The organism is Mesoflavibacter sp. CH_XMU1404-2, assembly GCF_037029465.1.
Lineage (GTDB): Bacteria > Bacteroidota > Bacteroidia > Flavobacteriales > Flavobacteriaceae > Mesoflavibacter.
Genome location: NZ_JAYMEM010000029.1, coordinates 172,407 through 230,077, shown reverse-complemented (window position 1 = coordinate 230,077; position 57,671 = coordinate 172,407). Strand labels below are relative to the sequence as shown.

Here is a 57,671-nt window from a genome sequence, read left to right as displayed (position 1 = left end):
AATTATTTTTTTCATTTAAAAAGTTTTTAACCTCTAGACTGCGCTCGAGGAGACAATTTAATTTCTAAACTGTTCTTTATTATCTAAATTGTCTTTTCCAATACTTAGCATATTTGCAAATAATCGGTAGGCACCAGAAACACCTGCCGGAAATTCTCTAAAAAAGCTAAGACCTGTATAAATATAATGACCTTTACCGTGTTTAGCGACTAATAAACTTCCTTGTTTTGCGGTTTCACCTTTATCATGCATAGATAGAATAGGTGTAAATTCGCTAGACCATTTGTCAGGAAAGTACAAACCACGTTCTTGCGTCCAACCTTCAAAATCTGCTTTGGTAATTTGGTTTGGATAATTTAACACAGGATGATCTTTTGCTAGAAGCGTGACTTCTGCATTCTCATCAGTAACACGATCTCTGGATACTTTTAAATCAAAAGGCGCTAAATGATTCACTTTTAAACCGCGATTAGTGTTGTATTGTACAATCATATTACCGCCATTTTCTACAAAATCGAATAAAATTTGCTGTTTAAATTTTAGTTCTTCATTTATATTGTAGGCTCTAATACCAACAACTACAGCATCAAAAGCGCTAAATGTTTCAGCAGTGATGTCTTCTGGTTTTAAAACCATGACATTGTAACCAATCTGTCTTAAACTTTCTGGTACAACGTCTCCAGCACCTTCAATATAAGCAATGTTTTCACCTCGTTTTTTAATATCTAAACGTACTACTTTACTTTCGCTTGGAAGCACAACGGTTTGATAAGGAATGTGTTCGTAATCAATTTCAACTAATTCTCTGGTGTAAACATCTTCACCAACATGAACCATTGGCGTCATTAATCCTTCGCTTTGATTTTTTGGAGGAATTACAGTAAAAATTAAGGTTTGTGTTTCACCTTTATATTTGATATCTACTTTTTGTTTTTCAGGAAAAACAGACCAACCATTTGGATGCGCTATTTGTACAAAACCGTCTAAATTATCACGACCAGCTTTAACAATTACCGAAATATCTTTTTGTTGGTCATTATCAAAAATGATGACTTTTTCTGAAATTTTTGCAGATGCTTCAGGAATGATTTCAAACGGACGATATAATTCGCCTTTTTCAGGTTTTGAGTGACGATACACTACATCTTTAGTCACAGAAAATGGTTGATTATTAATCGTTAAATTGAAAGTAACACTAATTGGTCTTGGTGTTTCAGGCTTTCCTATTAAGCTTTTATCTTCAACTTTATACATGCCTAAAGTTCCTTTTTTATTCAGCCAATATGGTGATGACGGTTGCATATCTTTAGGAATAGTAAGTGATTGTTCTAAATTTTGCTTGTCATTGTTTTTTAAAGGAAGCGCTTTTAAAGTCGCGATTTTGTTTGTAGAAATGTGATAAGACACTAATTCCATATTAATTGCACTACGGTTTACAGCTTCAAGATTTACTGTGATAGTTTCTCCAGGTGATGCGGTTGGCGTACTAGCAGATGCTTCTAAATATAGACCCAAACAGGCTTCAATAATGGCATCAATTTCTTGAGTTTTGTAGTTTTTCCAGTACTCATTATCTAATTGCTGAATTAATTGTCTTGCTAATAATAAGTCTTTAACATGTGTTGAAGGGTTTTCAAAATTGAAATTTGCTTCTACATTTTTTAAAATATCACCAATAGTTTTTCCGTCTTTAACACGATTCCAAGTCGTGTCAATACCTTCAAATAGGTTGGTTTTGTCTTTTGGCAAATCGCCGTTAATCAACTCGATATATTCTTCTTGTGTTCCTCTAGAAGTTAAACTACCAAACCCTTGACATAAATGTTTGCTTCTTGCAAGTGCAGCAATTTCGTTATTAGATAAACCTTTTGACGGATAATACACGCCAATATCAAAATTTAAAAGCTTGCTTTTGTCTGCTTTTTCAAAGTTTTCTTCACTACCGTAAAACCACCAACTAGTATTAAAAAATTGACGTTTTGGTTGCCAAGTTCCGTAATTTTTTGCTTGTTCGGGAAATATATTTGGGTTGTTTGCTAAATCAAAAGCCTCTACACTTAACATAGCAGATGTTGTATGATGCCCATGTGTAGAACCTGGTGTACGATGGTCAAAGCGGTTGATGATAATATCTGGTTTAAACTGTCTGATGGCTAAAATCACATCGCTTAACACTTGGTCTTTGTTCCAAATATCTAAAGTTTCTTCAGGATGTTTTGAGTAGCCAAAATCATTTGCTCTACTAAAACGTTGCTCGCCACCATCTACGCTTCTTGCGGCTAATAATTCTTGTGTACGAATAACACCTAATAATTCTCTAATTTCTGGACCAATAAGGTTTTGTCCGCCATCACCACGAGTTAGCGATAGGTAAGCTGTACGAGCTTTTACTTGGTTAGACATGTAAGAAATTAGGCGTGTATTCTCATCATCCGGATGTGCTGCCACATATAAAACAGTACCTAAAAAGTTAAGTTTTTTTACAGCGTCGTGAATTTGTGATGCGTTAAGTTTTTTGGGTTGTTGTGCTTGTAAAGGTAAAGCCAATACAAAAATAAATAGGAGCGAAGCTAGTTTTTTTAGCATGTTTAAGGTTAATTATGTTTGTGGTAAATATACATAATAGCCTTGGCGGAATGGATGTTTTAAGCCTTTTTTAACTTTATTTTTAGGATGTAAATTTTATGAATTGATGCTAATTGTTATTTCTGTAATCTTGATTTTTTTGACACGAATTAAACGAATTGTCACAAATGATTTACGTTTGCTAACTGCTAACTGCTAACTGCTAACTGCTAACTGCTAACTGCTAACTGCTAACTACTAACTGCTAACTGCTAACTGCTAACTGCTAACTACTAACTGCTAACTGCTAACTGCTAACTACTAACCACTAACTATAGCCACTTTTTACGTTTAAAGTAGTACAACATGGCTAAGAAAATAAGAATCATTACAGCCCAAACCACATAATAACCATATTTGTATTGCAGTTCTGGCATGTTAACAAAATTCATCCCGTAGATACCAGCAATAAAGGTTAATGGAATAAAAATGGTAGCGATAATGGTTAAGACCTTCATTACTTCGTTCATTTTATTGCTAATGGTTGTCATGTACATATCCATTAAACTCCAAATCATTTCGCGATAAATATCTAAGTTTTCGGTGACTTGTATAATGTGGTCGTAAACGTCTCTAAAAAAATGTGTTGTTTGTTCTTCAATTAAATTATTTGGGTCTTTTTCTATACGACCAATAATTTCGCGAAGCGGAAAAATAGCACGTCGTACTTTTAAAACTTCGCGCTTTAAATTTTGTATTTGTTGAGAGATTTCTTCTTGAGAAATTCCATTAAAAAGCTCGTCCTCCAAATCTTCAATTTTGTTTCCCATTGTTTCTATAATAGCATAGTAATGGTCAACAATAGCATCTATTAATGCGTATAGCAAATAGTCTGCGCCTTCTGTACGAATGCGTCCTTTTTTATGTCTTATTCTGTCACGTACACCATCAAAAACATCGCCTTCTGCTTCTTGAAAAGTCAGTACGTAGTTTTTGCCTAAAACAAAACTAACTTGTTCTGATACTATGGTTTCTTCATCATCATAATACATCATTTTTAGTACGATAAACATGTAGTCTTTATACTCGTCAATTTTAGGACGTTGCGATGTATTTACAATATCTTCTAATAATAATGGGTGAAGTTGGTAGTATTTACCAATAGTTTCAATTTCATTTATGTTATTAAGACCATTTAGGTTTATCCAAGTTACAGATTCTGTATCCTTAAAAACAAACGCTTCTTCTATGCTAGAAAGGTCCTTTTCATGCACATCTTCATCGGTGTAATCAAAAGAATGAAGATGCAGTTTTACATCTTCCTTTTTACCTGTATAGACTAATGCACCAGGTATTTGACCTAAGTGCTTTTTGTAATTTTGAGTACGTTTTTTTTGTTTTCTTTTAAGCATAATTAGTGAAAATCTCCAAAGTCTTCAATTGCATCTTTCTGAACTAAAGTTACAGCTTTTTGTAAAATTAAATTGTTTGGATAGGTCACTAAATCTCCGTTATCTAATCTTAAATGAAGGTGAAACGCACGTATATCTTCAATAACAGCAACTATTGGACTGTCGCTATCATGAATTTTAATTTTATCTCCAACCTTATAAGGAAAAGAGAAAAACATGATAATTCCTGAAGTAATATTGCTTAAAATAGACCAAATGGCAAACAAACCAATACCAATTACAGCAAATACCGACGAAAAAACCAGAGTTAAATTCTCTAAAGTAGCGCCAAAAATATAAGCTACAAATAGCATAAATATTAGTAAAAGTGTAAATGAGGTGTATCTTGAAATTAAGTTAATACGCGCATCATTTATACCACTTTTTTGTCCAATTTTTCTAATTGAAATTTTTAGTATAAATCGAATTAATAAAAATATAGCCAGTAAAATAGCTGATCTTATAAGTTCTTGTTCTATATGTTGAAACATGTAAGTTGATTTTTAAAGCAAAGATAGATACAAAACCTTTACTGTTATTATAATTCAAGCGTTTTTCTCAAATCACTATTAGCATTACTGTTTTGATTCCAATAGGCTGAATTAATGGTTTTAAGTTTTGTGGCTTTAGTGGTTAATCCGTCAATAGTTTCTTCCCAACTCGTGATGGTGAAAGGGAAATTATTTTCGAAGTTAATGGTTAGAGTTTTATTTAATTCTTCAATTGAAAGCGTGTATTTTCCTTCAGAAATTTCTGCGAAAGCCTTATAAACTTTTAAAGGTTTATGTTTTAAACGAATGTATTCTAAGCTTGGAATAATATTAAAATCACCAATAGGAAGACTGCTAGGGTTAATGCGAAGTTGCGTCCAAATTTCGTTTTCTAAAACAGCTTTTTCTAAGTTGAAATTTTGGTCTGCTTCACCTTCAAAATAAGAATGTGATGTAACTTCAAATTGCTCTCTGTTATTAATTTGCGTGTATACTTGTCCGCACCATTCTTGTATAGAAGCACTAACTTTTAAGGCATGTTGATTGTTTGCAACGGGATAAAATGTGCTTTGCATAATGCTGTAAGGATAAATACCAGTGTTGAATTTTTTTGTAGCATTCAACTTTAATACGCTAACATTTTTAGGGTTTTTCTGGTCTGCTTTTACTTGAACTTTTGGTAAAAAAGGTTCTGTGACGTAGACTAAAACAGCTTTTCCGTCTCGTAATTCGCCATAGCGCGCTTGTTCTAGTTTGTAAGAAGTGATTTCGGCTTTTCCAGCATACCAATAGTCTTTAAATTGGTGGTTAGGTTTATAGGCTGGCGGTAGCTTTTTTTCTTCTTTTTTAGTTGTAATTTTTTTAGGTGAATCTGTAGTTTGTTTTTGTTCTTTGCAAGCAAAAATAAAAATACAAAAAAGTAGAATTGTGGTTAGTTTTAATCGCATGGTTGTAAGAAATTGTACTATAAATTTACAATTCTAAAACTCTTCTGCAATGGTATTTAACGTTTTGTAAACAAGGTGAGTTGGCATGCCAACGACATTAAAAAACGAGCCTTCAATACTGGTTACGCCAATTTGTCCAATCCATTCTTGTATGCCGTAAGCACCAGCTTTGTCTAATGGTGAATAGGTTTTTATGTAATGCCAGATTTCTTCATCTGTAAACGCTTTAAACGTCACTTTTGTGGTTGCATTTACCGTTTTTTGAAAGATTTTTGTACGTACACATACAGATGTAATCACTTCGTGCGTATTATCACTTAAAGATTTAAGCATAGCAAATGCTTCGTCGTTGTTTCTAGGTTTGCCTAATGCTACGCCTTTATGCCAAACAATGGTATCGCTGGTTACTAGTATTTCATGATCTTTAAGTTCGTCTAAAAAAGGTAAAGACTTTAATTGCGCAAGATAGTCGCTAATTTCAAAATGCATTAAGCGATTAGGGTAATCTTCTTTAGTGTCTTTTAATCGGACTTCAAAATCTAATCCTAAGTCTCTAAAAAACTGTTGTCTTCTTGGTGATCCAGAAGCTAATATTATATGTCTGTCTTTTAGTTTTTCTTTCAGCATAATTATATGATAAAATAGTACACGACCATAGATAGCATACCTAATAGCATTACGACTTTTAATAATCTGCTAATCAATTTGAAATCTTTTTTGTTTTCAGCAGAAAACAATTTTATAGCAATATAGATTAAAGGCGCTATCACAGCAATTAAAAAGTAAATAATGGCTATGGTCTGCATATAAAGATACGCATTTAAGTAATAGGCTAATATTAAAATGGAAGCAATAGTTAACCCAAAAGCAATTTTTGCAGCCCTATTTTTACCTAAGACTATAGGTAAAGTTTTCATCTGCGCGTTGTAATCGCCATCTATATCTTGAATATCTTTTACAATTTCTCTAATAAATGTGATTAAAAATGCAAAAACGGCGTAATCTACAATAACTTCAAACATCGAAGATTGTATAAACTTGTTTTGCATATTTATGGTAGGTAGTAAATCGAAAATACCAACAACAATTAGACTTAATGCTACAAGACCACTTATTACAATGTTACCAACAAGTAGCATTGGTTTTAAAAAGGAAGCATAAATGTAAAGTAGTGCGGCAATGACTACAAAAATGCCAAAAAAGGTACTTCTGTTAACATCGTTAGCTAGGTAAAACCCAGTAACAACGCCAATAAAAGTAAATGCCATATAATAATTATAGGCTTTATCTTTTGCAATGGTTTTTCCTATTATTTGCTTGTTAGGTTTATTAATTGCGTCTGTTTCTACATCAAAAATATCGTTAATAATGTAACCACCAGCAGCGATACATACGGTTGAAATAACCAAAATGATAAATTGAAAAGTACTAAGCGTTGTGTCTACATTAAAAGCAGGGAACATAGCATATTTTATAAGTACTTGTACTAATGCAATTAAAATTAAGTTTTTATATCTAATTAGGTTGATAATATTCACTAGTTGTTGGTTTTTTAGTTTTTTGTTATTCTAATTTTGTCGAATTAAAATGTTTGGGCATCAAAATTGCTGTCCCATTTTCCTTGTACTTTTAATACTTGTTGTATAACGTCGCGTACGCAACCTTCGCCACCTAATTTATGTGATACATAATTACATATGTCTTTAACTTCCGGTACTGCGTCTTGTGGACAAGTAGCTAATCCCACTTGTTTAAGTACTGGGACATCTGGTATATCATCACCCATATATAACACATTCTCTGGGTTGATGTTGTTGTTGCTTAAAAATTCGTTGTAAGGAATAAGCTTTTGGTGAGCTCCCAAATAAACATCCTTAATACCTAAATGTTGTAAGCGCAATCTAACACCTTCGTTTGTCCCGCCAGATATAATACAAATATTAAATCCATGATTAAGTGCTTGTTTGATTGCATAACCATCTTTAACATTCATATGTCTTATCATTTCGCCAGAAGTAGTTATAGTAACCATTCCGTTAGTTAAAACGCCATCTACATCAAAAATAAAGGTGTTGATTTGGTGTAAGTATTCTTTGTAGCTTTTATCTTCCATTATGTGTTTTTTTTATAGATGAGGTCATTAGTTTATAAATAGCTTCATGATGCTCATTATCTAATAATTTTAAATGTCTTTTTATTGTTTTTTTGTCGTTACGTTTAGCAGGACCAGTTTGTGCCTTGTATGGCGAAACGTCTTGAACTTTTTTAGCAGTTTCTGTGATTAATGGTTTTAAAATATCAAATTCTGCACCATGTTGTTCTGTTATTTCATGTGCAACTCTATACAATTGATTAGTGAAATTATTTACAAAAACAGCAGCTAAATGTAAAGCAGGTCTTTGATCTGGATTAACTTTGTAGGTTTGACAGCCTAACGTTTCTCCGACAGATTTTAAAAGTTTAAAATCTTGTTTTCTTAATGTTTCAATACAAATTGGTACCGTTGTAAAATCTAAAGCAACATCTTTACTAAAAGTTTGCAACGGATAGAAAACACCGCGATAGAGTTTTTTATCAATATCATATAAACTAGCACTTCCAGAAGTATGAACAACTAAACGTTTTTCAAAAGGAAGGTTGTTACTTAAAGTTTCAATTGCATCATCGCTTACGCAAATAATATATAAATCAGCATCAACTAATTCGCTTAAATTATCGGTAATACCAACTTCATTTTTGTATAATGAAATATTGTTTAAAGTACGATTGTACCATTGTACAACGTTAATGTTATCAGTAGCAGAAATTGCTTTATATAAATGAGTGGCTACATTTCCTGCGCCAAGCAAAACTATTTTTATCATGGTGTAAAAATAATAAGAAAATATCTATAAAAACGGACATTAACGTATCTTTGTTATAATGATTAAAGACGATATAAATACACGAGAAGATGTTGCTTTGTTAGTAGATCAATTTTACAAAAAAGTAAGAGCAAACGCTATTTTGGGACCAATTTTTAATCAAGCTATTACCAATTGGGATCAACATTTAGACCACTTAACCACGTTTTGGGAAAGTAGCTTGTTTATGGGGAAACCTTTAAAGAAAAAATATATAGGAAACCCATTGGAAGTGCACGTAAAAGTAGATCAAGCAAATAATAATAGTATTACAGAACATCATTTTGGTATTTGGTTAAATCTTTGGTTTGAAACTATAGAACACTTATTTGCAGGTGAAAATGCAGAGTTAGCTAAACGAAGAGCAAGAAAAATGGGCACATTTATTCATCTTAAAATTTTTGAAGCAAGGCAACAAAACAGTTAAACTTTTTAACTATTTAAACTGATTTTAAACCAACAAAAACAACTATCTTTGCACGAGCAAAAAAAAGGCTTTACCTATGCAAAATAAATTGGGCAAGATTCTATTCTCAACACGATTAACAGCTATATTATTTATTGTATTTGCCATCGCTATGGCTACTGGTACATTTTTAGATGCCAAAATGGATACATCTCCAACACCTTACACGCGTAATTTAATTTATAATGCATGGTGGTTTGAAGCCATAATGGTACTTTTTGTGGTTAACTTTATAGGTAATATTTCAAGATACAGGTTGTTACGTAAAGAAAAATGGGCAACACTTTTATTACATCTAGCATTTATATTAATTATTATAGGTGCTGGAATAACAAGATATTACAGTTTTGAAGGCATGATGCCTATACGTGAAGGAGAAACTAGCAACGCATTTCTTTCTCAAAAAACATATATCACAGCATATATCGATGGTGATTATATGATTGATGGTGTACCACAACGTCTACCAATAGAAGAAGAAGTTGATTTTTCTGGTAGAATGGAAAATAGTTTCAGTTTAAATACAGCTTATAATAATCAACCGGTAAGTATTGAGTTAGTCGAGTTTATTAAAGGTGCAGAAGAAACAATAATCCCAAATGAAAATGGCGAAAATTATTTAAAAATAGTAGAAGCAGGTCAAGGTGCACCACACAATCATTTCTTAAAAGAAGGCGAAGTACAAAGTATACATAATGTGCTTTTTGCGTTAAATAAGCCAACAGATGGTGCTATTAATTTAACAAAGTCCGAAAACGGAATTACAATTAATTCTCCTTTTGATGGAGAATATTTGCAAATGGCAACAATGAGTCAAGGAAAACTTGTTAAAGACAGTATTCAACCATTTATGTTACGTTCACGTTACATTATAGGAGACATGCAATTTGTAGTTCCAAATCCAATAATTAAAGGAGAAATAGGCGTTGGTAAAAAATCTCAATTATTAAAATTTGATGAAGATGGTGTTATACTAGATGTTACTGCAAACGGAAAAACTAAACGTGTTGGTTTAATTGGAGGACAAGGAACAAACAATCCTTTCAAAAAAATCACGATCGATAATTTAGATATTAACCTCAAATACGGCGCAAAAGTTTACAAATTACCATTTAGTGTAAAGTTGAATGACTTTATCGCTCAAAAATATCCAGGAACACAAAATTCTTATCAAACCTTTGAAAGTAAAGTGACAATTTTTGATAAAGAAGAAAGCGATTTTGATTATCATATTTACATGAACCACGTTTTAGATCACAAAGGGTATCGTTTCTTTCAAGCAGGTTTTGATCCAGATGAAAAAGGAACAAAACTATCTGTTAATCATGATTTTTGGGGAACTTGGGTAACTTACATTGGTTATTTCTTATTATACATAGGTTTGATGGCAATTATGTTTGATAAAAATTCACGTTTTGGAGATTTAAAGCGACTTTTAGAAAAAGTAAAAGCTAAAAAAGCAGAACTTTTAACTATACTTTTCTTGTGTTTCGCTTTAAGCGGAATAGCTCAAGACAACCTTGATCACACAGAAGATGATGGTCACAATCATCAAGTTACGGTACCAAAAACACCATCAAAAAGGCAAATAGATTCTATTTTAAAGGCAAATGTAGCACCAAAATCTCACGCCGATGAATATGGAAGATTGGTTGTTCAAGATTTGGATGGTCGTATGATGCCTATTGATACATATGCTTCAGAATTACTAAGAAAATTAAGTAAATACGAAGATTATGAAGGAATGACTGCTAATCAAATTTTCTTAAGCATTCAAGAAAGTCCAATGCTGTGGTACAATGTGCCAATTATCTATATAAAACCACGTAAAGGAGATTCTATAAGAAGTATTATTGGTATTGGTAAAGATCAAAACTATGCCAAATTATTAGACTTTTTTGGAGACGATTTTAACTACAAACTAGATAGACAACTTGAAGAAGCTTATGAAACGCAAGTAAAGACAGCTATTCAAAAAGAATTTATAGAAGTTAACAACCGCGTTAATTTATTAAGTAATGCAATAGAAGGAAGGTCGTTAAAGATTTTTCCTGTACCTAATGATGATAATAATACTTGGATTTCACCTTTTGAATATAAAAATGAAGGTTATAGCGAGAAAATTCAAGATTCAACTTACGGAAGTTTTATAAACGCTGGATTTGATTGGTATTTATACAGTTTAAATGAAGCTAAAAAAACAGGTGATTTCTCGCAACCAGAAAAACTATTAAAAGCATTTAAAACCTCGCAATCTAAAGTAGGTGCTGAGGTAATGCCAAGCGACTCAAAGATTAATGCAGAAGTACTGTATAATAAATATGATGTCTTTAAAAAACTTTTTGTTTACTATTTATTGGCAGGAATTATATTGTTAGCCTTATTAATTTGGCAGATTTTTAAAATTAATAGTAAGTGGTTAAAAAATAGTATAACAGTATTTAAAGTAGTGATTATAGTATTATTTGCTATTCATACTTTAGGTTTAATTGCAAGATGGTATATTTCTGGTCATGCACCATGGAGTAATGGTTACGAGTCTATGATTTATGTAGCTTGGGCAACTATGTTTTTTGGATTAGGTTTTGGTAGAAAAAGTGAGCTAACCATAGCAGCAACATCTTTTGTGGTTTCAATATTATTAATGGTAGCACATTTAAGCTGGATGGATCCTGCAATTGCAAACCTACAGCCTGTATTAAATAGTTATTGGTTAAAAATACACGTAGCTGTAATTGTGGCTAGTTATGGTCCGTTTACCCTAGGTTTTATTTTAGGTTTGGTTAGTTTATTTTTAATGGCATTTACTAATAAGGACAACAAAACCAAGCTAGATTTAAGTATTAAAGAACTAACTTATATTAATGAAATGGCTTTAACCGTTGGTCTAATTATGCTTACCATTGGTAACTTTTTAGGCGGTCAATGGGCTAATGAAAGTTGGGGAAGATATTGGGGATGGGACCCAAAAGAAACTTGGGCTTTAATAAGTATTATGATTTATGCTTTTGTAATACACATGCGATTAGTACCTGGTTTAAGAGGAACATGGACGTTTAATTTATGGTCTGTTGCGGCTATTGGAAGTATTATCTTTACCTATTTTGGTGTAAACTTCTACCTGTCTGGTTTACACTCTTATCAATCAGGACAAGATATCAGTTTAATATACATTGGCGTATCGGCTATATTAATTGCAATACTAGGTGTTTTCTCTTATAGAAAATATATCAAGTTTTATAAAAAGTAGGTTTTCAGTTTTTTATCTCGATAATTAACCCTAACTTCATAAAAATTAAAAACTGTTAATGGAATATATTAAAAAGTTAGGTTGGGGTAATTTATTTATGTTAATACTCTGCTTAGCCATTATCATTGTCGCAGAATACTTATTTCTAAACGGATATCAACTGCATGGGATATTTATCGGGCTTTGGGCACCAATGCTTATTGGTATATTGATTTTCATAAAGCTTATAAACGATGGGAAATAATATTGTATTTTGGTTTTCTATTATTGTGTTTTTCTTAGTAGTGTTATGGGCTTTTTTTATGTTAAGAGCCTATAACAAAATCCGTAAAAAATAACTTCACGTTAAAATTTTTAGATGAAATTTTTAAAAGAATTCAAAGAATTTGCCGTAAAAGGCAATATGATGGATATGGCAATAGGTATCATTATTGGTGCCTCTTTCAATAAAGTAATTGATGTCTTAGTTAAAAAGGTGTTTATGCCGCCATTATCCTTAATGACAGACGGATTAAACTTTCAAAATAAACGCTATATCTTAAGAGAAGCAATTACAAATACTGCAGGTGAAGTAACTACACAAGAAGTTGCTATTTATTACGGTGAATTATTAGAAGCTTTTTTAGACTTTTTAATCGTAGGATTAACGGTGTTTATTGTAGTTAAAGCGATGAACAGATTAAGAACACGTTCTCATGACACAAAAGATAAAACTGTAACAACACCAAAAGATATAGAATTGCTTAGCAAACTTTCAGATTTAATGGAAGAACAAAATGAATTATTAAAATCTAATACAGAAACAGATTCAAAATAAAAAAGCCTGCAAATACAGGCTTTCATTTAAATCTTGATTAGATTTTTATCTAAGTTAAGGTCGTCTAAAATTTTATTAGTAAAACTGTAATGACCTTTTGTTGTAATAATTTTAAATCGGCTATTTTTCATTCTTGAAACAACGTCAATTAAACGCCACTTTGTTTTTAAAAGGTTAGGCTTTTTACTTTTAATACCTAGCTCAAAGTAGTATTTTCTACTTCTTTTAAAGGCAGTAATATCAGGTGTTACTGTTATTTCACCATTCTTTTTAGTAAAAGATATTGGTGTTTCATAGCCATCAATATCTGCTTTGATATTTTCAAAACCCAAATATTCTAAGTGTTTAATTGATTGTTCTAAAATGTCCGTATGTTCTTGTTTATCTATTGTTACCATAACCCTTATGATACAAAAAAAATGTTGTTTTTTGGGTTAAAACAGTGTTAAAACTGAAATTAACTAGGTTTATAGACACCAGTTTTTCTGTATTAAAAGACAGATTTTGTATTTTAGTTGTTTAAAAATTGCTATACAAAATGAAACACAAAAACTTAGGATTAAATACCATTTGTTCTCACGTTGGAGAAGTAGAAGATAAACAGTTTAAAGGCGCAGTTTCACCTATATTTTTATCATCTTCTTACGAGTTTATAGATGTAGATGTAAAACGTTACCCAAGATATTTTAATACACCAAATCAAGAATATTTATCAAAAAAAATAGCAGCTTTAGAGCATACTGAAGCGGCAATGATTTTTGGTTCTGGTATGGCAGCAATTAGTCATATGTTTTTAGCATTTTTAAAAGCAGGAGATCATATTGTGTTACAAAACACCATTTATGGTGGTACAACAAATTTTATAAGAGAAGAATTTCCTAAACTAAATATAGAGTTCACCTTTACAAACGGATACCGAGTTGAAGACTTTGAAGCAGCAATACAACCCAACACAAAGTTGATTCATATTGAAACGCCTTCTAATCCATTATTAACAGTTACAGATATAAAAGCTATTGCCAAATTAGGGCAAAAAAAAGGCATTGTAACTAGCATTGATAATACGTTTGCAAGTCCAGTAAATCAAAATCCAGCCGATTTTGGTATCGATCTTATTATGCACTCTGCAACCAAATATTTTGGTGGACATAGTGATATTTGTGCAGGCGCAGTAGCAGGTAGCAAAGCACACATGGAACGTATATGGAACGTTTCTAAAAACCTTGGTGGAAGTCTTAGTGATTTTACCGTTTGGATGTTAGAGCGTAGTATGAAAACTATGGGCTTACGTGTTAAAGCACAATCTAAAAATGCTTTAAAAATGGCTAAATGGTTAAATAAGTTAGATGAAGTAAAGCAGGTTTATTATCCTGGTTTAAAAGACCATCCAGAGCATAAATTGGCAAAGTCGCAAATGAAAGATTTTGGCGGTATGTTATCTTTTGAATTGAAAGATCATTTAGACGCTGAAGCTTTTCAAAAAGCATTACAATTAATCAAACCATCGATGAGTCTTGCTGGTGTAGAAAGTACCATGTTGTCTCCAGCTCAAACATCACATTCATTGTTAACAGCAGATCAGAGAAAAACTTTAGGGATTAGTGATGGATTAATACGTTTTTCGGTAGGTATAGAAAACATTAAAGACTTAAAATCAGATATAAAACAAGCTTTAAAAAGTATCAAAAAGTAATATTTGAAATCTGCTAAAGAACATAAAAACAACTACAATTTTGAAGTTTTGATAGATACATATCCAAAACTTCAACCTTTTGTTTTTAAAAACACGTATGGTAATTTAACTATAGATTTTTCTGAAGCAAAAGCGGTTAGAGCATTAAATACAGCAATTTTAAAAGTAGATTACGGTATTAATTACTGGCAATTTGATGATAATAATTTAACACCGCCAATTCCAAGTCGTGTAGCCTATATTCATCTTTTGAATGACTTGTTGCAAACTTGTAATCTAAATAAAAACGTTCAGGTATTAGATATTGGTACGGGCGCAAATTGTATTTATCCTTTGCTTGGACAATCAATTTATAATTGGCAATTTGTTGGGACAGATGTTAATAAAAATTCGATTAAACAAGCCAAAAAAATTATAGCTAAAAACCAATTAGAGGATAAGATTTCAACAAGATTTCAAAACAATCCAAATCAAATACTTCAAGGTATTTTGGCAAAAACAGATACCTTTACCTTAACTATGTGTAATCCGCCTTTTTACAAAGATGAAACTGAAGCAAATTCAGCCACATTAAAAAAGTCAAAAGGATTAAATCAAGACACAAATAGTGTAAACAGAAACTTTTCTGGAATATCAAATGAACTGTGGTATAAAGGTGGAGAAAAAGCATTTTTACACAATTATTTATACGAAAGTAGCTTGTTTAAAAACCAGTGTTTTTGGTATACAACACTAGTTTCAAATAAAGAAAATATAAAATCAATGTATGCGTCCTTAAACAAATTAGGCGCAACAACTATAAAAACCTTACCAATTAAAATTGGTCAAAAAAAGAGTAGAGTAGTAGCTTGGGCTTTTTTAAATGAAGACCAGCAAAAACAGTGGAAAATAAAATAATGAAAGCAGATATATTAGCATTTGGAGCGCATCCTGACGATGTAGAATTAGGCGCAGGCGCAACCATTGCCAAAGAAACAGCAAATGGCAAAATCGTCGTTATAGTTGATTTAACAAAAGGCGAACTTGGTACGCGTGGTACAGAATATACTCGCAAAGCAGAAGCAGAAGACGCAAAAAACATACTTGGCGTAGCGGCAAGAGAGAATTTAGGATTTGCAGATGGGTTTTTTACTAATGATAAGCAACACCAGTTAGAGGTTATTAAAATGATACGCAAATATCAACCAGAAATCGTGTTATGCAACGCTATAGACGATAGACATATTGACCACGGTAAAGGAAGCAAATTAGTAAGTGATGCCTGTTTTTTAAGCGGATTAGTAAAAATTGAAACAGAAATTGAAGGAAAGCCACAAGAAAAATGGAGACCAAAACAAGTCTATCATTACATACAATGGAAAAATATAGAGCCAGACTTTGTTGTTGATGTTTCTGAATTTATTGATATAAAAATGAAAAGTGTTTTAGCTTACAAAACACAATTTTATAATCCTGATAGTAATGAGCCTCAAACGCCAATTTCTAGCAAGAATTTTACAGATAGTATCATTTATAGAGCAAGAGATTTAGGACGTTTAATAAATAGTGAATACGCAGAAGGTTTTACAGTTGAGCGTTTTGCGGCTGTAAATAGTCTTTTTGATTTAAAATAGTATAAAAATTCTCAAAAAATCTTTTGTGATATTTAGTAAATAGACTACATTTGCACACGCATTTTAATATGCATTTTATATGGTGGTTGTAGCTCAGTTGGTTAGAGCGCCTGATTGTGGTTCAGGAGGTCGTCGGTTCGAGACCGATCTTCCACCCAAAAAGTAAAAGCCTTTCAGAAATGAAAGGCTTTTTTTGTTTTTACTTGTCATTCAGAAGGAGGAACAACTGAAGAATCTATGCTAAGTATTCTTTTAAAAAAGATTCTTCGCTATCGCTCAGAATGAAATTTTTTTTATCATTTTTCATGCTTGTGCTGAGCGCAGAAGAAGTGTGATTCGGAATCTACTTCAGCTTATAGCTCAAACTCATAATCACGTTCAACTTTACAAATTCTGGTTTTGTATTGTTTGTACCAATCTGTTCTTCCTTTTTGTTGTGCTAATTTATGATCGGTTTGTTGTTTCCATGCTTTTATAGATTCTAAATCTTTCCAGTAGGACACCGTAATTCCTACAGCGTTTCTTGCACTTTCTTCACCTAAAAATCCTGGTTGTTGCTTAGCTAAATTAAGCATCAGCTCAGCCATTTTGGTGTAATCTTTTTCGTCTTTATTAGTTCTTACACTTGTAAATATAACAGCATAATATGGTGTTTTTGGTGTTTGTGCTATCATTTTAATTACTGTCCCAGTTTTGTAACCTGTCTAAATATAAATAGCTTTCTACAAATTTACGATGAGAAGTGTCGGTTAGTTTTTCTAATAACTTTAAAGCAGAAATATAGCTTGCAAGATTTCCGTTTGAGGAACTAAATTTTCCGTCTTCTACATAGGTTATTAAGCTATCATTTTGAACAATAAGTTTAGGATAATCCTTTTGTAATTGCACGCCACCACCAATCCAGGTTACTATTTTTTTTCCATCAGCTATGCCAGATTCTCCAATTAATTGCGCACCAGCACAATTGCTTACTACAAAATCTGTTGTTTTATTGCTTTCTTTTATAAAATTTACAATTTTGTTATTATGTACTTGGGCATACATATCGTATGCGCTAGGAACAAATAATGCTTTTAATTTTGGACAGTTATCAAAGGTGTAATCCGGAACAAAATGCATGCCTTCTTCTGTTGTTATAGGAGATTTTGTTTGAGATATGGTAATTACATTAAATAATCTTTTTCCATCTTCTGTTGGTTTTGAAAACACGTCTGATGTTGCAATGACTTCACTTTGTAAAACACCATTATACATTAATAATCCTATAGTAGGTAAATTAGGATCAAAGGGTTTTAAATGTTTGGTTAATGTGTCTTCTATGACTTTTTTTGCAGTTGGTTGATTAATTTTGTTGTCTTTTTTATTTGTATTACAACTGCTAATAAATAGACTTACAATGGTAAGTATTAATAGTTTATTTAAAAAATTCATTATTTATTGGATAAAAAAAATATCAGATAAATACATATAAAATATATTTATCTGATATTTATAATTAGGTATTCAAATTTTTATTCAGCTTTATCTACAATAATTCTTTGGTCACGATTAGCTAGTTCCCAAGCGGTATAAAATACTAAACGCGTTCTGTTTTGTAATAAATCATAATTTATTTTATCTGGTGTATCACTTGGTCTGTGATAATCGTCATGTGTACCATTAAAATAGAATATTACTGGAATGTTGTTTTTTGCAAAATTGTAGTGATCACTTCTGTAGTAAAAACGGTTTGGATCGTTTTCATCATTATACGTATAATCAAGTTCTATATTTGTGTATTTGCTGTTTATTTCTTCTGAAATATTATGTAAATCGGTACTTAATTTATCACTTCCGATTAGGTAAACATAATTTCTGTCGCCTTCACGTTTTGGGTCAATACGACCAATCATATCAATGTTTAAATCGGCAACCGTTTGATCTAAAGGAAAAACAGGATCCATATCTGCGTAGTAGCTACTTCCTAATAAGCCTTTTTCTTCACCTGTAACATTTAAAAACACGATAGAGCGTTTTGGTCCATGACCATCTTTTTTAGCTTTAGCAAAAGCTTCGGCTATTTCTAATACTGCAACAGTACCAGAACCATCATCATCTGCACCGTTATTAATTTCGCCATCATGATTACCAATATGGTCTAAATGTGCAGAGATTACAATGTACTCGTTTGGTTTTTCTGTACCTTCAATAAACGCAACAACGTTGTTTCCGTTTAAAGCTTCAGATTTGTTAGTGTAATCTATAGCAATATTTGTATTGTAAGTTTTGTTAGTAAACGCATTGTCTATTGCTGTGTCTGTATTTAAAATAGCTTTTGCAGCTGCATCATTTAATAACATATAATACATATTATTGTCATTACCGCTTAGCACCATACGACCACTAGAGCCACCGTAACGTCTTGCAGCCATACCAAAAATATTTGGGTTGTAGTATAGTACTGCTTTAGCGCCTTTTTCTTTAGCAATATCTCGTTTTGTAGCAAATTCTTGTCTTAAGTTTGACCATTTAGTTGCTTCTTCTGTACCAGAGATTAGGTATGTACCATCTTCATTTTTTGGTTCTCCAGAACGAATAAAAACCACTTTACCTGAAACGTCAATGTTTTTGTAGTTAGAGTAGTTATCAGCCTCAATACCATAACCTAAATCAATAACTTGATCTGCAGAAAATTGACTTGTTGGCATTGGTGTAATAGATACAATGTCTTCTAAATTTTTTAAAGCAGTACCATTAGCAGTTAAGGTTACTTCTGGTGCTGCTAATTTTTCTAAAGGCACTTTTTGAAAATAATCATCATTACCTTTTGCGGCAGCAACACCATACGTCATGTAATGTGCTTTTAAAAAGTTGATTGCTTTTTCTTCGCCTTCAGTTCCTGTTTCTCTTCCGTTAAATTTATCTGAAGCGTATTCATAAAGTAATGTTTTTAATTCGGCTTCAGTAATAGTTTCTGCATAAGTTGTTGGGCTAACTTCTTGTTGTGTAGTTGCTTGTTCTACTTGTTTTTGTTGACTTCCGCAAGCAGTAAGTAAAACGCTAAAGCTAGCAATAGATAATAATGATTTCATATTTAAATTTTTAAGAGCTAAAATTGTCTCTCAAAAATAACACAAAATTCTAGTATGCAGGTATTAGATTGAAGAATTAAGAAGAATTTAGGCTTTAAATATCTTCGTTATGAATTAAATCTCCTTCTTTATTTGCCAAATACCAAGCTGTAGAAAAGATAAGTTGTGCACGTTTAGTTAGTAACTTATAATTTATCTTATCTGGTGTGTCTGAAGGTTTATGATAATCTGCATGCGTACCATTAAAATAGAATATTACAGGTATTCCTTCTTGAGCAAAATTGTAGTGATCCGAACGGAAATAATAGCGATTTGGATCATCTTTTTCATTAAACTTATAATCTAACTCTATGTTTGTTGAGGTTGAATTCACTTTTTCTGAAATAAAATGAAGCTCTTTGCTTATTCTATCTGCTCCAATAAGGTAGATATAATCTGGATTGTCTTTATGTTTTTCATCCACACGACCAATCATATCAATATTAAGATCTGCAATGGTGTTTTCTAAAGGAAATAGTGGATTCTGAGTATAATATAAAGAACCTTGAAGTCCAATTTCTTCTGCAGTAAGATGCAAGAATAAAATACTTCTCTTTGGTGAAATTCCATCGCGCTCTGCTTTCTTAAAAGCTTGTGCTATTTGTAACATTGCAACGGTCCCAGAACCATTGTCATCTGCGCCATAATTAACTTCTCCGTGACTAACACCTAAATGATCAAAATGTCCTGAAATAATTAGTAATTCCTCAGGATTTTCTTCACCTTTTATATAAGCGACTACATTTTCTGAAGCATTATATTTTTTAGGAAGAAATGATTTTGGAATATGTTGAAAATATGACGAATCGTTAGCAGAAAGTATATTTTCTTTTATGTAAAAGTCTTTGATGTAGTTTGCAGCTAGTTTTTGACCTTTAGTACCAACTTCACGACCATTAAAAGTATCAGATGCAACCTCAAAAATTTGAGTTTTAACTTCTTCTGCTGTTATAGTATTAGCATATTTACTAACTGTAGCAGAATCTGTGACCACAATAGAAGATTGAAGGTTATCTATTTTGGTCGAATATTTTGTGGTTGTACAAGAACCAACTAGTGATAATGCAGAGATTATTAAAAGCGATTTCATTGACTGGATGAATATTTGGTCGGTAAAGATACACTTATTTATGTCAAAACAAATAGTTTTCTTACATATTTGTTTAAAACATGTTGGTTATCAATTAAATAAAAAAAGGAATCTTAAACACTTAAGATTCCTTTAAATTTTATGGTTTATTTTTTTTGATTTATTCTAGGTCTAAATCTTCAATTTCAATATCATCAATCTCTATATCTTCTAGCTCTTCTAAAGCTTTCTCTTCGTTTTCTTTTTCGCGTTGCTCTAATTCTTCAGTATTACCAACTTCCTGAACTGTAAAAACAGTTTTGTAAGTAGATAAGCCTAAAGCAATAATTACTAATAAAAATGAAACTTGTACAACATGAGTGGATTGGTTGTCTTTTTTGGATTTAATAAAAGAAATAAGGCCAAAAACCAAAGCCAAAACAGTAGGTATAAAAGCTAATTTAAACAAAGGTAGAATAGCTAAGATAATTGCTAAAATGGCACAAATTAAAGATAATACTAAGGTTACTTTTTTCATTTTTTTAATTTTTTAAGCCAGTAGCAGATTTAATTTTTAACTCACCACTACCTACTGCAATTTTAAATTTTGCGTAGACTGGTATTTTGTTTTCGTCTGCAGTAAGCCAAATGATATTGGCGTTACTACCTTTTAAAACATTTTCGTTTACAACGTTAATGGCTATTTTATAACATTCTTTTTTACCAATAGCAGTATTTATGGTTTCTTTTCCTAAAAGTTTAAAGCTGCATTTTACTTCTTTGTTATCAAATAATACAGTAAAGGTGTCACTTGCACCAACAGGCGCTTTGTGAATATCTAATGTTCTTAGTTTATATAAAGTAGAAACAATATCTCTAGTTCCTGGATTAATTTTTATAGTATTATTTCTATCCCAAAAACCAGAAGCAAAGTTTTTAGATTTCTTTCTTATTAAACTAGAAACAGTATTAGTTTTGTAGCTATACTTATATTTTACAAACTTGTAATAACCACCTTCGCTAATATCTCTTTGGTATAAATACGGCGCTACCGTTTTTGGGTTTACGTAACTTTCATATAGATCTCTAATTTTAAAAAAACTATCAAAATTAGAATAGGTAGTAGCCGAACATTTTAAACGATACAATGTTGTTCCGCTTGTATTTACAGCACTTGTTTCCATTTTAACTTCTGCAATATCTGTTAAAATTCCTGACATGTTATATGATGCCGAAAAGGTAAGTTTTTCACCAGCTTTAAACGCATTGTTATTTTGTGAAAAAGAAGAACAAATAATTAAAAAAGCGGTAAAAGTTGTTAAAAGATGTTTCATAGGTTGTTTATTATAATTTCAAAGATATAATATAACACGAATTGTGCCGAAAATAACTAGATAATATTTAGGTCTATTTTTTTAAAAGGTTAATTATAAAGAAAATAAAAAAAGCCTGTAATTAACAGGCTTTTTTATGAGTAAAATTTATTGGTTATTTATTGATTAAACCAAGTAATTCGTTTTCAAATTTAATATCAAACATGTTACCTTTTGGGTTAACAATATTAGCATTTTTATCAACCAAAAACACTTTATTTATTGGTCTAATAGCTAATAAATCTACAGCTTCATTTGGTGTTTTAAAATGAAACTCGTTAATTAGTTTTAGACGATTACGTTGTAAAATATCAGCTTGTTCTCTTGTACTTATATTATTTACGTTAATAGCAATAAACTCTATTTCAGGATATTTTTCACTTAACTCAGCAGCTTTTAAGTGTACGTCTTTTAAGTGATATCTATAGCGTTTTGAAACGTCCCAAAAATAAATAACACTAGGTTTATCTATTATTTGCTTAAGGGATAAAAAGTTATCACTTTTATCAATAACAGTTACGTTAGGTATAGTATTACCTGGTTTTAATCTTTTATAGGTGTTAACTAGTTTACTAGCTTTTTCTATTTGATCTTTATTTGTGCTTTTTTCTTTAAATAGTTCTAAAAGTTTTTCGTAATCACTATCATTTTCAGAACCATTTATAAACTTGACCATATTGTAATAAAGTAGTCTGTTTTTAATGAACGTATCACTAATTTTATCGCCTATAAGGTTAAATTTATCAATATTATATTCTAAAGATTGATTATTATAAATACTATCATCAGAATGTTGAAAATGCTTTTGAAGCGCTAAATTGTTAAAGTGTACTCTTAAAAAAGACACGTAAGGTCTATATTCTCTTAGTAATACACTATTATAATCTACATCATTTCTGTAATTGTAAAAATCTTCAGGTAACTCACTAAATATTTGATATTCGCTTTCTCTGTAATTAATAAAAGGATATGTTTCTTTACTGTAATAGTAATTATAGTCAATTTTAGCTTGAGCTAGTTTGTTAAATATCTCAGTAGTTTCATTCTTTTCATTAAAAGCATCTAACTTATCTTGTTTTTGCTTTCTTATTGCGTTTAATTGCTCTTCAAATTCTTTAGGTTCTAATTGACTTATTTTTAAAACTGAATCTTGTAATTTGTCATTTAACAGAAACAACTCTATTAAAAAATTATTTTCTTTTTCGCCAATACCCGTAAACACTAATGATTCGTCAAATTCAATAGTGTTTAATCTAAACATTAAACTATCATTAGGTTGAATAAGTACTGATTGAAATTCTTTACCATCATAAAATCTAAATAACCCAGGATCAAAATCTTTAAATGTATAAGAAAAACGATTATTTTGATCTAAGTAAACACTGTCTAAAACCTTGTTATCCTTTAGTATGACAACAAAGTTAGAATTAGGGTTAATAATTTCGCCTCCAAAAAAAGCATTACCATTTAGATTAGCTTTTTTATCTTCTTCACAAGAAAAAAAGCTTAACGATAGTGCTATTAAAAAGTATACGAATTTGTAATTCATTATATATTAAGGGCTAATTGTCTATATATCAACAAAAATATGTTTTGCAGTATATTCATAATGTTAAGGCGTTGTTAAAACTTATAATAAGGCAATATATAGTGTTTTTTGATACTAATTTTCTACTTTTGCAAAAAATTAAATTATAGCTTATGTTATCAGTATCTAATTTATCTGTTCAATTTGGTAAACGTATCCTTTTTGACGAGGTAAATACCACTTTTAATAACGGAAACTGCTACGGAATTATCGGAGCCAATGGTGCAGGAAAATCGACATTCCTTAAAATACTTTCTGGGAAAATGGAACCAACTTCTGGACATGTTAGTTTAGAAGCAGGAAAGCGTATGTCGGTTTTAGAACAAAATCACAATAAGCACGATGAAGATACAGTGTTAGAAACTGTTTTAAAAGGAAACAAACCTTTATATAAAATAAAAACAGAAATTGATGCGCTTTATGCAGATTATACTGATGAAAATGCTGAAAAAATAGGTGAACTTCAAGTGCAGTTTGAAGAGATGAATGGTTGGAATGCAGATAGTGATGCTGCAGCTATGTTATCTAACTTAGGTATTAAAGAAGATTTGCATTACACTTTAATGGCAGATTTAGATGGTAAGCAAAAAGTACGTGTGTTATTAGCGCAAGCATTATTTGGTAATCCTGATGTGTTAATTATGGATGAGCCTACCAACGATTTGGATTACGAAACAATCTCTTGGTTAGAACATTTCTTAGCAAACTATGATAACTGTGTAATTGTTGTATCTCACGACCGTCACTTTTTAGACGCCGTTTGTACACATATTAGTGATATTGACTTCGGAAAAATCAATCACTTTTCTGGTAATTATACGTTCTGGTATGAGTCTTCACAATTAGCTGCTAGACAACGTGCACAACAAAACAAAAAGGCAGAAGAAAAGAAAAAGGAATTAGAAGAATTTATTCGTCGTTTCTCTGCTAACGTTGCAAAAAGTAAACAAGCAACATCAAGAAAGAAAATGATTGATAAGCTTAATGTAGACGAAATTAAACCAACATCAAGACGTTATCCTGCTATTATTTTTGAACGCGAGCGTGAAGCTGGTGATCAAATTTTAAATGTTGAAGGATTAGCGGCATCTTTAGATGGAGAAGTATTATTTAAAAACATCGATTTAAACCTTCAAAAAGGAGATAAAGTTGTTGTGTTTTCTAGAGACTCTCGTGCAACAACTGCGTTTTATGAGATTTTAAATAACAATCAAAAACCAGATGCAGGAGAATTTTCTTGGGGCGTAACTACAACACAATCTTATTTACCATTAGATAACAGTAAGTTTTTCGAAAATGATTTAACTCTTGTAGATTGGTTACGTCAATGGGCAAAAACTGAAGAAGAAAGAGAAGAAGTACATATTAGAGGTTTCTTAGGAAAAATGATTTTTTCTGGTGAAGAAGCACTTAAAAAATCTAATGTATTATCTGGAGGAGAAAAAGTGCGTTGTATGTTATCAAGAATGATGATGACAAGAGCTAACGTTTTAATGTTAGACGAACCAACAAACCACTTAGATTTAGAAAGTATTACAGCATTTAATAACTCATTAAAAAACTTTAAGGGTACAGTATTATTTACAACTCATGATCACGAGTTTGCACAAACTGTAGCTAATAGAGTAGTAGAGCTTACTCCAAATGGTGTTATTGATAGATATACTACTTTTGATGAGTATATGGAAGATAAAAAGATTAAAGAACAACGTGATCAAATGTATACTGTTTAATTACTTGTTTTATAAATATTTAAAAAGCCTTCAAAATTAATTTTGAAGGCTTTTTTGTTTGTTATTATCGTTAATTCTCTGTTAAACTAAAAATTTATAAAACCAAAGTCTCTTTTACTGCGTAGATAAATTGAACACAAAACCAAAAATCTATAATTATGAAAACAGAAAAATTATCAAAAATCGTATTAGGACTAAGTTTATTCTTCGTGACTTCTTTAGGTTTTGCTCAAGACAAAATGATGAAAGAAGACACTAAAATGGTTGGTGGTGCAGCAATGTATCCATCTAAAAACATTGTAGAAAATGCAGTCAACTCAAAAGATCACACAACTTTAGTAGCTGCAGTAAAAGCAGCGGGATTAGTAGAGGCTTTGCAAAGTGATGGACCATTTACTGTATTTGCACCAACTAATGCTGCATTTGAAAAATTACCTGACGGAACAGTGTCTACTTTATTAAAACCAGAAAATAAAAAACAATTACAAACTATCTTAAAATACCATGTAGTTTCAGGAAACTGGAAAGCTAAAGCTATCGCAAAATTAATTGAAGATGGAGATGGAAAAGCAATTGTTAAAACACTTTCTGGCTCAACTTTAACCATTTGGTCAAAAGGAGGAGATGTTTACGTAACTGATGAAAACGGAAACTCAGGTAAAGTAACTATTGCAGATGTAAATCAATCTAATGGTGTAATACATGTTGTAGATACTGTATTATTACCAAAGTCATAATAAAACGTGTAAATGCTATTTGAATTAGTGTTAAAAGCCTCTTCTGTTATTGAAGAGGCTTTTTTCTATTTAGTTATTCTTGATTTTTTATAGATTCAACTACAGTTAAAGCTTTATCAAGCTCGGTTTCATGAACATAAATATCCTGTAAGCTTGGAACAGGATTGGCAAAACCAGCTAGTCTTGCAGATTCGTCTTCATTTTTTACAACTGCATTTATACCAATATCTTCTAATCTTTGTTGTATGCGTTGCGAGGTTAAAAAATCACCTGTATATATTTTTATGTATTCAGATTCCATAATATTTTCAGTATTGGTTTCTAATAAAGATACTAAAAATATTGCAATAAATTACTTGCTGTATTTGTTATTCCAGATTGCAGAATTTACATTTTTTCCTTGAGAAATAGCATAGTAAATAACAATGCCAACTATAGATTTAAACATAAATAAAAACAACAAGAAAAAATAGCTTGTGTGGTTTTTGTCTTGCGGTAAGTTTTGGTTAAAAAGATAAGTTAATGCAAAACTGACGATTAAAGCAAAAACCAATAAGTTTTCATAGTTTTTAAAAGGAAGCATACGCCATTTTCTCAATGGATTTAAATCATTTCCCCATTTGTGGATAAGATAATAATAGCCATTACCAATAGGAGCAAATAATAACGGATCATCTGGGTTTTCTAATTTAAAAAGCTTTGAAGGTGCCATAATTTTAAATCCGCTTAGCGTAATGTTATGTTCCTTTTCTAAAGCTTTTATTTTATGAATGGCTTCTTGCGGAAATTCATTTTTAAAATACTTTGTATCTAAAAATCGAAGTCGGTAATCAATACATGTTTTTTTAATACTGTCTATATGAAAAATACGATCACTAGCTAAAAGATCTATATTGAAATGATTGCAACTGCTGTCATTACCAGATTTTAATTCATTTTTAATAATAGTTTCTTTTAAATTGTCAGCTTCAAAAATAGCTTGTACTTGTTTTAAAATGTCTGGTTGTGCTATTTGCTTAGATTGCTGCAGACGTAGTTTTTCTTCTATGTTTGTAGGGTTAAAAATCATAGCTTTTCAATTTTTTTCAACCTAAAAATAAAACATAGATCATTTAATTGCAAAGCTTTAACATTTTTCAACTAATAAAAAAAGCCTTCAATATTAGTTGAAGGCTTTTAAAAATTATCTGTTTTGTTTTCTTTCTTTAAAATACTTGAAAAGTAGAAAGACACCGTAAACAATAAATCCGATACTTAGAATAAGTCTAAAGGTACTTTCGTTATTGACTAATTGTTTATAAACTCTATATATGCCATAGACAATAAAGAAAAAACTAAGAAATAAGCTAAATGATGATGTTTGTGGTTTATTATTTTCTTTTACCATTATCTTAATTCAGCTCCAAGTTCACGTTCAAAGTTGCTTTGAAGCTTACTCATGATCTTATCTACAACTTTGTCTGTAAGGGTTTTGTTTTCATCTAAAAATGTAAAGCTTACAGCATAACTCTTTTTACCGTTTGGTAAGTTTTTACCTTGGTACACATCAAAAAGGTTGACGTTTTTAAGTAGTTGCTTTTCAGTTTTTTTGGCAATTTTGGTAATGCTTTCAAAAGTAACCTTGTCATCAATAAGTAATGCAAAATCACGTCTTACCTCAGGATATTTTGGTATTGGTGTAAATTTAATCTTATTACGTTTTGCTACCGTTAATATAGTGTCCCAATTAAAGTCTGCATAAAATACATCTTGAGTAATGTCAAATTGCTTAGTGATTTTACTTTTTAAAACTCCAAATTCAACTAAAGTATCACGACCAATATTTAATTGTAAGCCTTCGCTAAACACATCGTTTTTAGCACTGCTTTCTTGGTATCTATCTATACCTAAACGTGTTAAAATAGCGGCAACACTTCCTTTTAAATGGAAAAAATTAGATTTTTCTGGTGTATGTGCCCAGTTTTCTTCGTTTTTAAAACCTGTTACAAATAAAGATAAGTGTTTGTGCTCTTCTCTTGTACCATTAAAATTGTGGTAAGTTTTACCAAACTCAAAAAACTTTAAATTGGTTTGTCTTCTATTGATGTTATAGCTTAATGCTTCTAAACCAGAAAATACTAAGCTTTGACGCATTACCCCAAGATCTTGACTTAATGGATTAAGCATTTCTATATTATGCTCGTCTTTTAATTGCTCACTTAACGCAATGTATTTTGCGCTTGTTAACGAGTTAGCCATAATCTCATACCAACCTTGAGACGCTAATAAGTTACCAACAACGTTTTGTAATTTATAATCTTCAAAACGAGATGAGTTAGATACAGACGCATTCATCTTTGTACTAATCTCTACATTGTTATAACCGTAAACTCTTAGTATTTCTTCAATTACATCTGCTTCTCTAGTTACATCGTTACGATATGGCGGAATGGTTAATCCTAAATTAGTTTCGGTAACGCTATTTATTTTAATGTCTAAAGAGGCTAATATTGATTTTACTTCTTCTTTAGGAATTTCTTGACCAACAAGCTTTGTGATTTTATCAAAACTTAAAGTAACTTGAAAATCTTCAATTTTCTTTGGGTAAAAATCTACGATATCACTAGTAATTTCGCCACCAGCAATCTCTAAAATTAATAACGCCGCTCGTTTTAATGCATATTTAGTAAGGTTTGGATCAATACCACGTTCAAATCTAAAAGAGGCATCGGTGTTTAATCCATGACGTTTTGCTGTTTTACGTACACTTACAGGATTAAAGTAGGCGCTTTCTAAGAAAATAGCAGTGGTATGTTCTGTAACACCACTTTCGTTTCCGCCAAAAACACCAGCAATACACATTGGTTTTTCAGCGTCACAAATCATTAAATCATCTTCATGTAATTCACGTTCAACACCATCTAAAGAGGTAAATTTTGTACCAGCTTCACAGGTTTTAACTTCAACTTTATGACCTGTTATTTTTGCTGCATCAAATGCGTGTAAAGGCTGTCCTAACTCGTGTAAAACATAGTTAGTCGCATCTACAATATTATTGATAGGCGATAAGCCAATAGCTTTTAATCTGTTTTGTAACCATGCTGGCGAGTCTTCAACTTTTAAACCAGATAAAGTAACACCGCAATAACGTGGAGCTAAATCATAGTCTTTAACATCAATATCTATTTTTAATGTTCTGCTATCTACGTGGTAAGAACTTACACTTGGAGTGATTAACTCTAAATGTATTCCTTTTTGTAATAAACCAGCTCTAAGGTCTCTTGCTGTACCGTAGTGGCTCATAGCATCTGCACGGTTTGGTGTTAATCCAATTTCAAAAACTTGGTCGTTTTCTACTTCAAAAAGATCGGCGCAAGGTGTTCCAACTACAGTGTCTTCTGGTAATACCATAATGCCGTCATGAGATTTACCTAAGCCAAGCTCGTCTTCTGCACAGATCATTCCGTGAGATTCTTCACCTCTAATCTTACCTTTTTTAATGGTCCAAGCTTCGCCTTCTTCAGTATATAAAGTGGTGCCAATAGTCGCTACAGGCACTTTTTGTCCAGCAGCTACATTTGGTGCGCCACATACAATTTGTACAGGTTGTTCTTGTCCAATATTTACTGTAGTAACTTTAAGTTTGTCTGCATTACTGTGTTGTACGCAAGTTAAAACTTCTCCAACAACAACACCTTCTAAACCGCCTTTAACACTTTGGTATAGGTCTAAGCCTTCAACTTCAAGTCCTAAATCGGTTAGTAATTCGCTAGTTTGTTCTGCTGTCCAATCGGTTTTTATAAACTGTTTTAGCCAGTTGTAAGAAATCTTCATGTATCTTCTAATTAAGAGCACAAATATAACAATACTTGCCAGCAATAGAAACGCCTAAAACGTTTTTTATGAAAATTATTAGATATGTACAATTTACTGTTGCTAACTAGCTTTTTTATAGTAATTAAAAGAATTGAATAAGTAAGATTTATCTTTCTTAAATGTGTTAAGGTGTTTTTAGTCGGTAAAAACTTGCGTTTTATCTTGATTTAAATCTTAAAAAATGTTAATAAACCAACTATTTATTCGAGAGATGCGTAAATTAAATGGAACATAACCAAAACTACAAACCTATGAAAACACTATTAAAAATTGCATTTTTAGCATTTGTCATTAGCTTAACTTCATGTAGAAATACAAAGAAAGAGAATGCGAAAAAAGTAGAAACTGCAGTAGATTCTATTCAGATAATTGAGCAAGATGCAGAGCAAATGATAGATCAAATAGATGAAGAAGCTAAAAAGATAGAAGAAGAATTACTAGAACTAGAAAATATAGACCAATAATCATGAAAACTTTAAAACAATTTTTATTGCTTGCCATTTTTGTTGGTACAGCATTACAACCATTACAGGCGCAAGACAAAATGAAAACCGCCAAAGAAAAAATGGAACATCAAAAAGACATGCATAAAGAAAAGATGCAAGAGAAGCGTGATCAAATGCAACAAAAGCAAGAAGAAAAACGCAAAGAAATGGAAGAAAAGCGTGAAGAAATTAGAGAAAAACATGCCGAAATGAAAGAAGAGCGTCAAAACATGTCTGGTGAGATGCAGTATAAAGCTGAAGAAATTAAAACAAAAATGAAAGACGCTACACCAGAAGAACGTAAGGCTTTGATGGAAGAAATGCGTCAAGTACGTCAATCTCAAAATGCAAAACTTAGAGAGAAACAAGAAGATTACAGAAAAGAAATAAAGGCACGCAAACAAGTGCTTGAAGAACAGCGAGAGAAAAAGGAAATAAGCCAAAAAGCTTTTGGAATTAAACGTGCAAAAATGGCTAAAGAACGTATAAAAAATAGCCAGCAGCATTTAGAAAAACGTCAAGATTTTGTTAGTAACAGTCAAGCACGTTTAGAAGCGTCAAGGACAAAGATTAAGCAAATGCTTGAAGAGAAAAAAATTAGCGAAGAAGATGCCAATGCGCGTCTTGACCGCATAGATCAAATGCAAGAACGCTTAAAGCAACACGAATCTAAAATTAGAGAAGTACGCGAAAAAGTAGCTTTAAAAAGAGCAGAGATAGACAAACAAGAAGAAAAAATAGAAACAATAGAAGAGTAGTCTAGTCTTAATTTTTACATAAAACTAAGGTGTTGTTTTGGCAACACCTTTTTTTGTGATTATTTTTAACGCTTTAAAAACTCTCATCACATGCGTCAAATAACATTACTTTTAATCACAATACTTGTATTTTCTTGCAAGCAAGAGCAAAGCACCAAATTTTTAACAGCAGATACGTATCGTGCGCAATTACAAGTAGACGATAACACAACATTACCGTTTCTATTTAAGGTGAAAGACGCAAATACGCTAGAAATTTATAACGCAGAAGAAGTGATTACTGTAGATGAAATTGAATACAAAAACGACTCGGTTTTTATACAAATGCCTGTTTTTGAGAGTTATATCAAAGTCAAAATACAAGACCAAACATTAACAGGTCAATACATTACCGAAGGTAAAGACCGTAGTGTACCATTTACCGCAGCACCAGCAAAAACAAGATTTGAAACGACTGAAAAACCAAACACAACCATTACAGGTAATTGGGAAACCACTTTTAGCCCAAATACAGACGATAGTTACAAAGCAAAAGGCATATTTACACAAAACGGAAATACCGTAACAGGTACTTTTAGAACAGAAACTGGCGATTACCGTTACCTAGATGGCGTAATTAACGGTGACCAAATGCATCTGTCTACATTTGATGGTTCTCATGCATTTTTATTTACGGCAACCGTAACCGATAGTATATTATACGGTACATTTTACTCTGGTAACCATTGGAAAGAGCCTTTTACCGCAAAACGTAACGATAACTTTACTTTAGCAGATGCCAACTCCTTAACCTATTTAAAAGATGGTTATGAGACTTTAACCTTTACATTTCCTGATGAAAACGGAAACCTAATCTCTTTAACCGATGACAGATTTAAAAACAAAGTGGTTGTTGTTCAAATTATGGGAACATGGTGCCCAAATTGTTTAGATGAAAGCAATTACTACGCACAATATTACAATAACAATAAAGACAAAGATATAGAGTTTGTAGCGCTAGCTTTTGAGTATGCAAAAACTGAAGAAACAGCGTTTAAAAACATAAAACGTCTTAAAGATAGAGTAGGGATTAACTACCCAATTTTATTAGCGCAAACTGGTACAACTAGCAAAAGTAAAGCCAACGAAAAACTACCAATGCTTAACCACGTATTAAGTTATCCAACCTCTATTTTTATTGATAAAACAGGTAAAGTACGTAAAATACACACCGGTTTTAACGGACCAGCAACTGGTGATAAGTTTACCGAGTTTAAAACTGAGTTTACATCGTTTGTGGATGGATTGTTGGCGGAGTAGTAGTAAGTATTTTTAGATTTAGGTACAGATAAGTTATTATTTATAATTATTATTTTATTCCAAATAAGATAGAATCAATATTGTCTTTAGTAATTGTTGCGTCTTTATGTTTTTCTATGTTTTTCAAATATCGAGAAACTAACAATTCCATTTCTAAACAAGCTTGCTCAATTGAGTTTATCCTTTTGTTTTCCAAAGAAAAATCAAATACTCTTTTTTAAAAAACTATCTACATAATTATGAAGGTTTTCAGTTAGGTTTTCTGTGAAGTTAGGTACTCGACCAGAATGTACAATTAGATTTCATGTTCTGTAAATTCTAAATAACTGAAGTTTTGTTTTAAAAATATGAGTATCAATAAACTTCTTTATATCTTTCCCTTTTGCAAATTCTTTGTTTAATCTTTTTATACGATAAATAAGTAGCGCATTATTTTCAAGCCTTTCATAAACCTCTTCTCTTAAATCTGAATACTCAGGACTAATAATTAATATTGCTACCTTTTTATATAAATCTAAATCTCCAGTGATATTTTCAGTTAAAATTGTTTTTAAACCATGAGATTCTCTGATTATTGCTTTGGAAACATATCTAAATATTCTTTCTGCGTAGTCATAAACTAAAAAATTTGTTATTATGTCAGAATAATTCTGAATTTTACTTTTAGATTTATTAGGTGTAATTAATGTCTCTAATGCAATCCATAAATTTAAAAGTTGATTTTGAACTTCCGTGTTTTTTACTGCAGAAGCATGTAAGTCAATTGCGGTGTCGAATCTTCTGAAAGAACTAGATTCTAAACCAAAGTTTTTAAGAACCTTTTTTAACTCAACACTAGCTTTAGATGGAGTTAAGTCAAGTGTTTTGTGAAGAACTGGTGTTGAAGACGATATAATTGTAGAATCTTGAATGTTATCATTATTGTCTAATTTAATAACTAGTCCGGTACTGTTCCACGTTGGATTATTTTTATGGTGAAAAAAAACGAAAATATTAGAGATTTTTTCAATTCTTTCCAATACTTCTAATCTAGCAGAAACTTCATCAAGTTCAATTATATTTTCAGCAACAATATAGACTTGGTTGCTTCTCTTTTTATCAATAAAGTCTTTACAGTATTCCTTAGTGTTTTCTATATTAAAGAAAGATGATAAATCTTGGGTTATATTTAACATAAAAGATTGGCATGAGTCAGCAAATTTCTCAAAAAATATATGTGCTTTGAATACGACAGTAAAATTATAATTTTGGTAATTGAAATTATTGAAAAATTCAGAAATAAACTCTAAATTATTTCTGACTCCATCAAAATTTATAAAAGACTCATTAAATTTTTTATGAATATAATACTTGTTGTACCCCAAATCAGCTAATCCAGTTATTAAAGAACTTGTGATTTTTTCAATTTTCCTTTTTTCTGGAGATTTAGATTGAATTAGATTAATAATGGTTTCTTTTGATTTATCTAAATAATTGAAATCTCCTAGTTTATTCTTTAAAAGGCTTATAGTTATCTTTAATTTTGGTATGTCTTTTATATCAACTGATTCAAGATAATCGTGTCTTCTGTCACCTATTATTTCTTTAGCGATTGGATCACATTTGAAAGACCATTTTAATTCATTAAAAATGTGTTCAATATTCTTTCTGTCAATAATTTGCTTTTCGACTTCTTCTATTACATTAAGTAATTCCTCGCACAATAAAATTGTATTTAATGCTCTTGGTTTATAGGTGTCTAAAGTGTAGTCAAATAATAGTTCGCTTAGTCTTTGCATAAAAAACACTAAAGTTGTATTTTCTTTTAAAGAATCTGAAAATTTAGATAAATTTATTTTACTCATTTGAGTTATTTTAATGTTTTAACAAATCAAGATTATAATTCATTTTATCTTTCTGTAATGAAGTTATACTTTCAATTTAAAACACGAAAATTCATTCGACATAAAACCAATAAATCCATATTAATACAGTTAGGATTTAAAAAGGGTAAAAGTATCCCTTAGTCATGTCGAACACACGTGAGACATCACAAAAGTAGCTTAGTGCAGAGTAAGCAAATCACACTACAACCAAGATGCGATTTCTCCTACCGTCGAAATGACTACGCAAGTCATGTCGAACACAGGTGAGACATCACACAAGCAACACAGCGCAGAGTAGGCAAATCTAAAATGACAAATCAAGATGCGATTTCTCCTACCGTCGAAAAGACAAAACCAAGTCCTGTCGAACACACGTGAGACATCACACAAGCAGCTCAGCGCAGAGTAAGCAAATCTAAATGACAAATCAAGATGCGATTTCTCCTACCGTCGAAATGACTACGTCAAGTCCTGTCAAACACAAAGAGACATCGCATAAACAATTCAAAAATAAATCATACATTTAACTATGTTTTTTAATCATTTTGTTTACATACTAACCAATCAATACAGAACAACACTTTATGTTGGTGTTACTAATAATATTCAAAAGCGATTAGCACAACATTATTTTGACAACCAAAACCAAAAACTGTCTTTTGCAGGTAAGTATAATTGTATTTACTTAGTTTATTACGAAGGTTTTGAAAAACCTTATGATGCTATTTTAAGAGAGAAAGAAATCAAAAAATGGAGAAGAGAAAAAAAGAATAATTTAATTTCTAACTTTAATCCAAATTGGGAAACGTTAAATAATCAAATTATGTAATCTTAGTCATGTCGAACGCAGGTGAGACATCACACAAGTAGCACATAGCCGAGTAAGCAAATCCAGTACTAAAAACCCAGATGCGATTTCTCCTATCGTCGAAATGACTACTCAAGTCATGTCGAACACAGAGAGACATCACAAAAACAATTCAAAAAAACTACTTGTTTTAATCTAATTTTACGGTATTAGCAACTTCTCGGTGTAGTTTCCAAGTTCCATCAGTTTTATCCTTTTTAAGTATGGCTAAAAAGGTAGCGTTTAGCTCTATAGCTTCGCCTTCTGCATTGGTGTAATAAGTAGAGCTGGTACCAAAGTCGTAAGCCACACTATCGCTAACAATAATGGTTTCTTTTGGGCGCATCACTAAACTATCATAATGAAACTGTCCTGTTGGGTTGTCTCTTATGGTTTTAAATGGTTCCCAAGCATCACAAATTGGTGTTAGCGACTTTATGTCTTTAGTGCCGTATTGCTTTAAATCTCTAAATCTATTTTCTTTAATTGCCAACTGAAATGCAGCTCTAGTCTTTTCTATAGATTGTAGTTCGGCTGCTATGTTAATAGTGTCTTTAACTTCTGTAATGGTTGTGTGGTGTCTTGTTTTTTGTTGTTGCAAGACATTAAAAACAAAAGGCTTAAGGTAAATAATGCGGTTTTCATTGTAATGGTTTTAATTGATTATAGCTTGTGTAAATTACTATTTCAATCTTAAAAATGAAAATCTGTTGGATGTACCACCAGAAAATCGCTATAAATTACTGGTTTTGTGTGTTTTGGTGCTGTGTTTACTCTAGCCAAATTTTATCTAACACAAGTTTAAAAGACTGCGGTTTTTTATTAGCAATTAAAAAAGTAAGCTGTTCAATGCTGTTGCTGTTAAAATTAGGTATATCTAAAGATCTACCTCTATAAGTAGGTTGTAAACTAGCTAATTGTAATTTAATAGTTTGCCAATCTCCGTTGGTTTTAAACTCTTTTTTGTAAGAATAATAGTCGTTTTGGTCTCTTTTTAATCTAAATTGATAGTTGTTACCATCGCCTTTAAGCTTGATACAAACCGTTTTATAGTTGGTAATATTTAAAGCATCAAAAGTATATTGAACAGAGCTAAAACCACCATTATTTTCTAAAGAAACATCGCCGCTAAATACCGCATAACCGTCTTTGTTTAATTGAAAGTTTCCGTTGGATTTTCCTCCCATAACAACATCATCTACAACTTGCCAGTTACTAATGTTACTATTGTTGTTAAAGTCAATGATTGTTAGTGGTGTCATAAATAGAAAGATTAATAGTGGGATTAAAGTTTTCATAGTTTTTACTATAAAAATAAGGGTTATAGCAGTAAACTATTTTAAAACTGTCTTAAAATGTAGTGTTATGAAATGTAATTCCAGATGTTTTTAAACTTAGCCATTTGACGATAGGTGTTTAAAATAACCGCGTTTTCTGGATGCGATAAGCTTGGATCTTTGGTTAAAACTTGTTTAGCCCAATAACGTGCGTGTTGTAAAATGTTACTGTCTTTTACCACATCTGCAATACGTAAGTTAAGTACACCGCTTTGTTGTGTACCCATAATATCTCCTGGACCACGAAGTTTTAAGTCGACTTCGGCAATTTCAAAACCATCGTTGGTTTGACACATGGTTTGGATACGTGTTTTACTGTTTTCTGACAGTTTGTGGCTAGTCATTAGTATACAATAGCTTTGTGCTGCGCCACGACCAACACGACCACGTAATTGGTGTAATTGCGATAAACCAAAACGCTCGGCACTTTCAATAATCATTACAGAAGCGTTTGGTACATTTACACCAACTTCTATAACCGTCGTAGCGACCATGATTTGAGTTTCGCCTTTAGCAAAACGTTGCATTTCAAAATCCTTATCGGCAGGTTTCATCTGTCCATGGACAATTGAAATTTGATACTTAGGTGTAGGGAATTCTCGGGCGATACTTTCGTATCCATCCATCAAATCTTTATAGTCCATTTGAGCACTTTCTTGTATCAACGGATAGACGATATAAACTTGTCTTCCTTTAGCTATTTCATCACGTATAAATCGGAACACTTTAAGTCGATTATTATCGTATCGATGTACCGTTTTTATGGCTTGTCTTCCAGGTGGTAATTCGTCGATAATCGAGATGTCTAAATCACCATAAATTGACATGGCTAAAGTACGCGGAATTGGTGTTGCTGTCATCACCAAAATATGCGGTGGAATAGGAGCAGATTGTTCGCCATTTTCTAAAATTATGGACGGACCTTTTTTCCATAATTTAGAACGTTGCTTAACTCCAAATCGATGTTGTTCGTCAATAATGGCGAGTCCTAAATTTTTAAATTTCACCTTGTCTTCAAGCAATGCATGTGTGCCAATTAAGAGGTCTAATTCGCCATTTTCTAGCAAATTATGAATTTCTTTTCGTTCTGAAGTTTTACTTGAACCTGTAAGTATTTTAATTCTGATTTTCAAATCTTTACATAACTCAACTAATCCATTATAGTGCTGAACTGACAAAATTTCAGTTGGCGCCATTAAGCAGGCTTGGTAACCGTTGTCAAGCGCCATTAATACTGACATTAGTGCGACTATAGTCTTTCCAGAACCAACATCGCCTTGTAATAAGCGATTCATTTGCGCATGACTACCTAAATCTGAACGAATTTCTTTCAAAACACGTTTTTGTGCATTGGTTAATTCGAACGGTAAATGGTTTTTGTAAAAGTTGTTAAAGTGGTCTCCAACTTTATCAAAAGGCAATCCTTTTATCTTCTTTTTATTGATTAAATTTTTTAAAATTAATTGTAATTGAATGTAAAATAATTCTTCAAATTTTAACCTAAATTTTGCTTTAGAAAGTGCTTCTTGATTTTGCGGAAAATGGATATTGAATAAAGCTTCAGATTTGGAAATTAATTGGTTTTCTTTAAGCAAATTTTTAGACAAAGTTTCGGCAAATTTTCCCTTCGTTTCTAAGAACAAATTTTGCATGATTTTTGTCATCACACGATTGCTAATTCCTTTGTTAGAAAGTTTCTCTGTAGAGGGATAAATGGCTTGCATATTACTACGCAAATTTGCTTGATGTTCGGATATTAATTCGATGTCCGGATGAGGCATGCTAAACTTGTTTGCAAACAAATTTGTTTTACCAAAAATGACGTAAGGTGTATTTAGTTTTAAACTTTCTCTAATCCATTTTTGACCTCTAAACCAAACCAGTTCCATAGAGCCAGTGTCATCTTTAAACGTAGCGACTAATCTTTTGCCTCTTTTTTGAGCAACTTCTTCAAACTTGATAATTTTACCAACAATTTGAACTTCGCTAGCATTGGGTTGTAATTGGTTAATTTTATAATACTGTGTGCGGTCTAAATAGCGATTAGGAAACAGATTGATTAAATCTTGATATGTATGAATACCTAACTCTTTACGTAGTAAATCGGCACGATTTGGTCCTACGCCTTTTAAATAATCTATAGGAGTTTGTAAGTTGGTACTCATAAGCAACGAAATTACATTTTTTTGAGTTAAAGTGAAAGAGATTTATCGCTGTCATGTCGAATGTATGTGAGACATCACATAAGTAGCTAAGAGTACAGTTAAGAGATGTTAAAACTAATATGATGTGATTTCTCCTTTCGTCGAAATGACAAAAAATTGTATTTTGGTCTAGTCCTTGATAAAAACTAACTATGCGATATTACCTATTACTTCTTTTTACATTTTTTAGTTGTCTTGTAACTGCACAGCAAACCGATGTTGTGGATTTTAAAAGAATCAATGCAAACATTATGCATAGAGGTTATGAAAATGTTGTTACAGGACGAATCTTTATTGATTTTCAAATTAAAAAAAAGACAGATACAATATTTTTAGATGCGATTAATACAAGAGTTAGAGATTGGCATCTGTATAGCGAAGAATCTAAAGAGCCTGACTACAGAGCAAAAATTTTCAATTCTGATAATAAAATTTTTATAATACATAATTTTAAAAAGAACAAAAAATACAAGCTGCATTTAGATTATGGAATGACTTCTAAAAAAGCTATGTATTTTGTCGAAAAAGAAGAATATACACAAGTTTGGACACAAGGTCAAGGTAAATACACTAGCAATTGGTTGCCAAGTATAGATGATATGAATGATAAAATTGAATTTGATTTAAGTATAATAGCTGACGAAGATTATTATGTTATTTCAAACGGTAAATTATTAAATGTTGAAGACGATAATGGTTTTAAAACTTGGCATTACGATATGCTACAACCAATGTCAAGTTACCTTGTAGCTTTAGCAATTGGTGAATATGATAAAAAAGAAATCACTTCAAAAAGTGGTATTCCTATCCAATTATATTATTATCCAGAAGATTCTGCGAAAGTAGAGCCAACGTACCGTTACACGACACAGATGTTTGATTTTTTAGAGGAAGAAATTGGCATGCCATATCCTTGGCAAAACTATAAGCAAGTTCCTGTAAAAGACTTTTTGTATTCGGGTATGGAAAATACAAGTTGTACCATTTTTTCAGACGATTTTATGATTGATGAGGTTGGTTTTGTAGATAAAAACTACGTCAATGTTAATGCGCACGAGTTAGCCCATCAATGGTTTGGCGATTTAGTTACCGAAACTTCAGGAATACACCATTGGCTACAAGAAGGATTTGCTACGTATTACGCGCTATTAGCAGAACGCGATATTTTTGGTGACGATTATTACTATTGGCAATTATACCAATATTTTAAAGAATTAGAAGCACAAGAACAAGCTGGACAAAGTACAGCGTTACTAGATCCAAAATCTAGCAGCACAACGTTTTATAAAAAAGGTGCTTGGGTTTTACATGTGCTAAGAGAAAAAGTAGGTGATAAGGCGTTTAAAACAGTAGTAAAACGCTATTTAAACAAACATGCTTACGGTAATGTAGAAACTAATGATTTTATAAGTGAAGTTGAAAAAGTTTCAGGAATGAACTTGTCTAATTTTGTACAAGTTTGGTTAAAAAGCAAAGCGTTACCAATTAATGAGATGAAAACCGCTTTACAATCTAACGAAACTTCTGCATTTTTATTAATTATTGAAGAACATCCGTATTTAACATACAGAACAGACGATGATGATAATTATATACCATCAAGTTTGGTGACGCAATTACCGGACGGATTTTACCCAATACAAGTTGCAGTATTAAAAGAGACGTTGTCTAAACCAGAGTATCCAACTTACAACGATTTGGTAAAAGAAGCGTTTGCGTCTAAAAATCTTCACTTAAGACAAGCATTAGCTTTAAATATGTCTGAAATTTCAGAAGACTTTCAGCAGGATTATGAAACGTTGTTAAACGATCAATCGTACGTCACCATTGAAGCTGCTTTGTATAATCTTTGGGCAAATTTTCCGCGAAAACGAAATGAATATTTAGAGCAAACTCAATCAGTTTTTGGGTTTAACGATTACAATGTGCGTACGTTGTGGTTAACATTGGCTTTGGCAACACCAGAATTTAAAACAGATAAAAAACAAGACTTTTTTGAAGAATTAGTGAGTTATACCAATCCAGAGCAACCATTTAGTTTGCGTCAAAACGCATTTGGTTATTTGTCTAGTATTGGTGTGTTTAATAAAGAGGCTTTAAAAAACTTAGTCGAAGCTTCAAAACATCATAATTGGCGATTTAAAAGTTTTGCAAAAACGCTATTAGAAAACTTGTCAGAAGACGATAGATATCGTTCAATTATTAGTAATTTGCAGGAAGAAAATTAATAAACTAACTAAATCCGATTTATAGATTTTGAAAGCTTTAGTCATTTCTGGTGGCGGTAGTAAAGGTGCATTTGCTGGTGGCGTTGCGCAATATTTAATTGAGCAAGAAGGCAGAAATTATGATATGTATTTGGGCACATCTACGGGAAGTTTGTTAATTCCGCATTTGGCAGCGCATGATATTGGAAAGTTGTATGATATTTATACGCATGTTAATCAGCACTCCATTTTTAATATTAATCCTTTTGTAGTTAAGAAGAAAGGCGACCGCGAGTTTGTGTCGATTAACTATTTTAATACCGTACTTCAGTTTATAAAACGAAAACGAACCTTTGGTGAAAGCAAAAACTTAAGGAAACACATTAAAGATAATTTTACCAAAGACGAATATGATAAAATTAGAGCTACTAAAGAAGATGTTGTAGTTACCGTTACTAATCTGTCAAAAAATAGAGCAGAGTACAAGTCGATTAAAGATTACAGCTACGAAGAGTTTTGCGACTGGATTTGGATATCTTGTAATTTGGTGCCTTTTATGTCTTTAGCGACTAAAAATGGTTTTGAATATGCAGATGGCGGTTTGGGTTGTGTTGTGCCAATTAGAGAAGCTATTTTAAGAGGTGCAACCGAAGTTGATGCGATTATCTTAGAAAGTGAAAATTTAGAATACAATAAAGTATTGGGTAAAAATCCATTTTCATTGATGATTAATCTTTTTGGTCATTTGTCTGATCAAGTTGAAAAAGGAGATATTGCTATTGGAAAACTAGCGGCAAAACACCGCAATGTTAAACTTAACCTATATTTTACACCAACAAAACTTACCGAAAATTCATTAATCTTCAATAAACAATTAATGGAAACGTGGTGGCAACAAGGCTATCATTACGCCGAAGCCAAACACGCAATTGGTCAACCAATGGACCAAAGCGAAAAGTTTAAAGACGAAGAAGAGTAGTAGTTACCAGATTTCGGCAACTTCTTTTTTGATATAGTGTAAACCAGCGTTACTTGGTGCAGGTTTATCAAGCATTTCGTTTAAAATAGCTTCACGTAGTTTGTCTGCACTATCAATTTTTTCACTCATAGCTACTTTTCTTATCAATTGAATAGTAGCGCTTTTTGAGGCATTAATCACACTCCAACAATTATCACTAAAGTAGATTTGTTGTGCTAAGTTGTGCTCAAACTCTTGCTCGATATTTCTTATTAATAAAGTTTCGTAGTCTTCTTTATTGTTTCCAACAGGAGCTACACGTAGTAATAATTTGTTAGGAGAGATACGTTCTAAAAACAGCGTTAACCTTTCGTAAGCTTGTAATCGTATTGGTAATGATTGTTTGTTTAACTCTTTAGCAACTTCGTATTTACGACGCTCAAATTCATTATTAAAATGCTCTCTAAAAAACAGATAAGCAACAATACCTGTAATTAAAGCAGGTACACAATATAGTAAAAGGGTTAACACTTGATCTTCCATAGGTTATTTTAGTTTATACAACAAACTTAATAGGTTTCGATTTATTGCACAAGCAACTTGATTTTATATTTTTTTAATTGTGAAAAATTTATGCTTTTCCACCTAAATGCGGACAATTTTTTAAGCTCTGCATCCCATTAAAAGGCACTTCAACTTTGTTATATTGAAATGTTCTATTCAGTTCTTTGCTTAAATTGTGGTCGTCTACATTAAGCTCTACATCATTCATTTTAAATTGACAAGGATGTTCATATCCAGCAGCGTGAGTAATCTCTATAAATTCTTTTTTAAAGGTGTTGAAATATTGCGCTAAACGTTCGCTTTTTAAAGGTACATCAATACCACGCTGCAACCATTTGTTTTGCGTCGCAACACCAGCAGGACAACGATTGGTATGACATACTTGCGCTTGTATACAACCAATGCTCATCATAGCTTCACGAGCAACATTTATACAATCTGCACCCATAGCAAACGCCATAGCTGCTTTTGCAGGGAAACCTAATTTACCACTTCCTATAAACACAATACGCTCGGTTAGACCTTTGTTTTTAAATAGTTTATACAAGTCGCCAAAACCGTAAACCCAAGGTAAAGACACATGATCTGCAAAACTTGGCGGAGCAGCACCAGTACCACCTTCGCCACCATCTACAGTAATAAAATCTGGACCTTTATTATTAGCTTTCATATAATCTGCTAACTCTTCCCATTGTCCAAGTTTACCAATTGCAGCTTTGATACCTACAGGTAATCCTGTTTCTTGCGCGATTGCTTCTACAAACTCAACTAACTCAGGAATGGTATTAAAAGCCGAGTGATTTGGCGGAGAAAGCACATCTTTACCCATTGGTACGTGTCTAATATCTGCTATTTCTTTAGTGATTTTACTTCCTGGTAAAACGCCACCTTTCCCAGGTTTTGCGCCTTGAGATAATTTGACTTCAATAGCTTTTATAAACGGATGGTCTTGGACTAATTTTTTAAGTTTTTCCATAGAAAAATTGCCATCATCATCTCTAACACCAAAATAACCAGTCCCAAAATGAAATATTACATCTCCACCGTTTTTGTGGTATGGTGATAAACCACCTTCACCTGTATTATGATACGCTCCAGCTATTTTTACACCTTTGTTTAAAGATTCCACTGCTTTTGCAGATAGCGATCCAAAACTCATCGCAGATACGTTAATTACAGATGCTGGTCGGTATGGTTTTTTACGTTTATTGTATTCGCCCATAACCTTAGCGCAAGGTAAAAAGTGTTTGTCTTTTTTGTTAGGATGATTGTCTTCTAACTTATACGGTAACATCGCATTATTAATAAAAATATGCTGATGTGCGTAAATGTCTCTATCGGTACCAAAACCTTCGTAGTTGTTTTCGCCTTTTGAAGAGGCATAAACCCAACCGCGTTCAATACGGTTAAAAGGTAGTTCTTCTCGGTTATTAGCAACAAGATATTGCCTTAATTCTGGGCCAATACTTTCTAACATATATCTAATGTGTCCAACAATAGGAAAGTTGTGACTTATGGTATGTTTACGTTGAATAATATCGCGTATTGCAACTAAAGCAAGCGCAACGATAATCCACATCCACCAAGAGATGTTAGATAGAAAGCTTAAAAATGTATCCATGAATTTGTGAGTTGTTTCTTCAAAAATAGTAAAATTACGATGTTAACATTTCTGTTAAGTTAATATAATTATAAAATTGAAAGGTTACGGTTACTAAAGATTATCTTTAATATATGACCTTAAAAACCAAAAAAACCGTTCTGATAATAATTTTGTCATTAATCATGTTGATTATTGGCTATTTTATTGCTAAAAATATAATTCTTAATAAAGTTGAAAACTATGTGTCCAATCTACCAGAACACATTCAATTACAATATAAATCGATAGATTTAGACTTGTTAGGTGGCAATTTTAAAATAGAAGCACCTTTGTTGACTGTAAAAGGAAAAACTACCGAAAAAATAAACACGCAGTTAGAATTTAAAACACTATCTATTAAAGATTTTAGTTATTGGAATTATTGGAAAAACAATACAATTGATATTGAAAATTTAAAGTTAATAACTCCAAAACTAACTCACTTTTATAATAAAAAAGTGTCATCTAAAGATTTTAATACTCAAATAAAAAATCAGGTAAAATTTCCTGTTTATATTGATTCTTTTTCTGTAGAAAATGCTAATGTTGAAATTTTTGATTTTAATACTGAAGCTGTACTTTTTAAGTCAGAGCAATTAAATCTTTCTACCTCAAAAATTACTTTTAATGAAGAAACAGCTAAGGCAAAAATTCCTTTTAAGTTTGAAGACTTTAAACTGTCGACCAATCAAACCTTTTATGTATTAAACAATTTTGAAAATTTGACTGTAAATAACATTGAAATCAATAATAACAACTTAACGTTTTCCAACTTAAAAATCAAAACCAAGTATGACAAGCAAGAACTTTCAAAACATTTGAGAGTTGAGCGTGATTACTTTGATTTAAAGATTGAAGAAATTGCTATTAATGATTATCACGTAGGGTTTAAAAATGATAGTATTTTCAGTTTTAATAGCGAAAACATCTTAATAAAAAACCCAGATTTCAACATTTATAGAGACAAGTTGGTTGCAGATGATTTTTCAGTAAAACAAATGTATAGCAAGCAATTAAGAGATTTAAATTTCGATTTAAAAGTAAATAAAGTACTAATTGAAAACGCTTCAATTTTCTACGAAGAAAAGATGAAACAAAATAAGCCTGCAGGTCAATTAAAATTTACAAATCTAAATGCGGAAGTTACTTATTTAGGCAATGCGTTTGCAGATTCCGTTTCAACAACAATTGATATTTCGTCTACATTTATGGATAATTCTAATTTAAATGTTAATTGGAGTTTTGATATTAATAATCCTACAGATCAATTTATGTTTAAGGCAGATATTAGTTTGTTAAAAGCAAGTCAAATGAACCAATTTATGGAGCCAAATTTAAACATAAGATTAGATGGAGAACTGCTAAAAACTAACTTTACAATAGATGGAAATACTAATGTTTCAAATATTGATTTAAAAACTAGATATCAAAATTTTGATGTTACGGTTTTAAAAGAAAATGGTAAAGAAAAAAACAAGTTTTTATCAGGTTTGATTAACCTATTTGTATCAAAAGATAGTAATGATCAGTCTGATAATTTTAGAAAAGCTTCTGTGCAGAATGTAGAGCGAATTAAGCATAAATCAGTATTTAATTTTATTTGGATAAGTATTAGAGCAGGACTTAAAGAAGCAATGCTGTAATTGTTTATAATTATTGATAAAATCCTTTAGTAAAACCAAGAGGTATGGTTATTTTTACGCCTAAAATTAAAACTCTTGGAAAAGTACCTTTCACAACTTAACGACGCACAATTAGAGCCAACATTGCAGATAGACGGACCGATGATTATTATTGCTGGTGCAGGTTCGGGTAAAACACGTGTGCTTACTTACAGGATAGCACATTTAATGCATAAAGGCGTAGATTCTTTTAGTATTTTGGCATTAACCTTTACCAACAAAGCAGCTCGCGAAATGAAAGAGCGTATTGCACAAATTGTTGGAGAAAGCGAAGCTAAAAACCTTTGGATGGGTACATTTCACTCGGTTTTTGCACGTATTTTAAGAGTAGAAGGACATCATTTAGGTTTCCCGAGTAATTTTACTATTTATGATACACAAGATTCTCAAAAACTTTTAGGATCGATTATCAAAGAGATGAATTTAGATAAAGACCTATATAAAACCAAACAAGTTTATAGTCGAATTTCATCTTACAAAAACAGTTTAATCACTGTAAAAGCATACTTTAATAATCTAGAATTGATGGAAGCAGATGCTATGGCTAGGCGACCACAAATGGGTAATATCTATAAAGAATATGTAGATCGTTGTTTTAAAGCTGGAGCAATGGACTTTGATGATTTATTACTGCGTACAAACGAGCTTTTAACACGTTTCCCAACCGTTTTAGCAAAATATCAAGACAAGTTTAGATACATTTTGGTGGACGAGTATCAGGATACAAACCACAGTCAGTACTTGATTGTTCGCGCATTGGCAGATCGTTTTCAAAATATTTGTGTGGTAGGTGATGATGCGCAGAGTATTTATGCCTTTCGTGGTGCAAATATTAATAACATTCTTAATTTTCAGCGTGATTATGATAATGTAAAACTGTACCGATTAGAGCAAAATTACCGTTCTACAAAAAATATTGTTGGTGCAGCAAATTCAGTCATTGATCATAACCAAACCAAATTAGATAAAGTGGTTTGGACTGCTAATGAAGAAGGTCCTAAAGTAAAAATCCATCGTTCTTTAACCGATGGTGACGAAGGTCGTTATGTAGCAAGTACTATTTGGGAAACCAAAATGAACCAGCAACTTAACAATAGCGATTTTGCCATTTTATATCGTACCAATGCGCAATCTAGAGCAATGGAAGATGCGTTACGTAAACGAAATATTCCGTACAGAATTTATGGCGGATTAAGTTTCTATCAACGTAAAGAAATTAAAGACGTGTTGTCTTATTTACGCTTGATTTTAAACCCTTCAGATGAAGAAGCTTTAAAACGAATTATCAATTATCCAGGAAGAGGTATTGGTCAAACTACGATAGACCGTTTAGTTGTTGCAGCTAACAGTTTAAGCAAAACCATCTGGGAAATTTTAAAAGAAATTGACACGGTTCAAATCAACATAAATAACGGAACTAAAAACAAACTTCGTGATTTTGTAACTTTAATTGAAAGTTTTCAGGTGATGAATCAAACTGCGACTGCTTTTGAATTAGCAGAACATGTTGTGAAAGCTAGTGGTTTAATGCGTGAGTTTAATAAAGATGGGACTCCAGAAGGTGTTACAAGACTAGAAAACGTTGAAGAATTGCTAAACGGTGTTAAAGATTTTGTTGAAGGACAACAAGAAATTGCAGATGCCAAAGGTGATTTAGCTGAGTTTTTAGAAGACGTCGCTTTAGCAACCGATTTAGATAATGAAAATGGAGATGATGATGTTGTGGCATTAATGACCATTCACCTTGCAAAAGGACTAGAGTTTAACAACGTATTTGTGGTAGGTTTAGAAGAAGATTTATTCCCAAGTGCTATGAGTATGAATACGCGTAGCGAGTTGGAAGAGGAGCGAAGACTGTTTTACGTAGCCTTGACCAGAGCTGAAAAGCAAGCGTATTTAACCTATGCCTTATCACGTTACCGTTGGGGAAAATTAGTCGACTCAGAACCAAGCCGATTTATTGAAGAAATTGACGATCAGTTTGTAGAAAATATTACGCCACCAGAAGAAAGACGTATCAATCCAATGTTATCTGCAGATATTTTTGGAGATGTAGAGCCTAATAAAGTTAGGTTTAAAAAACCAATTCAGCCAAAGTTTAAAAAGAAAGAAAAGAAAGCACCAGAAAAGTTTACACCATCAACACCTAAAAACCTAAAAAAAGTAGATGCTTTAGGTAAAAATGATGTGCCAAGTACCAACTTGTTTGACGGTAATTTAGCAGTAGGTAATATTGTAAGTCATATGCGGTTTGGTAAAGGTGAAGTCTTAAAAATAGAAGGAAAAGGAAGTGATACCAAAGCAGAAATTAAATTTGAAGTAGCTGGTGTTAAAAAGCTGTTGTTACGTTTTGCAAAATTAGATGTAATAGGGTAACTTTAGTTCAAAGTTTGAAGTTCAAAGTTTGAAGAGTAACGTCACTTTGAGTGTTTTGTGAGGGACGAACAAAATGTATCGAGAAGTTTTAATTTAATAATAAAACAAATGGCAGATTTTATTAGAATATACGAAGAAAACCCAAATCCAAAAGCAATCAAGCAAGTGGTTGAGGTTTTAAAAAAAGGAGGTTTAGTCATTTACCCAACAGATACAGTTTACGGTTTAGGATGTGATATCACAAATACAAAAGCTTTAGAGCGTATTGCGCGTATAAAAGGTGTAAAATTAGACAAAGCAAACTTCTCATTTATTTGTCACGATTTAAGTAATTTATCCGATTATGTTAAGCAAATAGATACTAAGACATTCAAAATCCTAAAACGAGCTTTACCTGGTCCGTATACCTTTATTTTACCAGGATCTAAAACGTTGCCAGCTGCATTTAAAAAGAAAAAGGAAGTTGGTATACGTGTTCCAAATAATAACATTGCTTTAGATATAGTAAAAGCTTTAGGTAATCCAATTGTGTCTACGTCTATAAGAGATGAAGATGAAATTATAGAATATACCACAGATCCAGAATTAATTCATGAAAAATGGGATAATCTTGTAGATTTAGTTATTGATGGCGGATATGGAGATAATCATGCGTCAACCGTTATTGATTTATCACAAGACGAACCTTTAATTGTTAGAGAAGGAAAAGGAAGTTTAGAGATTTTTTAATATGCAACCAACCAACAACCACATTAACTACATTGAGTTAAAAGCAACCAATCTAGAAGCTACAAAAAGCTTTTACAGTAACTCATTTGGTTGGAAGTTTACAGATTATGGCGATAGTTACGTTGCTTTTGAAGCTAGTGGTTTGGATGGCGGATTTACAAAAACGGATCAACCAATTAGTAATGGTGTTTTGGTAGTGTTGTATCATAATAATTTAGAAGAAATCAAAGAAAAACTAATTCAATTAGGAGCAACAATTTCTGTAGATATATTTTCTTTTCCTGGCGGTAAACGTTTTCAGTTTTTAGATCCTTCGGGTAATGAACTAGCCATTTGGAGTGAGTGAATTTTGTCATTCAGAAGGCTATGTACTGAGCGAAGTCGAAGTGAGAAACGACTGAAGAATCTTTTAGATATAAGATTTTTTATAGATTCTTCGCTTTGCTCTGAATGACAAAAAAATTATTTTTACAATATGGTAAGGGGAATTTTCCTTGCGCCATGTCCTAAGGGATTGGCTATTATTGTCAATCCTTTAGCTTTTTATAAGCCTATAATTTGGCAGATTGGTGCGTTAAGGATTGAAAGGGTTGTCTGAGCTCATCTTTGATAGCGAGCCTTGAAAGCCTGACCTTTTGCGATCCTGCAAGATTTTTCAATCTTGTAGGTTTAAGTAAAAGGTAACGCCATAAAAAAAGCCCAACTTTACGTTGAGCTTCTTTCTATTTGTTTTTTCTGGATTTTAGTTACCTTCTTCTTCAGACATTGTTTTCATTTCTTCTTCAATCATGTTATAAAACTGATCAATTTTTGGTAAGATATAAATCTTTGTTCTTCTGTTTGTTGCTCTATTTTCAGCAGTATCATTAGGTACTAAAGGTAAATGATCACCACGTCCAGCTGCAATTAATTTTTCTGGTTTTACACCTAACTCTTGTAATGCTCTTACAATAGAAGTACTACGTTTTACACTTAAATCCCAGTTATCTAAAAGCACACCTTTTCTGTATGGTACATTGTCTGTATGTCCTTCTACCATAGCTTCAAAATTAGGCTTGCCGTTAATTACAGTAGCTACTTTACCTAAGATTTCTTTTGCACGATCGGTAATGTTGTAGCTTCCGCTTTTAAATAATAATTTATCTGATAAAGAGATAAATACTACGCTTTTTTCTACATTAATTTCAATGTCTTCATCATTAAGACCAACTTCTTTCTTCAAACTTGTCACTAAAGCTAATGTAACACTGTCTTTTTTAGTTAACGCGTCTTGTAATCTTGAGATTTTTAAATCTTTTTCTTTTAAGCTTTCTAAAGATTTTTCTAAGTTTTCTGCACCTTTTGTTGTTAAAACAGTCATGTCTTTAGTGCTTTGTATTAAAGCTTCGTTATTAGCTTTCATATCGGCTAAACGATCTTGTAACTCTTTAACTCTTGCTAACTCTGCAGCTTTATCTGCTAAACAAGAGTTTAGTTTTACAGTTGCAGTATTTAATAGGTCTTGTGTTTCTTTATGTTTTGCTTCTAATGCAGCGTATTCTTTTTTAGATACACATGAGCTTAGTAACAGTAGTGCACTTGCACTAAATAATATTAGTTTCTTCATAATTTATGGATTGAATAAAATTAAATTTATACACACCAAAAATATAAATATTTAAAATGTTAAAATTAGGTTTAACAAAACTTTTGCTAAAAGATTTAAAGTTTTGAAAAAGTAGATCTCTTTTTAATGAAATATTGATAAACTATAGATTTTATAGAGAAATATCCTGCTTGTTGGGTTAAGTTTTTACGTTGCCTTAAAAGTGTTTTTAATTTGCCATAAAATGAAAAATGAGCTTTTAAAACGGCTAAGAAATGATTAAACTTTAGTTGTAATAAGAATCTTAATCCGGCAATACCATCCAAAATTAATCTAACTAAGATTATCAAAAACAAATTTCCTTTAGCGTTTTTGGTTAAGGTAAATAAACTATTTCTAAAATTTAGATACGTTTTTTTAGGATTTGCTGCGCTTAACGTTGCACCGCCAACATGATACACAGTGCTTTCTGAAACATATTTTGTTTTGTAGTTTAAATTAAATGCACGCCAACATAGATCAATTTCTTCTTGATGGGCAAAAAAGCTTTCGTCAAAACCATTTAATTGTTTAAAAACTTCTTTTTTTATAAAAAAGCAGGCGCCAGATGCCCAAAAAATGTTTTTGTTTTGATATTGATTAGTGTCAACTTCTATAGTGTCAAAAATACGACCTCTACAAAAAGGATAACCATACTTGTCAATAAAACCACCAGCAGCGCCAGCATATTCAAATTTAGATTTGTCTTTATAATCTAAAATTTTTGGCTGAATGATTGCTGTTTCAGTTTCAGTGTTAAAAGTGTCAAGTATTGGGTCAAGCCAATTTGGTGTGACTTCAATGTCGCTGTTAAGAAGGCAAAAAAGGTCTTCGTCTACAAATTTTAAAGCATCATTATAACCTTTGGCATAACCACCATTGGTTTTATTTTCTATAATTTTTACTTCAGGAAACTGAGTTTTTACAAAATCAACAGAGTTGTCAGTAGATGCATTGTCTGCAACATAAATAGTTGCGCCTTTTGAATAATCAATAACAGAAGGTAAAAACTGCTCTAAAAGTGCTTTTCCGTTCCAATTTAATATGACTACTGCTATTTTCAATATTGATGATTTATTGGTGTGTTTATTTGTTTTTGTCATTCAGAACGAAGTGAAGAATCTCATTTAATGATGCTTCGACAAGCTCTGCATGACAACGTTATTAACTATTATATTCCGGAATATCCCTTAAAAATTGATAATGTTCAGCTTCAAAATCCATTTTGCAATAATAATGATTTATACCATTGGTAACCATTAAATAGTCGGCATTTAGCGTTAGGTTATAACGCGCAATTTGATCAAAAGTATCTTGGCTAATCTTAATTTTAGGCGCTTTACATTCAACAATTAGCTTAATGCTTCCATCGGTGTTAAAAACAACAATATCGTAACGTTTTTTTAAGTCGTTTACTTTCAGCTCCTTTTCAACGTTAATTAAAGATATTGGATAATTTTTGACTTCAATTAAATAATGAACGCAATGCTGTCTTACCCATTCTTCAGGTTGTAAAACGATAAATTTTTTACGTATCACATCAAAGATAGATACTTTATTTTCGCTATTTTTGAAACGAAACGAAAACTTTGGAAAATTGAGGTCTAGCATTAACGCTGTTTAATTTATTTCAAAGTTAAGGTACAATAATAAAAAAGCAAATTCCATGTCATTTTTTTGGAATTTTAAACTTGCAATTTTAAGCTTGTGGACGACGTCAAACAACTGGTAACCGACATTAAAAACGGAAATATCAAACCCATTTATCTGTTAATGGGTGAAGAGCCTTATTACATTGATAAAATTTCAGAATTTATTGAAGAAACCATTCTTACAGAAGAAGAACGAGGTTTTAATCAAATGATTTTGTACGGTCGTGATGTAGCAGTAGAAGATATTGTTAGCAATGCTAAGCGTTTTCCTATGATGGCAGAACGCCAAGTAGTTATTGTAAAAGAAGCGCAAGATTTATCACGTACGTTTGATAAGTTAGATGAATATGCAAAAAATCCGCAACCATCAACCGTTTTGGTACTTTGTTATAAATACAAAACAGTAGATAAACGTAAAGCAGTGTATAAGGCGATAAAAAAATCTGGTGTTGTTTTTGAGAGTAAAAAATTATACGACAACCAAGTACCAGATTGGATTAAACGTGTCTTATCACCTAAAGGCTACACGATTACACCAAAAGCATCTCAGCTTTTAGTAGAATTTTTAGGTACAGATTTAGGTAAAATTAATAACGAACTTGAAAAACTTCAAATCGTTTTACCACAAAACACACAAATTACACCAGAGCATATTGAAGAAAATATTGGTATAAGTAAAGATTACAATAATTTTGAGCTTAGAAAAGCAATAGGCGCAAGAGACAGCGTAAAGGCATTTAAAATTGTACAATACTTTGCAGATAACCCAAAGGATAACCCAATGGTAGTTACGGTTGCATTACTATTTAATTTCTTTTCTCAGTTATTGCAATTACATGGTATGAATGATAAAAATCCGCGAAGTGTTGCAAGTGCTTTACGTGTTAATCCATATTTTGTAAACGAATATTTGGATGCTGCAAGAAACTTCCCGATGCGAAAAGTAAGTCAAGTGGTTGCTCTACTTAGAGAGTTTGATGTAAAAAGCAAAGGTGTAAATAGTAATGCGGTACCACAAGGTGATTTACTAAAAGAACTATTAGTTAAGATTTTAAATTAATGAAATACCTTATTTCAATAGTATTAATTTTTTCATTGTTTTCTTGTAAAACAACACAAACACTTCCAGATCCTTTAGAAGCTGGTTGGAACGGTAAAAAAGTATGCGAAGTTTTGCAAGACACTAAACAACAACGCATATTAAAATGTACATTTCCGCCAGGTGTTGGACATCAAAAGCATTATCACAATCCGCACTTTGGCTATACTCTAAACGGTGGTACATTTAAAATTACAGATACTTCAGGAACAAAAACTATTAGCGTACCAACGGGCACAACGTGGAGTAAAGATAAAATCACACAACATGAAGTATTAAATGTTGGTGATAGCACTTCGGTTTACTTGATTATTGAGCCTAAATAATTCAGTCTTTTTAACGTTTTATAGTTGTTTTTAACACAACACATTCATTCTTTAACACTTGATATTAAAGTATGGTTAAACCCTTTTTGATTTTCGTCTTTAGCATTCATTTTTAGTAACTTAGATGAAACGAAAAAGAAATATTAATCACAAAAAACAATCAAAAATGGAAAATTTAGATAGAAAGAAAGTTGCGATTTTAGCAACCAATGGATTTGAAGAAAGCGAATTAAAAGAACCAATGAATGCTTTAAAAGAAGCAGGAGCAGACGTTCATATTGTTTCTGAGAAATCAGGAAAGATTAAAGGATGGGAAGACGGTAACTGGAGTAACGAATATGACGTAGATAAAACTATCAGTGAAGCATCGCAAGAAACTTATGATGCGTTAATACTGCCAGGAGGCGTTATGAATCCTGATACATTAAGAAGAAACGAAGATGCAGTACGTTTTGTAAAATCATTTTTTGCTAACAAGAAGCCTGTAGGAGCAATTTGCCACGCACCATCAATCTTAGCAGAAGCAGATGTTTTACAAGGACGAAAAATTACATCATACGATTCTATTAAAAGAGATTTAGTAAATGCAGGAGCAAAATGGGAAGACAGCGAAGTAGTTGTAGACGAAGGATTGGTGACAAGTCGTAACCCAAACGATTTACCAGCATTTAAGAGTAAATTAATCGAAGAAGTTTACGAAGGTAAACATCAAATGCAAACTGCATAATACTCAAATATCTTTTAATAAAAAAAGCGAACTTAAAGTTCGCTTTTTTTTATGCTTTAGATAAAGTTTCTGTTCTGTGGGCAATGCCCCAATCTACCATAGCGTCTAAAACTTTTAAGATATCTTCTCCAGATTTTGTTAAAGAATACTCGATTAAAATAGGAGTAGAGTCGTAGACAGTACGTTTAACAACACCGTTCAATTCGAGATCTTTTAATTCTTTAGATAACATTCTTGGTGTTATTTTTTCAATGTTTTCTTGTATGTCTTTAAATCTTGATTTTCCGTAAAGTAAAGAAGCTATTATTGGTAATTTCCATTTTCCGCTTAATACATTTAAAGTATCATTAATCGCTAAAACAAATTGTCTTGGACAAGCTTTAACTGTTGAGATGTCTTTTATTTCGCTCATTTTTAGTTATTTAAAATTTAACTATACTTAACTATACTAATATTTTATAAGTATTAAGTATACTTTATATAGTAAAAGTATTAATTTTGTTTCAAATAATAATTAAAAACACAAAAAAATGATATTAGTTACAGGAGCAACCGGAGAATATGGTACACATGCAATAAACTCTTTATTAGAAAAAGGTGTAGAGCCATCAAATATTTCAGCTTTAGTTAGATCTGAAGAAAAAGGTAAAGCTTTAAAAGAAAAAGGATTAAACATTAAAATAGGAGATTATAATGATTACAATAGTTTAGTTGAAGCTTTTAAAGGCGTTGATAAATTATTGTTTGTATCTGGTAGCGAAATTGGTACTAGAGAAGCACAACATAAAAATGTTGTTAATGCAGCAAAAGAAGCAGGAGTAGACTTTATTGCTTACACTTCTTTTATAAGAAATGTAGATGCTAAAGATTCTGCAATTGAATTTTTACAAGACACACATCAAAAAACAGAGCAATGGATAAAAGATAGTGGTATAGATTATGCTATTTTACAAAACGGTTTATACTTAGATATTTTACCAATGTTTTTAGGTGAAAATGTTCTTGAAGATGGTATTTTACTACCTGCAGAAGATGGTAAATCAAACTCAGTGTTAAGAGCAGAGTTAGCAGAAGCTGCAGCTCATGTATTAACTACAAGTGGACATAAAAATCAAACCTATCCATTAGTAAATAATGAAGCAGTGACCTATCAAGAGGTTGCAAATCAATTATCAAGTATTAAAGGTGAAACCGTAAATTATACATCACCAAAACCAGATACTTATCAAATTATTTTAAAAGAAAATAATGTACCAGAAGAGTATATTGGTATGTTAACATCTTTTTCTGTAGCACAAGCTAAAGGAGAATTACAACTAGAAAATAATACTTTAGAGCAATTTTTAGGAAGAAAACCTAAAACAGCTCAACAATTTATTTCAGAAATTTATAGTTAACTATGAATCGTAAAGATTTTATAATAAATTTAGGCTTAACAAGTGCAGCAATACCTATGGTTACTTCTTTAAATTCTTTAGAAAAATTATCTAGTACGTTTAAATCTACAAAACGAATGCCTGTCTTTTTTTTAGGACACGGTTCGCCTATGAACGGAATTGAAGACAATCAATTTGTTCAAGGATTTAAAAAACAAGGTGAATTATTAGAAAAACCAAACGCAATTGTTGTTATTTCGGCACATTGGGAAACAAAAGGAACAAAAGTGACTGCAATGGAGTTTCCAAAGACCATTCATGACTTTGGAGGTTTTCCTAAAGAACTTTACGAAGTACAATATCCTGCTCCAGGACATCCAGAATTGGCTAAGGAGATTTCTACCATAGTACAACCTGAAGATACAGTACATTTGGATCATCAATGGGGATTAGATCATGGTGCTTGGACAGTAGTTAAACATATGTTTCCTAAAGCAGATGTGCCTGTTATACAGTTAAGTTTAGATTACACACTAAACGGACAACAGCATTTTGATTTAGCACAACAGTTAAACCGATTAAGAGATAAAGGAGTTTTAATTGTAGGTAGTGGTAATATGGTGCATAATTTAAGACGAATAGAGTGGTCAAAAATTAACGATAATTATGGTTACGATTGGGCAATAGAAGCTAACACAAAAATGAAAGAATGGATTTTAAGTAGTAACCATAAACAGTTAATAGATTATAAAAATCAAACACAAGCATTTAATCTAGCAATACCAACACCAGAGCATTATTTACCATTAATTTATGTAATGGCTATGGCAGACAATAAAGATGAAAAACTACTATTTAACGATCAATATTTAGGAGGATCTTTATCTATGACCAGCGTTAAATTTGGATAGATTTAATTTTAATTTTTAGTATTAAAAAAGCAAGCTGTTTTAGCTTGCTTTTTTTATTTCAAATCAATTGAAGATAATAACTATATTTGCACTTTAAAACTTAGTATTTTAGTTTTAAATCGCTAATAATCAATCATCAAAAAAATCATCTTCATGAAAATTCTAAAAAAAATCTTTAAGGTTATTTTAGCCTTAATCTTACTATTAGTTCTAGCGCTTTTAATTATTGTAGCTGTAGATTATAACAATACAAGTTATTTAAAAGTGAAAAACAATCAGACTGCAAAAAACAACTCGTACATCATAAAAAACGTAAATATTATCCCAATGCATATAGATACTGTTTTGACTAATAAAATGGTATATGTAAAAGAAGGTGTAATCCAACAAATAGCAGATCATATAAAAATTGAAAACATAGAAGTTTTTGATGGACAACAAAAGTATTTGTCGCCAGGTTTAATAGATATGCACGTTCATGTTTGGGATAAATATGAACTTGGACTGTATCTTTCTAACGGTGTAACTTCGGTTAGGAATGTTTGGGGAATGCCAATGCATCTAAGGTTTAAAGAGTTAATAAATAATGACGAAATTTTAGCACCTAATTTTTACACAACGGGACCAAAATTAACAGGACCAGAATTTATTGGTGACGATAACTTAAACTTGATATCACCAGAGCAAGCCAAAGAAAACATAAAACGTTACAAAGAAAAAGGGTATAATTTTATAAAAACTTACTACGGGTTACCTAAAGATATTTTTGATGCAGTTTTAGAACAAACACAAGCATTAGATATGGATATTGTAGCTCATCCATCACAAAAAGTGCCTTACAGTTATCATTTTAATCCGCAGATTAAGTCTATTGAACATGCAGAAGATATTGTACAACAACCTTTAGAATATACTTTAGACACGGTAAAGTTAAAAGCGGTTATTAGTAATTTTTCAAATCATCAAAACACGCACTTTTGTCCAACATTAACCGTTTACAATAACATTTATCAAATGATTATTGATGATCAAATTTTATCTTCAGAAGAACTAGCTTATATGAATCCTTTACTGAAAGAAGTAGATAGTAAAGCGCAGTTTGATAGATGGCAAAATACTAAATTAAGAGATGAAAATATTGAAATTACTATCAAGAATCAACATGATTTTCATTTAAAAATTATAAAAGAACTTAATGAAGCTGGTGGCGTAATTATTAGTGGTACTGATGCAGGAATTGGCGTGACCTTACCAGGGTTTTCCTTACACAAAGAATTAGCTTTTTATAAAGAGGCAGGATTGTCAAATTACGAGGTTTTAAAAACAGCTACAATAAATGCTT

The 57,671-nt window shown here is 31.6% G+C and carries 54 protein-coding genes and 1 tRNA gene (2 of these 55 cut by a window edge); 25 read left to right on the top strand and 30 right to left on the bottom strand.

Translation table 11 applies throughout. From position 1 onward, the window contains the following. The 9 genes from WA327_RS13560 to WA327_RS13520 form a co-directional block, all read right to left on the bottom strand. Positions 1-15: the 5' portion of a carboxypeptidase-like regulatory domain-containing protein gene (locus tag WA327_RS13560; protein ID WP_336070597.1), read on the bottom strand. It extends 879 nt beyond the left edge of the window; only the first 15 of its 894 coding nucleotides appear in the window; it begins with the start codon at positions 13-15; the stop codon falls past the left edge of the window. A 42-nt stretch (positions 16-57) separates the two neighbouring features. Then, positions 58-2,586 carry a PIG-L family deacetylase gene (locus WA327_RS13555; protein WP_336070595.1) on the bottom strand — a complete coding sequence of 843 codons (2,529 nt, stop codon included), beginning with the start codon at positions 2,584-2,586 and terminating at the stop codon, positions 58-60. 311 nt (positions 2,587-2,897) lie between these two features. Then, on the bottom strand, positions 2,898-3,977 hold the full coding sequence (gene corA, locus WA327_RS13550) for a magnesium/cobalt transporter CorA (protein ID WP_336070593.1): 1,080 nt from the start codon (positions 3,975-3,977) through the stop codon (positions 2,898-2,900). A 2-nt stretch (positions 3,978-3,979) separates the two neighbouring features. After that, a complete protein-coding gene (locus WA327_RS13545) occupies positions 3,980-4,507 on the bottom strand; it encodes a mechanosensitive ion channel family protein (RefSeq protein ID WP_336070592.1) in 528 nt (175 codons plus the stop codon). A 47-nt stretch (positions 4,508-4,554) separates the two neighbouring features. Continuing rightward, positions 4,555-5,454: a septum formation inhibitor Maf gene (locus WA327_RS13540; RefSeq protein WP_336070591.1), complete on the bottom strand. Its 900-nt coding sequence runs from the start codon at positions 5,452-5,454 to the stop codon at positions 4,555-4,557. A gap of 33 nt (positions 5,455-5,487) precedes the next feature. Beyond that, entirely contained in the window at positions 5,488-6,081 is a 594-nt protein-coding gene (locus WA327_RS13535; RefSeq protein WP_027879712.1) for a Maf family nucleotide pyrophosphatase, read from the bottom strand. A gap of 2 nt (positions 6,082-6,083) precedes the next feature. Then, positions 6,084-6,992: a geranylgeranylglycerol-phosphate geranylgeranyltransferase gene (locus tag WA327_RS13530; RefSeq protein ID WP_336070588.1), complete on the bottom strand. Its 909-nt coding sequence runs from the start codon at positions 6,990-6,992 to the stop codon at positions 6,084-6,086. A 44-nt stretch (positions 6,993-7,036) separates the two neighbouring features. After that, on the bottom strand, positions 7,037-7,567 hold the full coding sequence (locus WA327_RS13525) for an HAD-IIIA family hydrolase (RefSeq protein ID WP_336070586.1): 531 nt from the start codon (positions 7,565-7,567) through the stop codon (positions 7,037-7,039). Beyond that, the gene (locus tag WA327_RS13520) at positions 7,557-8,318 is read right to left on the bottom strand and encodes a DUF2520 domain-containing protein (RefSeq protein WP_336070584.1); all 762 of its coding nucleotides are present in this window, start codon (positions 8,316-8,318) and stop codon (positions 7,557-7,559) included. The genes WA327_RS13525 and WA327_RS13520 overlap by 11 nt, the downstream gene beginning before the upstream one ends. Before the next feature lie 58 nt (positions 8,319-8,376). On the opposite strand from WA327_RS13520, the gene WA327_RS13515 reads away from it, so the two are divergent. The 3 genes from WA327_RS13515 to mscL all read left to right on the top strand — a co-directional run bounded on the left by WA327_RS13515 (position 8,377) and on the right by mscL (position 12,890). After that, complete coding sequence (locus WA327_RS13515) at positions 8,377-8,784, top strand: group III truncated hemoglobin (RefSeq protein WP_336070582.1); 408 nt, start codon at positions 8,377-8,379, stop codon at positions 8,782-8,784. A gap of 76 nt (positions 8,785-8,860) precedes the next feature. Next, on the top strand, positions 8,861-12,073 hold the full coding sequence (gene ccsA, locus WA327_RS13510; RefSeq protein ID WP_336070580.1) for a cytochrome c biogenesis protein CcsA: 3,213 nt from the start codon (positions 8,861-8,863) through the stop codon (positions 12,071-12,073). 358 nt (positions 12,074-12,431) lie between these two features. Further along, complete coding sequence (mscL, locus tag WA327_RS13505; protein ID WP_336070577.1) at positions 12,432-12,890, top strand: large conductance mechanosensitive channel protein MscL; 459 nt, start codon at positions 12,432-12,434, stop codon at positions 12,888-12,890. Positions 12,891-12,916: 26 nt separating this feature from the next. On the opposite strand, the gene WA327_RS13500 is transcribed toward mscL, so the two are convergent. Then, positions 12,917-13,288: a hypothetical protein gene (locus WA327_RS13500; RefSeq protein ID WP_336070575.1), complete on the bottom strand. Its 372-nt coding sequence runs from the start codon at positions 13,286-13,288 to the stop codon at positions 12,917-12,919. 140 nt (positions 13,289-13,428) lie between these two features. Here WA327_RS13500 and WA327_RS13495 point away from each other — a divergent pair, with 140 nt between their 5' ends. The 4 genes from WA327_RS13495 to WA327_RS13480 all read left to right on the top strand — a co-directional run bounded on the left by WA327_RS13495 (position 13,429) and on the right by WA327_RS13480 (position 16,353). Further along, a complete protein-coding gene (locus WA327_RS13495) occupies positions 13,429-14,583 on the top strand; it encodes an aminotransferase class I/II-fold pyridoxal phosphate-dependent enzyme (protein WP_336070574.1) in 1,155 nt (384 codons plus the stop codon). Positions 14,584-14,586: 3 nt separating this feature from the next. Beyond that, complete coding sequence (gene rlmF / locus WA327_RS13490) at positions 14,587-15,480, top strand: 23S rRNA (adenine(1618)-N(6))-methyltransferase RlmF (protein WP_336070572.1); 894 nt, start codon at positions 14,587-14,589, stop codon at positions 15,478-15,480. Then, entirely contained in the window at positions 15,480-16,196 is a 717-nt protein-coding gene (bshB1, locus tag WA327_RS13485; protein ID WP_336070570.1) for a bacillithiol biosynthesis deacetylase BshB1, read from the top strand. Before rlmF ends, bshB1 begins: the two co-directional genes overlap by 1 nt. Positions 16,197-16,277: 81 nt before the next feature. Next, positions 16,278-16,353: transfer RNA gene (locus tag WA327_RS13480), tRNA-His, on the top strand. Positions 16,354-16,549: 196 nt separating this feature from the next. Here WA327_RS13480 and WA327_RS13475 read toward each other — a convergent pair. From WA327_RS13475 to WA327_RS13445, 7 genes are all read right to left on the bottom strand, one after another. Beyond that, positions 16,550-16,870, bottom strand: coding sequence for an antibiotic biosynthesis monooxygenase (locus WA327_RS13475; protein WP_336070567.1), 321 nt, complete (start codon positions 16,868-16,870; stop codon positions 16,550-16,552). Position 16,871: 1 nt separating this feature from the next. Further along, a complete protein-coding gene (locus tag WA327_RS13470; RefSeq protein ID WP_336070565.1) occupies positions 16,872-17,627 on the bottom strand; it encodes a DJ-1/PfpI family protein in 756 nt (251 codons plus the stop codon). Between the two features lie 80 nt (positions 17,628-17,707). Then, complete coding sequence (locus tag WA327_RS13465; protein WP_336070563.1) at positions 17,708-19,267, bottom strand: M28 family peptidase; 1,560 nt, start codon at positions 19,265-19,267, stop codon at positions 17,708-17,710. 94 nt (positions 19,268-19,361) lie between these two features. Further along, entirely contained in the window at positions 19,362-20,396 is a 1,035-nt protein-coding gene (locus tag WA327_RS13460) for a M28 family peptidase (protein ID WP_336070560.1), read from the bottom strand. Positions 20,397-20,556: 160 nt separating this feature from the next. Then, positions 20,557-20,913, bottom strand: coding sequence for an FUSC family protein (locus WA327_RS13455; protein WP_336070558.1), 357 nt, complete (start codon positions 20,911-20,913; stop codon positions 20,557-20,559). Positions 20,914-20,917: 4 nt separating this feature from the next. Next, positions 20,918-21,709, bottom strand: a complete 792-nt coding sequence (locus WA327_RS13450) for a DUF3108 domain-containing protein (RefSeq protein WP_336070556.1) — start codon at positions 21,707-21,709, stop codon at positions 20,918-20,920. 154 nt (positions 21,710-21,863) lie between these two features. Beyond that, a complete protein-coding gene (locus WA327_RS13445) occupies positions 21,864-23,297 on the bottom strand; it encodes a hypothetical protein (protein WP_336070554.1) in 1,434 nt (477 codons plus the stop codon). Positions 23,298-23,449: 152 nt separating this feature from the next. Here WA327_RS13445 and WA327_RS13440 point away from each other — a divergent pair, with 152 nt between their 5' ends. Then, positions 23,450-25,069, top strand: a complete 1,620-nt coding sequence (locus WA327_RS13440) for an ATP-binding cassette domain-containing protein (protein ID WP_336070552.1) — start codon at positions 23,450-23,452, stop codon at positions 25,067-25,069. A 158-nt stretch (positions 25,070-25,227) separates the two neighbouring features. Next, positions 25,228-25,806 carry a fasciclin domain-containing protein gene (locus WA327_RS13435; protein ID WP_407942465.1) on the top strand — a complete coding sequence of 193 codons (579 nt, stop codon included), beginning with the start codon at positions 25,228-25,230 and terminating at the stop codon, positions 25,804-25,806. A 73-nt stretch (positions 25,807-25,879) separates the two neighbouring features. On the opposite strand, the gene WA327_RS13430 is transcribed toward WA327_RS13435, so the two are convergent. From WA327_RS13430 to pheT, 3 genes are all read right to left on the bottom strand, one after another. Further along, positions 25,880-26,107 (bottom strand): putative signal transducing protein, encoded by a 228-nt coding sequence (locus WA327_RS13430; RefSeq protein ID WP_336070549.1) that lies wholly within the window; start codon positions 26,105-26,107, stop codon positions 25,880-25,882. Between the two features lie 51 nt (positions 26,108-26,158). Then, the gene (locus tag WA327_RS13425; protein WP_336070547.1) at positions 26,159-26,875 is read right to left on the bottom strand and encodes a hypothetical protein; all 717 of its coding nucleotides are present in this window, start codon (positions 26,873-26,875) and stop codon (positions 26,159-26,161) included. Positions 26,876-27,192: 317 nt separating this feature from the next. Next, entirely contained in the window at positions 27,193-29,619 is a 2,427-nt protein-coding gene (pheT, locus tag WA327_RS13420) for a phenylalanine--tRNA ligase subunit beta (protein ID WP_336070545.1), read from the bottom strand. A gap of 266 nt (positions 29,620-29,885) precedes the next feature. Here pheT and WA327_RS13415 point away from each other — a divergent pair, with 266 nt between their 5' ends. The 3 genes from WA327_RS13415 to WA327_RS13405 all read left to right on the top strand — a co-directional run bounded on the left by WA327_RS13415 (position 29,886) and on the right by WA327_RS13405 (position 32,203). Further along, positions 29,886-30,125: a hypothetical protein gene (locus WA327_RS13415; RefSeq protein WP_336070544.1), complete on the top strand. Its 240-nt coding sequence runs from the start codon at positions 29,886-29,888 to the stop codon at positions 30,123-30,125. A 2-nt stretch (positions 30,126-30,127) separates the two neighbouring features. Further along, positions 30,128-30,904 carry a hypothetical protein gene (locus tag WA327_RS13410; RefSeq protein WP_336070542.1) on the top strand — a complete coding sequence of 259 codons (777 nt, stop codon included), beginning with the start codon at positions 30,128-30,130 and terminating at the stop codon, positions 30,902-30,904. A 90-nt stretch (positions 30,905-30,994) separates the two neighbouring features. After that, positions 30,995-32,203, top strand: a complete 1,209-nt coding sequence (locus WA327_RS13405) for a TlpA disulfide reductase family protein (protein WP_336070540.1) — start codon at positions 30,995-30,997, stop codon at positions 32,201-32,203. A 302-nt stretch (positions 32,204-32,505) separates the two neighbouring features. Here the strand turns inward: WA327_RS13405 and WA327_RS13400 are convergent, their stop codons facing one another. Continuing rightward, the gene (locus WA327_RS13400; RefSeq protein WP_336070538.1) at positions 32,506-34,047 is read right to left on the bottom strand and encodes a hypothetical protein; all 1,542 of its coding nucleotides are present in this window, start codon (positions 34,045-34,047) and stop codon (positions 32,506-32,508) included. Positions 34,048-34,597: 550 nt separating this feature from the next. Here WA327_RS13400 and WA327_RS13395 point away from each other — a divergent pair. After that, the gene (locus WA327_RS13395) at positions 34,598-34,897 is read left to right on the top strand and encodes a GIY-YIG nuclease family protein (RefSeq protein WP_336070536.1); all 300 of its coding nucleotides are present in this window, start codon (positions 34,598-34,600) and stop codon (positions 34,895-34,897) included. A gap of 169 nt (positions 34,898-35,066) precedes the next feature. On the opposite strand, the gene WA327_RS13390 is transcribed toward WA327_RS13395, so the two are convergent. The 3 genes from WA327_RS13390 to recG all read right to left on the bottom strand — a co-directional run bounded on the left by WA327_RS13390 (position 35,067) and on the right by recG (position 38,417). Beyond that, positions 35,067-35,516 (bottom strand): hypothetical protein, encoded by a 450-nt coding sequence (locus tag WA327_RS13390; RefSeq protein WP_336070534.1) that lies wholly within the window; start codon positions 35,514-35,516, stop codon positions 35,067-35,069. 169 nt (positions 35,517-35,685) lie between these two features. Beyond that, positions 35,686-36,213 (bottom strand): CIA30 family protein, encoded by a 528-nt coding sequence (locus tag WA327_RS13385; protein ID WP_336070532.1) that lies wholly within the window; start codon positions 36,211-36,213, stop codon positions 35,686-35,688. Between the two features lie 65 nt (positions 36,214-36,278). Then, positions 36,279-38,417, bottom strand: coding sequence for an ATP-dependent DNA helicase RecG (gene recG / locus WA327_RS13380; protein ID WP_336070531.1), 2,139 nt, complete (start codon positions 38,415-38,417; stop codon positions 36,279-36,281). Positions 38,418-38,608: 191 nt separating this feature from the next. Between recG and WA327_RS13375 the strand changes: the two genes are divergently transcribed. Together WA327_RS13375 and WA327_RS13370 are read left to right on the top strand one after the other, a co-directional pair. Further along, the gene (locus WA327_RS13375) at positions 38,609-40,684 is read left to right on the top strand and encodes a M1 family metallopeptidase (protein ID WP_336070530.1); all 2,076 of its coding nucleotides are present in this window, start codon (positions 38,609-38,611) and stop codon (positions 40,682-40,684) included. A 28-nt stretch (positions 40,685-40,712) separates the two neighbouring features. Then, positions 40,713-41,642 carry a patatin family protein gene (locus tag WA327_RS13370; protein WP_304145402.1) on the top strand — a complete coding sequence of 310 codons (930 nt, stop codon included), beginning with the start codon at positions 40,713-40,715 and terminating at the stop codon, positions 41,640-41,642. Positions 41,643-41,645: 3 nt separating this feature from the next. Here the strand turns inward: WA327_RS13370 and WA327_RS13365 are convergent, their stop codons facing one another. Beyond that, positions 41,646-42,164: a hypothetical protein gene (locus WA327_RS13365; protein WP_304145400.1), complete on the bottom strand. Its 519-nt coding sequence runs from the start codon at positions 42,162-42,164 to the stop codon at positions 41,646-41,648. A gap of 88 nt (positions 42,165-42,252) precedes the next feature. After that, positions 42,253-43,806 carry an FMN-binding glutamate synthase family protein gene (locus WA327_RS13360; RefSeq protein ID WP_304145398.1) on the bottom strand — a complete coding sequence of 518 codons (1,554 nt, stop codon included), beginning with the start codon at positions 43,804-43,806 and terminating at the stop codon, positions 42,253-42,255. Positions 43,807-43,958: 152 nt separating this feature from the next. On the opposite strand from WA327_RS13360, the gene WA327_RS13355 reads away from it, so the two are divergent. From WA327_RS13355 to WA327_RS13340, 4 genes are all read left to right on the top strand, one after another. Further along, on the top strand, positions 43,959-45,470 hold the full coding sequence (locus tag WA327_RS13355) for a hypothetical protein (protein WP_336070525.1): 1,512 nt from the start codon (positions 43,959-43,961) through the stop codon (positions 45,468-45,470). 75 nt (positions 45,471-45,545) lie between these two features. Next, on the top strand, positions 45,546-47,885 hold the full coding sequence (locus WA327_RS13350; protein ID WP_336070523.1) for a UvrD-helicase domain-containing protein: 2,340 nt from the start codon (positions 45,546-45,548) through the stop codon (positions 47,883-47,885). Positions 47,886-47,993: 108 nt separating this feature from the next. Then, positions 47,994-48,614 carry an L-threonylcarbamoyladenylate synthase gene (locus tag WA327_RS13345; RefSeq protein ID WP_336070521.1) on the top strand — a complete coding sequence of 207 codons (621 nt, stop codon included), beginning with the start codon at positions 47,994-47,996 and terminating at the stop codon, positions 48,612-48,614. A gap of 1 nt (position 48,615) precedes the next feature. Continuing rightward, positions 48,616-48,960, top strand: coding sequence for a VOC family protein (locus tag WA327_RS13340; protein ID WP_336070519.1), 345 nt, complete (start codon positions 48,616-48,618; stop codon positions 48,958-48,960). 396 nt (positions 48,961-49,356) lie between these two features. Here WA327_RS13340 and WA327_RS13335 read toward each other — a convergent pair whose 3' ends face one another. The 3 genes from WA327_RS13335 to WA327_RS13325 form a co-directional block, all read right to left on the bottom strand. Then, a complete protein-coding gene (locus WA327_RS13335) occupies positions 49,357-50,220 on the bottom strand; it encodes an OmpA family protein (protein ID WP_336070517.1) in 864 nt (287 codons plus the stop codon). A 95-nt stretch (positions 50,221-50,315) separates the two neighbouring features. After that, on the bottom strand, positions 50,316-51,305 hold the full coding sequence (locus WA327_RS13330) for a glycosyltransferase family 2 protein (RefSeq protein WP_336070621.1): 990 nt from the start codon (positions 51,303-51,305) through the stop codon (positions 50,316-50,318). Positions 51,306-51,402: 97 nt separating this feature from the next. Continuing rightward, positions 51,403-51,849: a type I restriction enzyme HsdR N-terminal domain-containing protein gene (locus WA327_RS13325; protein WP_336070516.1), complete on the bottom strand. Its 447-nt coding sequence runs from the start codon at positions 51,847-51,849 to the stop codon at positions 51,403-51,405. Positions 51,850-51,945: 96 nt separating this feature from the next. Here WA327_RS13325 and holA point away from each other — a divergent pair, with 96 nt between their 5' ends. From holA to WA327_RS13310, 3 genes are all read left to right on the top strand, one after another. Beyond that, a complete protein-coding gene (gene holA, locus WA327_RS13320; RefSeq protein WP_336070514.1) occupies positions 51,946-52,950 on the top strand; it encodes a DNA polymerase III subunit delta in 1,005 nt (334 codons plus the stop codon). Next, a complete protein-coding gene (locus WA327_RS13315) occupies positions 52,950-53,315 on the top strand; it encodes a cupin domain-containing protein (RefSeq protein ID WP_336070512.1) in 366 nt (121 codons plus the stop codon). The genes holA and WA327_RS13315 overlap by 1 nt, the downstream gene beginning before the upstream one ends. 166 nt (positions 53,316-53,481) lie before the next feature. After that, entirely contained in the window at positions 53,482-54,042 is a 561-nt protein-coding gene (locus WA327_RS13310; protein WP_304145371.1) for a type 1 glutamine amidotransferase domain-containing protein, read from the top strand. A 49-nt stretch (positions 54,043-54,091) separates the two neighbouring features. Here the strand turns inward: WA327_RS13310 and WA327_RS13305 are convergent, their stop codons facing one another. Continuing rightward, positions 54,092-54,454, bottom strand: a complete 363-nt coding sequence (locus WA327_RS13305; protein ID WP_336070509.1) for a helix-turn-helix domain-containing protein — start codon at positions 54,452-54,454, stop codon at positions 54,092-54,094. 118 nt (positions 54,455-54,572) lie between these two features. On the opposite strand from WA327_RS13305, the gene WA327_RS13300 reads away from it, so the two are divergent. The 3 genes from WA327_RS13300 to WA327_RS13290 all read left to right on the top strand — a co-directional run. Further along, positions 54,573-55,439, top strand: coding sequence for an SDR family oxidoreductase (locus WA327_RS13300; RefSeq protein WP_336070507.1), 867 nt, complete (start codon positions 54,573-54,575; stop codon positions 55,437-55,439). A gap of 2 nt (positions 55,440-55,441) precedes the next feature. Further along, positions 55,442-56,329, top strand: a complete 888-nt coding sequence (ygiD, locus tag WA327_RS13295; protein WP_336070505.1) for a 4,5-DOPA dioxygenase extradiol — start codon at positions 55,442-55,444, stop codon at positions 56,327-56,329. A gap of 153 nt (positions 56,330-56,482) precedes the next feature. Then, positions 56,483-57,671, top strand: partial view of an amidohydrolase family protein gene (locus WA327_RS13290; RefSeq protein ID WP_336070503.1) — the 5' portion only. 248 nt of this gene lie beyond the right edge of the window; 1,189 of the gene's 1,437 nt are visible here — the first part of the coding sequence; the start codon lies at positions 56,483-56,485; its stop codon lies off the right edge, out of view.

Bases quoted from the DNA above. Each gene is read 5' to 3' on its own strand.
- WA327_RS13535 (WP_027879712.1), bottom strand. From the start codon at position 6,081: ATGCTGAAAGAAAAACTAAAAGACAGACATATAATATTAGCTTCTGGA.
- WA327_RS13415 (WP_336070544.1), top strand. From the start codon at position 29,886: ATGGAACATAACCAAAACTACAAACCTATGAAAACACTATTAAAAATT.
- WA327_RS13445 (WP_336070554.1), bottom strand. From the start codon at position 23,297: ATGAATTACAAATTCGTATACTTTTTAATAGCACTATCGTTAAGCTTT.
- WA327_RS13360 (WP_304145398.1), bottom strand. From the start codon at position 43,806: ATGGATACATTTTTAAGCTTTCTATCTAACATCTCTTGGTGGATGTGG.
- WA327_RS13315 (WP_336070512.1), top strand. From the start codon at position 52,950: ATGAAATACCTTATTTCAATAGTATTAATTTTTTCATTGTTTTCTTGT.
- WA327_RS13375 (WP_336070530.1), top strand. From the start codon at position 38,609: ATGCGATATTACCTATTACTTCTTTTTACATTTTTTAGTTGTCTTGTA.
- mscL (WP_336070577.1), top strand. From the start codon at position 12,432: ATGAAATTTTTAAAAGAATTCAAAGAATTTGCCGTAAAAGGCAATATG.
- WA327_RS13455 (WP_336070558.1), bottom strand. From the start codon at position 20,913: ATGAAAAAAGTAACCTTAGTATTATCTTTAATTTGTGCCATTTTAGCA.
- WA327_RS13440 (WP_336070552.1), top strand. From the start codon at position 23,450: ATGTTATCAGTATCTAATTTATCTGTTCAATTTGGTAAACGTATCCTT.
- WA327_RS13410 (WP_336070542.1), top strand. From the start codon at position 30,128: ATGAAAACTTTAAAACAATTTTTATTGCTTGCCATTTTTGTTGGTACA.
- ccsA (WP_336070580.1), top strand. From the start codon at position 8,861: ATGCAAAATAAATTGGGCAAGATTCTATTCTCAACACGATTAACAGCT.
- WA327_RS13310 (WP_304145371.1), top strand. From the start codon at position 53,482: ATGGAAAATTTAGATAGAAAGAAAGTTGCGATTTTAGCAACCAATGGA.
- WA327_RS13515 (WP_336070582.1), top strand. From the start codon at position 8,377: ATGATTAAAGACGATATAAATACACGAGAAGATGTTGCTTTGTTAGTA.
- WA327_RS13325 (WP_336070516.1), bottom strand. From the start codon at position 51,849: ATGCTAGACCTCAATTTTCCAAAGTTTTCGTTTCGTTTCAAAAATAGC.
- WA327_RS13460 (WP_336070560.1), bottom strand. From the start codon at position 20,396: ATGAAATCGCTTTTAATAATCTCTGCATTATCACTAGTTGGTTCTTGT.
- WA327_RS13335 (WP_336070517.1), bottom strand. From the start codon at position 50,220: ATGAAGAAACTAATATTATTTAGTGCAAGTGCACTACTGTTACTAAGC.
- WA327_RS13305 (WP_336070509.1), bottom strand. From the start codon at position 54,454: ATGAGCGAAATAAAAGACATCTCAACAGTTAAAGCTTGTCCAAGACAA.
- WA327_RS13435 (WP_407942465.1), top strand. From the start codon at position 25,228: ATGAAAACAGAAAAATTATCAAAAATCGTATTAGGACTAAGTTTATTC.
- WA327_RS13365 (WP_304145400.1), bottom strand. From the start codon at position 42,164: ATGGAAGATCAAGTGTTAACCCTTTTACTATATTGTGTACCTGCTTTA.
- WA327_RS13345 (WP_336070521.1), top strand. From the start codon at position 47,994: ATGGCAGATTTTATTAGAATATACGAAGAAAACCCAAATCCAAAAGCA.
- WA327_RS13475 (WP_336070567.1), bottom strand. From the start codon at position 16,870: ATGATAGCACAAACACCAAAAACACCATATTATGCTGTTATATTTACA.
- WA327_RS13385 (WP_336070532.1), bottom strand. From the start codon at position 36,213: ATGAAAACTTTAATCCCACTATTAATCTTTCTATTTATGACACCACTA.
- WA327_RS13520 (WP_336070584.1), bottom strand. From the start codon at position 8,318: ATGATAAAAATAGTTTTGCTTGGCGCAGGAAATGTAGCCACTCATTTA.
- WA327_RS13555 (WP_336070595.1), bottom strand. From the start codon at position 2,586: ATGCTAAAAAAACTAGCTTCGCTCCTATTTATTTTTGTATTGGCTTTA.
- WA327_RS13525 (WP_336070586.1), bottom strand. From the start codon at position 7,567: ATGGAAGATAAAAGCTACAAAGAATACTTACACCAAATCAACACCTTT.
- WA327_RS13495 (WP_336070574.1), top strand. From the start codon at position 13,429: ATGAAACACAAAAACTTAGGATTAAATACCATTTGTTCTCACGTTGGA.
- WA327_RS13395 (WP_336070536.1), top strand. From the start codon at position 34,598: ATGTTTTTTAATCATTTTGTTTACATACTAACCAATCAATACAGAACA.
- WA327_RS13340 (WP_336070519.1), top strand. From the start codon at position 48,616: ATGCAACCAACCAACAACCACATTAACTACATTGAGTTAAAAGCAACC.
- WA327_RS13430 (WP_336070549.1), bottom strand. From the start codon at position 26,107: ATGGAATCTGAATACATAAAAATATATACAGGTGATTTTTTAACCTCG.
- ygiD (WP_336070505.1), top strand. From the start codon at position 55,442: ATGAATCGTAAAGATTTTATAATAAATTTAGGCTTAACAAGTGCAGCA.
- WA327_RS13405 (WP_336070540.1), top strand. From the start codon at position 30,995: ATGCGTCAAATAACATTACTTTTAATCACAATACTTGTATTTTCTTGC.
- WA327_RS13500 (WP_336070575.1), bottom strand. From the start codon at position 13,288: ATGGTAACAATAGATAAACAAGAACATACGGACATTTTAGAACAATCA.
- WA327_RS13400 (WP_336070538.1), bottom strand. From the start codon at position 34,047: ATGAGTAAAATAAATTTATCTAAATTTTCAGATTCTTTAAAAGAAAAT.
- bshB1 (WP_336070570.1), top strand. From the start codon at position 15,480: ATGAAAGCAGATATATTAGCATTTGGAGCGCATCCTGACGATGTAGAA.
- WA327_RS13300 (WP_336070507.1), top strand. From the start codon at position 54,573: ATGATATTAGTTACAGGAGCAACCGGAGAATATGGTACACATGCAATA.
- WA327_RS13540 (WP_336070591.1), bottom strand. From the start codon at position 5,454: ATGCGATTAAAACTAACCACAATTCTACTTTTTTGTATTTTTATTTTT.
- WA327_RS13465 (WP_336070563.1), bottom strand. From the start codon at position 19,267: ATGAAATCATTATTATCTATTGCTAGCTTTAGCGTTTTACTTACTGCT.
- corA (WP_336070593.1), bottom strand. From the start codon at position 3,977: ATGCTTAAAAGAAAACAAAAAAAACGTACTCAAAATTACAAAAAGCAC.
- pheT (WP_336070545.1), bottom strand. From the start codon at position 29,619: ATGAAGATTTCTTACAACTGGCTAAAACAGTTTATAAAAACCGATTGG.
- recG (WP_336070531.1), bottom strand. From the start codon at position 38,417: ATGAGTACCAACTTACAAACTCCTATAGATTATTTAAAAGGCGTAGGA.
- WA327_RS13425 (WP_336070547.1), bottom strand. From the start codon at position 26,875: ATGATTTTTAACCCTACAAACATAGAAGAAAAACTACGTCTGCAGCAA.
- WA327_RS13545 (WP_336070592.1), bottom strand. From the start codon at position 4,507: ATGTTTCAACATATAGAACAAGAACTTATAAGATCAGCTATTTTACTG.
- WA327_RS13450 (WP_336070556.1), bottom strand. From the start codon at position 21,709: ATGAAACATCTTTTAACAACTTTTACCGCTTTTTTAATTATTTGTTCT.
- WA327_RS13470 (WP_336070565.1), bottom strand. From the start codon at position 17,627: ATGAATTTTTTAAATAAACTATTAATACTTACCATTGTAAGTCTATTT.